The organism is Pseudomonas sp. WS 5021 (assembly GCF_012985535.1).
Lineage (GTDB): Bacteria > Pseudomonadota > Gammaproteobacteria > Pseudomonadales > Pseudomonadaceae > Aquipseudomonas.
This window is the reverse complement of sequence record NZ_JAAQWP010000013.1, coordinates 1-56,589: the sequence shown is the minus strand read 5'-3', so window position 1 is coordinate 56,589 and position 56,589 is coordinate 1. Positions and strand designations below refer to the sequence as shown.

62 protein-coding genes (1 of these 62 only partly in view) are annotated in these 56,589 nt (G+C 52.1%); 9 read left to right on the top strand and 53 right to left on the bottom strand.

Annotation, left to right across the window (positions count from 1 at the left end; genetic code table 11):
- The 20 genes from traC to HBO19_RS27235 all read right to left on the bottom strand — a co-directional run.
- On the bottom strand, nt 1-190 hold the 5' portion of the coding sequence (gene traC, locus HBO19_RS27330; protein ID WP_047229217.1) for a type IV secretion system protein TraC. 2,276 nt of this gene lie to the left of the window's left edge; only the first 190 of its 2,466 coding nucleotides appear in the window; it begins with the start codon at nt 188-190; its stop codon lies beyond the left edge, outside the window.
- 11 nt (nt 191-201) lie between these two features.
- Complete coding sequence (locus tag HBO19_RS27325) at nt 202-915, bottom strand: DsbC family protein (RefSeq protein ID WP_047229218.1); 714 nt, start codon at nt 913-915, stop codon at nt 202-204.
- Nucleotides 916-1,033: 118 nt separating this feature from the next.
- A complete protein-coding gene (gene traA, locus HBO19_RS27320; RefSeq protein WP_047229219.1) occupies nt 1,034-1,378 on the bottom strand; it encodes a TraA family conjugative transfer protein in 345 nt (114 codons plus the stop codon).
- A 140-nt stretch (nt 1,379-1,518) separates the two neighbouring features.
- Complete coding sequence (locus HBO19_RS27315) at nt 1,519-8,184, bottom strand: Ig-like domain-containing protein (RefSeq protein WP_170058667.1); 6,666 nt, start codon at nt 8,182-8,184, stop codon at nt 1,519-1,521.
- Between the two features lie 58 nt (nt 8,185-8,242).
- Entirely contained in the window at nt 8,243-8,722 is a 480-nt protein-coding gene (gene traV / locus HBO19_RS27310; protein ID WP_047229982.1) for a type IV conjugative transfer system lipoprotein TraV, read from the bottom strand.
- A gap of 10 nt (nt 8,723-8,732) precedes the next feature.
- The gene (locus HBO19_RS27305) at nt 8,733-10,049 is read right to left on the bottom strand and encodes a TraB/VirB10 family protein (protein ID WP_047229981.1); all 1,317 of its coding nucleotides are present in this window, start codon (nt 10,047-10,049) and stop codon (nt 8,733-8,735) included.
- 11 nt (nt 10,050-10,060) lie between these two features.
- Nucleotides 10,061-11,101 (bottom strand): type-F conjugative transfer system secretin TraK, encoded by a 1,041-nt coding sequence (locus tag HBO19_RS27300; RefSeq protein WP_047229980.1) that lies wholly within the window; start codon nt 11,099-11,101, stop codon nt 10,061-10,063.
- Nucleotides 11,102-11,278: 177 nt separating this feature from the next.
- Nucleotides 11,279-11,920 carry a TraE/TraK family type IV conjugative transfer system protein gene (locus HBO19_RS27295; RefSeq protein ID WP_047229979.1) on the bottom strand — a complete coding sequence of 214 codons (642 nt, stop codon included), beginning with the start codon at nt 11,918-11,920 and terminating at the stop codon, nt 11,279-11,281.
- The gene (gene traL, locus HBO19_RS27290; protein ID WP_052915356.1) at nt 11,920-12,207 is read right to left on the bottom strand and encodes a type IV conjugative transfer system protein TraL; all 288 of its coding nucleotides are present in this window, start codon (nt 12,205-12,207) and stop codon (nt 11,920-11,922) included. The genes HBO19_RS27295 and traL overlap by 1 nt, the downstream gene beginning before the upstream one ends.
- On the bottom strand, nt 12,204-12,989 hold the full coding sequence (locus HBO19_RS27285; protein ID WP_047229978.1) for a thioredoxin domain-containing protein: 786 nt from the start codon (nt 12,987-12,989) through the stop codon (nt 12,204-12,206). Before HBO19_RS27285 ends, traL begins: the two co-directional genes overlap by 4 nt.
- 87 nt (nt 12,990-13,076) lie before the next feature.
- Nucleotides 13,077-13,724: a DUF4400 domain-containing protein gene (locus tag HBO19_RS27280; RefSeq protein ID WP_170058666.1), complete on the bottom strand. Its 648-nt coding sequence runs from the start codon at nt 13,722-13,724 to the stop codon at nt 13,077-13,079.
- Entirely contained in the window at nt 13,717-14,073 is a 357-nt protein-coding gene (locus tag HBO19_RS27275) for a hypothetical protein (RefSeq protein ID WP_047229976.1), read from the bottom strand. Before HBO19_RS27275 ends, HBO19_RS27280 begins: the two co-directional genes overlap by 8 nt.
- A gap of 13 nt (nt 14,074-14,086) precedes the next feature.
- Nucleotides 14,087-15,916 carry a conjugative transfer system coupling protein TraD gene (traD, locus tag HBO19_RS27270; RefSeq protein ID WP_170058665.1) on the bottom strand — a complete coding sequence of 610 codons (1,830 nt, stop codon included), beginning with the start codon at nt 15,914-15,916 and terminating at the stop codon, nt 14,087-14,089.
- On the bottom strand, nt 15,913-18,396 hold the full coding sequence (gene mobH, locus HBO19_RS27265) for a MobH family relaxase (RefSeq protein ID WP_170058664.1): 2,484 nt from the start codon (nt 18,394-18,396) through the stop codon (nt 15,913-15,915). Before mobH ends, traD begins: the two co-directional genes overlap by 4 nt.
- 169 nt (nt 18,397-18,565) lie before the next feature.
- The gene (locus tag HBO19_RS27260) at nt 18,566-19,609 is read right to left on the bottom strand and encodes a YqaJ viral recombinase family protein (protein ID WP_233096853.1); all 1,044 of its coding nucleotides are present in this window, start codon (nt 19,607-19,609) and stop codon (nt 18,566-18,568) included.
- A gap of 183 nt (nt 19,610-19,792) precedes the next feature.
- Complete coding sequence (locus HBO19_RS27255; protein ID WP_169990577.1) at nt 19,793-20,296, bottom strand: hypothetical protein; 504 nt, start codon at nt 20,294-20,296, stop codon at nt 19,793-19,795.
- Nucleotides 20,277-20,456: a hypothetical protein gene (locus tag HBO19_RS27250; protein ID WP_169990578.1), complete on the bottom strand. Its 180-nt coding sequence runs from the start codon at nt 20,454-20,456 to the stop codon at nt 20,277-20,279. The genes HBO19_RS27255 and HBO19_RS27250 overlap by 20 nt, the downstream gene beginning before the upstream one ends.
- 133 nt (nt 20,457-20,589) lie before the next feature.
- Nucleotides 20,590-20,838, bottom strand: coding sequence for a hypothetical protein (locus tag HBO19_RS27245; protein WP_170058663.1), 249 nt, complete (start codon nt 20,836-20,838; stop codon nt 20,590-20,592).
- Between the two features lie 235 nt (nt 20,839-21,073).
- Nucleotides 21,074-22,165: a recombinase RecT gene (locus HBO19_RS27240; RefSeq protein ID WP_169990579.1), complete on the bottom strand. Its 1,092-nt coding sequence runs from the start codon at nt 22,163-22,165 to the stop codon at nt 21,074-21,076.
- 67 nt (nt 22,166-22,232) lie between these two features.
- On the bottom strand, nt 22,233-22,739 hold the full coding sequence (locus HBO19_RS27235; protein ID WP_169990580.1) for a single-stranded DNA-binding protein: 507 nt from the start codon (nt 22,737-22,739) through the stop codon (nt 22,233-22,235).
- Nucleotides 22,740-23,159: 420 nt separating this feature from the next.
- On the opposite strand from HBO19_RS27235, the gene HBO19_RS27230 reads away from it, so the two are divergent.
- From HBO19_RS27230 to HBO19_RS27210, 5 genes are all read left to right on the top strand, one after another.
- Entirely contained in the window at nt 23,160-23,717 is a 558-nt protein-coding gene (locus HBO19_RS27230; protein ID WP_170058662.1) for a hypothetical protein, read from the top strand.
- Between the two features lie 6 nt (nt 23,718-23,723).
- Nucleotides 23,724-24,581: a DsbA family protein gene (locus HBO19_RS27225; protein WP_169990581.1), complete on the top strand. Its 858-nt coding sequence runs from the start codon at nt 23,724-23,726 to the stop codon at nt 24,579-24,581.
- A gap of 383 nt (nt 24,582-24,964) precedes the next feature.
- Entirely contained in the window at nt 24,965-25,897 is a 933-nt protein-coding gene (locus HBO19_RS27220; protein WP_169990582.1) for a hypothetical protein, read from the top strand.
- A complete protein-coding gene (locus HBO19_RS27215) occupies nt 25,884-26,057 on the top strand; it encodes a carbon storage regulator (RefSeq protein ID WP_169990583.1) in 174 nt (57 codons plus the stop codon). The genes HBO19_RS27220 and HBO19_RS27215 overlap by 14 nt, the downstream gene beginning before the upstream one ends.
- 81 nt (nt 26,058-26,138) lie before the next feature.
- Complete coding sequence (locus HBO19_RS27210) at nt 26,139-26,972, top strand: hypothetical protein (protein ID WP_169990584.1); 834 nt, start codon at nt 26,139-26,141, stop codon at nt 26,970-26,972.
- 53 nt (nt 26,973-27,025) lie between these two features.
- On the opposite strand, the gene traN is transcribed toward HBO19_RS27210, so the two are convergent.
- The 11 genes from traN to HBO19_RS27160 form a co-directional block, all read right to left on the bottom strand.
- Nucleotides 27,026-30,259 carry a conjugal transfer mating pair stabilization protein TraN gene (traN, locus tag HBO19_RS27205; protein ID WP_170058661.1) on the bottom strand — a complete coding sequence of 1,078 codons (3,234 nt, stop codon included), beginning with the start codon at nt 30,257-30,259 and terminating at the stop codon, nt 27,026-27,028.
- Nucleotides 30,260-30,432: 173 nt separating this feature from the next.
- The gene (locus tag HBO19_RS27200) at nt 30,433-30,630 is read right to left on the bottom strand and encodes a hypothetical protein (protein ID WP_169990586.1); all 198 of its coding nucleotides are present in this window, start codon (nt 30,628-30,630) and stop codon (nt 30,433-30,435) included.
- A 142-nt stretch (nt 30,631-30,772) separates the two neighbouring features.
- Complete coding sequence (locus HBO19_RS28630; protein WP_262379181.1) at nt 30,773-30,904, bottom strand: hypothetical protein; 132 nt, start codon at nt 30,902-30,904, stop codon at nt 30,773-30,775.
- A 1-nt stretch (nt 30,905) separates the two neighbouring features.
- Nucleotides 30,906-31,112, bottom strand: a complete 207-nt coding sequence (locus HBO19_RS27195; RefSeq protein ID WP_169990587.1) for a hypothetical protein — start codon at nt 31,110-31,112, stop codon at nt 30,906-30,908.
- A gap of 799 nt (nt 31,113-31,911) precedes the next feature.
- Nucleotides 31,912-32,157, bottom strand: coding sequence for a hypothetical protein (locus HBO19_RS27190; protein ID WP_169990588.1), 246 nt, complete (start codon nt 32,155-32,157; stop codon nt 31,912-31,914).
- A 61-nt stretch (nt 32,158-32,218) separates the two neighbouring features.
- Nucleotides 32,219-32,467, bottom strand: coding sequence for a hypothetical protein (locus HBO19_RS27185; RefSeq protein WP_169990589.1), 249 nt, complete (start codon nt 32,465-32,467; stop codon nt 32,219-32,221).
- 229 nt (nt 32,468-32,696) lie between these two features.
- Nucleotides 32,697-33,113, bottom strand: a complete 417-nt coding sequence (locus HBO19_RS27180) for a hypothetical protein (RefSeq protein ID WP_169990590.1) — start codon at nt 33,111-33,113, stop codon at nt 32,697-32,699.
- A 69-nt stretch (nt 33,114-33,182) separates the two neighbouring features.
- On the bottom strand, nt 33,183-34,982 hold the full coding sequence (locus HBO19_RS27175; protein WP_169990591.1) for a VWA domain-containing protein: 1,800 nt from the start codon (nt 34,980-34,982) through the stop codon (nt 33,183-33,185).
- A gap of 80 nt (nt 34,983-35,062) precedes the next feature.
- Nucleotides 35,063-36,262, bottom strand: coding sequence for a DUF3150 domain-containing protein (locus HBO19_RS27170; protein ID WP_169990592.1), 1,200 nt, complete (start codon nt 36,260-36,262; stop codon nt 35,063-35,065).
- A 77-nt stretch (nt 36,263-36,339) separates the two neighbouring features.
- The gene (locus HBO19_RS27165) at nt 36,340-37,311 is read right to left on the bottom strand and encodes an AAA family ATPase (protein WP_099168933.1); all 972 of its coding nucleotides are present in this window, start codon (nt 37,309-37,311) and stop codon (nt 36,340-36,342) included.
- Between the two features lie 93 nt (nt 37,312-37,404).
- On the bottom strand, nt 37,405-37,764 hold the full coding sequence (locus HBO19_RS27160; RefSeq protein ID WP_047229952.1) for a hypothetical protein: 360 nt from the start codon (nt 37,762-37,764) through the stop codon (nt 37,405-37,407).
- Nucleotides 37,765-39,572: 1,808 nt separating this feature from the next.
- Here HBO19_RS27160 and HBO19_RS27155 point away from each other — a divergent pair.
- On the top strand, nt 39,573-39,767 hold the full coding sequence (locus tag HBO19_RS27155; protein WP_099168934.1) for a hypothetical protein: 195 nt from the start codon (nt 39,573-39,575) through the stop codon (nt 39,765-39,767).
- An 18-nt stretch (nt 39,768-39,785) separates the two neighbouring features.
- On the opposite strand, the gene HBO19_RS27150 is transcribed toward HBO19_RS27155, so the two are convergent.
- The 21 genes from HBO19_RS27150 to HBO19_RS27055 form a co-directional block, all read right to left on the bottom strand.
- Entirely contained in the window at nt 39,786-39,926 is a 141-nt protein-coding gene (locus HBO19_RS27150; protein WP_169990593.1) for a hypothetical protein, read from the bottom strand.
- A 353-nt stretch (nt 39,927-40,279) separates the two neighbouring features.
- The gene (locus tag HBO19_RS27145; protein WP_099168935.1) at nt 40,280-40,585 is read right to left on the bottom strand and encodes a hypothetical protein; all 306 of its coding nucleotides are present in this window, start codon (nt 40,583-40,585) and stop codon (nt 40,280-40,282) included.
- Nucleotides 40,586-40,762: 177 nt separating this feature from the next.
- A complete protein-coding gene (locus HBO19_RS27140; protein ID WP_099168936.1) occupies nt 40,763-40,942 on the bottom strand; it encodes a hypothetical protein in 180 nt (59 codons plus the stop codon).
- A 66-nt stretch (nt 40,943-41,008) separates the two neighbouring features.
- Nucleotides 41,009-41,215 carry a hypothetical protein gene (locus HBO19_RS27135; RefSeq protein ID WP_099168937.1) on the bottom strand — a complete coding sequence of 69 codons (207 nt, stop codon included), beginning with the start codon at nt 41,213-41,215 and terminating at the stop codon, nt 41,009-41,011.
- 249 nt (nt 41,216-41,464) lie between these two features.
- Nucleotides 41,465-41,992 (bottom strand): hypothetical protein, encoded by a 528-nt coding sequence (locus tag HBO19_RS27130; RefSeq protein ID WP_099168938.1) that lies wholly within the window; start codon nt 41,990-41,992, stop codon nt 41,465-41,467.
- 319 nt (nt 41,993-42,311) lie between these two features.
- Nucleotides 42,312-42,719, bottom strand: coding sequence for a Rap1a/Tai family immunity protein (locus HBO19_RS27125; protein WP_169990595.1), 408 nt, complete (start codon nt 42,717-42,719; stop codon nt 42,312-42,314).
- An 11-nt stretch (nt 42,720-42,730) separates the two neighbouring features.
- Nucleotides 42,731-42,928 carry a hypothetical protein gene (locus tag HBO19_RS27120; protein WP_099170541.1) on the bottom strand — a complete coding sequence of 66 codons (198 nt, stop codon included), beginning with the start codon at nt 42,926-42,928 and terminating at the stop codon, nt 42,731-42,733.
- Nucleotides 42,929-42,945: 17 nt separating this feature from the next.
- Nucleotides 42,946-43,383, bottom strand: coding sequence for a hypothetical protein (locus tag HBO19_RS27115; protein WP_099170542.1), 438 nt, complete (start codon nt 43,381-43,383; stop codon nt 42,946-42,948).
- A gap of 195 nt (nt 43,384-43,578) precedes the next feature.
- Complete coding sequence (locus HBO19_RS27110) at nt 43,579-44,460, bottom strand: hypothetical protein (protein ID WP_099170543.1); 882 nt, start codon at nt 44,458-44,460, stop codon at nt 43,579-43,581.
- A gap of 235 nt (nt 44,461-44,695) precedes the next feature.
- Complete coding sequence (locus HBO19_RS27105; protein WP_099170544.1) at nt 44,696-44,944, bottom strand: hypothetical protein; 249 nt, start codon at nt 44,942-44,944, stop codon at nt 44,696-44,698.
- A 9-nt stretch (nt 44,945-44,953) separates the two neighbouring features.
- Nucleotides 44,954-45,214 carry a hypothetical protein gene (locus HBO19_RS27100; protein WP_099170545.1) on the bottom strand — a complete coding sequence of 87 codons (261 nt, stop codon included), beginning with the start codon at nt 45,212-45,214 and terminating at the stop codon, nt 44,954-44,956.
- 28 nt (nt 45,215-45,242) lie between these two features.
- The gene (locus tag HBO19_RS27095; RefSeq protein ID WP_099170546.1) at nt 45,243-45,923 is read right to left on the bottom strand and encodes a VRR-NUC domain-containing protein; all 681 of its coding nucleotides are present in this window, start codon (nt 45,921-45,923) and stop codon (nt 45,243-45,245) included.
- Between the two features lie 16 nt (nt 45,924-45,939).
- A complete protein-coding gene (locus HBO19_RS28725; protein WP_332875027.1) occupies nt 45,940-46,089 on the bottom strand; it encodes a hypothetical protein in 150 nt (49 codons plus the stop codon).
- Between the two features lie 107 nt (nt 46,090-46,196).
- Nucleotides 46,197-46,646 (bottom strand): DUF6530 family protein, encoded by a 450-nt coding sequence (locus HBO19_RS27090; RefSeq protein WP_099170547.1) that lies wholly within the window; start codon nt 46,644-46,646, stop codon nt 46,197-46,199.
- A 138-nt stretch (nt 46,647-46,784) separates the two neighbouring features.
- Nucleotides 46,785-47,360 carry a site-specific integrase gene (locus HBO19_RS27085; RefSeq protein WP_099170548.1) on the bottom strand — a complete coding sequence of 192 codons (576 nt, stop codon included), beginning with the start codon at nt 47,358-47,360 and terminating at the stop codon, nt 46,785-46,787.
- A 227-nt stretch (nt 47,361-47,587) separates the two neighbouring features.
- Nucleotides 47,588-48,391, bottom strand: coding sequence for a hypothetical protein (locus HBO19_RS27080; protein ID WP_099170549.1), 804 nt, complete (start codon nt 48,389-48,391; stop codon nt 47,588-47,590).
- Nucleotides 48,388-49,854, bottom strand: a complete 1,467-nt coding sequence (locus tag HBO19_RS27075; RefSeq protein ID WP_076965334.1) for a 3'-5' exonuclease — start codon at nt 49,852-49,854, stop codon at nt 48,388-48,390. The genes HBO19_RS27080 and HBO19_RS27075 overlap by 4 nt, the downstream gene beginning before the upstream one ends.
- A complete protein-coding gene (locus HBO19_RS27070; protein WP_076965333.1) occupies nt 49,851-50,303 on the bottom strand; it encodes a hypothetical protein in 453 nt (150 codons plus the stop codon). The genes HBO19_RS27075 and HBO19_RS27070 overlap by 4 nt, the downstream gene beginning before the upstream one ends.
- Nucleotides 50,304-50,696: 393 nt before the next feature.
- Nucleotides 50,697-51,476 carry a matrixin family metalloprotease gene (locus HBO19_RS27065; protein ID WP_076965332.1) on the bottom strand — a complete coding sequence of 260 codons (780 nt, stop codon included), beginning with the start codon at nt 51,474-51,476 and terminating at the stop codon, nt 50,697-50,699.
- A gap of 14 nt (nt 51,477-51,490) precedes the next feature.
- A complete protein-coding gene (locus HBO19_RS27060; protein ID WP_130898287.1) occupies nt 51,491-51,874 on the bottom strand; it encodes a hypothetical protein in 384 nt (127 codons plus the stop codon).
- Between the two features lie 355 nt (nt 51,875-52,229).
- Nucleotides 52,230-53,720 (bottom strand): DEAD/DEAH box helicase, encoded by a 1,491-nt coding sequence (locus HBO19_RS27055; protein ID WP_076965331.1) that lies wholly within the window; start codon nt 53,718-53,720, stop codon nt 52,230-52,232.
- A gap of 259 nt (nt 53,721-53,979) precedes the next feature.
- Here HBO19_RS27055 and HBO19_RS27050 point away from each other — a divergent pair, with 259 nt between their 5' ends.
- From HBO19_RS27050 to HBO19_RS27040, 3 genes are all read left to right on the top strand, one after another.
- Complete coding sequence (locus tag HBO19_RS27050; protein WP_028622358.1) at nt 53,980-54,546, top strand: hypothetical protein; 567 nt, start codon at nt 53,980-53,982, stop codon at nt 54,544-54,546.
- A 3-nt stretch (nt 54,547-54,549) separates the two neighbouring features.
- Nucleotides 54,550-55,551 (top strand): nucleoid-associated protein YejK, encoded by a 1,002-nt coding sequence (gene yejK / locus HBO19_RS27045; protein WP_076965302.1) that lies wholly within the window; start codon nt 54,550-54,552, stop codon nt 55,549-55,551.
- A 652-nt stretch (nt 55,552-56,203) separates the two neighbouring features.
- On the top strand, nt 56,204-56,440 hold the full coding sequence (locus HBO19_RS27040; RefSeq protein WP_076965300.1) for a hypothetical protein: 237 nt from the start codon (nt 56,204-56,206) through the stop codon (nt 56,438-56,440).
- A gap of 40 nt (nt 56,441-56,480) precedes the next feature.
- Here the strand turns inward: HBO19_RS27040 and HBO19_RS27035 are convergent.
- The coding region (locus HBO19_RS27035) for an IS3 family transposase (protein WP_138762977.1) at nt 56,481-56,589 on the bottom strand (109 nt) is incomplete at its 5' end.

Genomic DNA, 56,589 nt, shown 5'->3' with positions numbered 1-56,589 from the left:
GCCAATCAACTGTAAGACCAGCCTTCAGACGGTCGCCTTCATCCCCGTTTGAACCCGACAGAGGGGAACATAAGAAAGCGAAACCCAAGCGATTCCCTTCCAGCTGAAACAAGTAAAGATTCGGCTCATAGGCGAGGCCATTAATCAGCTTGGAAAGCCGAGGTATTGATCGGATGAGCGATTTGAGCATTTCAGACTTCCTTAAAGGGTACGGTTTGTTTCAATCCAAGCGCGCAGGCCTTCTTCAGGCTTACCTTCTCGAGTTAAACCGTCATCACGAATGAGGAAAGGGACATTTCTAGCGCCAAGAAATTGAGCAGTCATCCGGCGCTTCGAGATCACGTCCAGATCACACTGCCCGGCGGGCAGCTGTTCGAGCGGCGATTTCATATCGCCCGTAGCTCCGGCCTTCCATGCTGCAACCTTGTCTTTTGCGCAAAGGAGCTCTTTGGTGCGGACCGCGCTCTCTTGGCTGAGCAGCGGTAGCATTAGCACGTCAAGGCGATAGCCCTCGGGAAGGGATTCGCGTGCTTGTTGGATGATCTCCTTGCAGTACCCACACGCAGGATCGGAGAACATGGTGATTGCTTTCTCACCGTTGCCTACAGTGAGAGGAGCAAGATCTTTGAAGCCGAGGTTTGTCTTGTCCACTGGAACATAGTGGGCGGCGATTCGGGCGTCCTCAATGGTCTTCAATTCCTTCTTCGCCCACACGTCATACACAGTTCCCTGGATGATGAATCGGCCGGTATCGCTTATAACTGCGAACTTGCCGTTCTTTTCAATTGCGAGCATTGCTGAGGCGGGAAGCATCACCACCTTGTCTGCATTTTTGTCTGCTGGGCTTTCTGCTAATGCGGTACCCGCCAACGCAAGCAGCGTCATGGCAAGAACGGTTCGTGTTGGTTTGAACATGGGCGTACCTCCTGAGTCGATGCACTCAGAGTATTTGGCCCGTAAAAGAAAAGGCCTCTTTTTCAAGACGTTTTAGCGTCGGAAAAAGAGGCCTTTGATAGATGTGTGTTGCCTGAGATCAGAAGCCTACAGGCATAGCTTGGAGGGCGCTGGTGATGACAGAGGCCCCAGGAATGGTTGCAGTCAATATAGACTCGATAACTTCCGGCGCAGCGTAGAGGCCAACCCCACCGCCGACACCTGTGACGAACGGCATGAGTGATTGACGCAGAACGCCTGCCCCGATACCGGTAAGAATCATCAGGCCGATCAAAATGCGGCCCAGAGTACCTTTCATCCACTCTGTAATGGTAATCCACACGCTATCGAACGTATCGCCACCAGTACCCGCGAGAGCGGTACCTGCGACAACCATGACGGCTACTACGGCCAGTGTTTGGAGAGTTACTTTGTTGACATGCATTGGTCTTGCTCCTGGAGGACTGACATGCGCAGGTGCTGCGCTCAGGAGACATTTTTCATACTTTCTGTTAGCCGGTGTTTCGCTTTCACGCACATTTCTCGACGGAAATTAAAAAGGGCCGCTTTGTGCGGCCCTTTGTATTACTTGTTAGAGACTGGCGGCGACTCAGCTCCGGAGTTATCGATGCCTACGAGGGTAATTACGGGCTCTCCTTTTGGATAACGCCACATCGATACAGAGATGTTGCTCGACGTCAGCGCCTGCTGCTCACCATTGATGAACCATAGGTTTTTAGCCATTCGGCCATCTTCATCAGTACAGTTTGCTTTTGCTAGCCAGGAGGTTCGTCCAACTACAACTTCCAGCTTGCAGACAGGAGGCTTGTTCCTAGCCACCGAAATTTTGGCCTCGCCTGTCGCTGTCTGCCCCATTGCAGTGGCTACATCCAACTTCACCGAATACACCCCATCCTCTTTGAGGGTCGCGCGACCATATTCACCTGAGCTGGGTAGCGGATTCCCATCCAGGCTGAACGTTTTTTGGAGGATTTTATCCTTTGGGTGGCCGCCGGTGATTGATGGTCGAATGAGCACGCCCAAAGGCGCGCGATTCGCATCGTTATCACCAAACCAAGACAATTTAACATCCCACGGAGTCGGCTCAAAAAACTCCAATTTGGTTTCGGAATAGCTGTAGTTACCCCGAGAGTCGGTAATGTGGGCGCCAAATGTGTAAACACCTGGTTCCTTTACTCGAACGATCCGGTTGGTCTGGTTGGACTCCTTGATCATTTCGAGACCTGCGTAAGGAGGGATATCCCACTCGATGGTCAATCCCTCGAACTCACGGAACAAGCCAAGAGCGCGCGCCGTCATGGTCAAATCTGCCGGCACATACTGAGCTGTGGACTTAGAGTTGATCTTCCATTCTGGCCAGTCATACGACCAAAAGATCAAACGGTGCCGAGTAAGACCCAAACCACCACGGTCCTCGTAGCCATTGATCCAAGATCGCACACCAATGTAGTTTTCCTCATTCTCCTTGTCCTCCGGAGTTGGTGTGTACTTCACTTCAGTTGAGCGGATGACTGTCCCGTCAGGCAGGATAAACTCCCCATCCATTTTCACATCCATTTTCGGATACGGCATCATCAAGTTGGCAATCCACGTAGCCTCTTTTCCGACTTCAGGACGGCGCGGTCCAATGATCTGGACACGAGGCGGCATAACAGGCCTAAACGCAACACCTGCCCTTAAGGTTTTGTAGACCCTTTTATCCTCTGGTGAGTCTGAATATTTCACCCTGGCCGTGAGGTACACACGATCAGCAACATCACGACCCAATCGATAAGACCCCTGACCTGGAGCCCAGGTTTTACCTCGATCCTCCGACCATTCCACTATCATCCCAGTCGTATCGAGCGTATTACCTTTTAGGTCAGTTAGAGTGAACGTACCGCTATCACCGATGAACACGTTCGCAGGGCCTTTCAGCCTGGCAACAGGAACGACATAGGCGACAACTTCAATAGTGGGAGTCATGGATTTCGAACCACTGTGGCGGTTCGTCAACTCCGCCCTTAGCAGATACGTCCCTCGCTGAAAGACCATACTGAGCCGCTGCGGAAGCTTTGCATTACCTTCAATGTTCTCCCAGGTAACTCCACCATCTTTGCTCATCTCCCAGCGCACTTCACCGAGATCACCTGATTGGTAACGATCAGTAGTGACCGCGTAAAAGGTACTGCGTAGAGGTGCAGGACCGATGACGCGCAATGCCCGAATCGAACCATCAAGGGATTCACCATTGAGAACAGATAGGACCATTGGGGCGGCCGACACACGTATCAACTCGAACTCAGGTACAGGTGAGCGCACACGAGCTTCAGCAATGATCCGAACCGCTTTATTCGTTAGTGATTGAAGAGCGACTTCAAATTCGACTTGCCCATTATCGTCAATGGGCTCCCAGTTCGTCATAGGCTCGTAGTTTAAACCTGCAGTCGTCGAAAGAAGCCGAATTTCCCAGTCACCCATGCTGCTCAGGCGATATGCGTCCTCCATGAAGCGGGTATCTTTGATGCCAACCCGGATTGGAAGACTAACCGTATCCAAGACCGTTCTTTCATCGTTGAGAATGACAGGGAGAATTTTGTCATGAGGGACCGCCAGGAGTGCCGCTTTTTTTATCGAACGCGTTTCTGGTAACGCGGTGTATCCAATGTCAACGGTGTACGGTGTTACGCTCCACAGAGGTGCCTCTACTCCTTCAATGTAGCGGGTAAACCTCTGAGACCGACCATAGCTAGGAATCGTAGACCGCTCGATTACTGATTCAGCTCGGCTGATCACCACGTCCAGCGACGCTGCAATTGAAGCTACAGACGCGCTGCCAACATATCCGCCGAGTTGTGAAACCGAATACAGCCCTTCTTTCACCAGGTTACTCGATGGCATTTCAACTTCGATCGCTGGCGGCTCTGTAACCATAACAGTGTGCTCCCCGTAACCAATGTCGATTTCCTGGCCGCTCGGGGTGAAAATGGAGGCTTTCCAAGAGATGTTATTTGCTCCCGGCAGGTTCATTGCTCCCTCAACGAGTGGCGTGACACTGTTGCGTTCTTGCGCCATTCCCTCTGGCAACTGCATCCAACGAATGAGGCACGATGAACGACTCGACCACTGCTGAGCTGTCTTCTTCGCAAAGCTTTCGCTCGCAGTAGGATCACACACAGGGCCTTCCATGTGACGTAGCAACAGTGAGAGTTGCTGCACCTTTTGATAAGCCTCATTCGGAGCCGGTTTTAAACTAAAACTGACTTGATCGGCCACAGGCAGAATGTTTAGTTGGTGACTGAAACTCACTACCTTGTGCTTCAAGCCGCTGGAGTCAAAAACATATGCAGTAGCCTCAACAGTCTGACTCCCTACGGCTGCTCCACCGGCGTCCATCATTAAGTTATCGAGGGTTCCAGCGCTGCGCCACTCATCAGGAGTCTTCGTCCATGTGATGAAGCATGCTGGATCCTGAAGAACATTTTTTGGCTTCACTACCGTCTCATTGGTCATGACCAAGCATGCATTGTTCGTTGGTGTGAAGCTGATTCTGGTGCGTCCTGCGGCTTGCAGGATGTCCCATGAGTCGGCGGTTAATGAGCCCTGCGGTGCCCACACATGCACGGGGATTGAATATACAGGCCCCGTCATATCTGCACGGCTGAGATAGACACTAGCCATCCCATCAATACCAATTTTCAAACCACCTAAGCGAGCCTCGAGTAGATCTGCTGTGAGCTTATGCGGCACTAACCGCATTCCAATTCCCTGTGCCAATTCACGATGTTGCAGTGTTACGCCCACCTCACTATCAGGAGTCGTAATGGCGATGATTTCAGAACCTAACGCCTCAATAATTTTATGATCAAGAATCTGAAGAGCATAAAGACCCGAGCGGTTCGTCATTTGTGCTTTGACAGCCGGAACTTTAGGTCGGACTGCACTCGGTTGAACAGTACGATCTTTAAACATATCCCACGCTGGAAGAAAATTTAAAGCTACCTCTTGTTCAATATAAAGCCCATCTTGGTCTGTGGCGCGCACTAAAACTGAAGTGTCGGCATCTCCATCAGTCTTGTAGATAATGCTCATTCCGCTTATCGTTACATTGCCATGCGCAGGTTGCCTGGCAATTTCCAGAGTATTTGCCCCCCATTTATTCGGATCTAATACTTTAAGTTCAGCGGTACCACCAATACCAGAATACATTTCAACTTCAGTAGGTGTTATTGCGGTTGGCTTATAATTAAATTTTGTTACCTCGACTGTGACTGGCCCTTCGACACTCAAGCCCTCACTATCAGTAGCTTTAATTATGAAAGTGTCGCTACCGTAAAAAGCCGGATTCGGTGTGTACTCCAGAAGGCCACTCACCAGCTTTGCTGACCCGTTGGAGGGCTGCTGTTCTATGGTAAAGGTATGAATATCTCCATAGATCGTATCGACATCAATGACCCACGGTGCAACGTGATCACTAATCATCCCTTCACTTGCCTTGATCAAGGCCCCTGTTGACGCTGGTGCGTCGTTAACCCATGTGACACTAATCACCACAATTGCAGGTTCAGACCAGGCACCATTTGTATCCTGAGCGCGATAGCTTAATTCTGTAGAGCCATTCCAGTCTTTTGGCGGTGTGTAAGTCAGAATCGTTCCACTAACAGACGCGGTACCTTGGATGGGAGCTGAATCAATCGCAAAGATGCTTGGCGGTGGGGAGTCAATATCGGTGGCCGATAGCACCACGGTTCCAGTGGTGTCTTCAGCGAGGATCAGCGCTTTGTTCTGAGCGATCGGTGCATCGTTCACTGGGGTCACGGTGATGAAAACGGTCGCCGGAGCAGACCACGCCCCGTCCGCATCTTGCGCTCTATAGGTCAGACTGGTTGAACCATTCCAATCTGGATTTGGGGTAAACGTAAGGGTTGAGCCACTGAGCGAAGCCTTGCCATTACCTGGCGGAGAAACTACTGAGAAGTTGGTTGGCGGCGGCGAATCGATATCGGTGGCCGATAACAGAACGGCCCCTTCAGTATCCTCAGCCAGGATCATCTGTTTGTCCTGCGCAACCGGAGCATCATTGACCGGGGTTACGGTAATGACCACGGTTGCAGGATGCGACCAAGCGCCATCCGCATCTCGCGCTCTGTAGGTCAGACTGGTTGCTCCATTCCAGTCAGGATCGGGAGTGAAGGTCAGGGTTGATCCATTGAGCGAAGCCTTGCCTTTGTTTGGCGCGGAAACAATCTCAAAAATGCTTGGCGGTGGAGAATCAATATCGGTGGCAGACAGCGTAATGGTGCCAATCGTATCTTCGGATAGAACCAAGGATTTAGCCTGAGCCACCGGAGGATCATTGACTGCAGTCACGGTAATCGCCACGTTCGCCGGAGCAGACCACGCCCCGTCCGCATCTCGCGCTCTATAGGTCAGACTGGTTGTACCATTCCAGTCAAGATCGGGAGTGAAGGTTAAAGTTGATCCACTGATCGAAGCTTTTCCTTTGCTTGGCGCGGAAACTATCTCAAAGGTGCTTGGTGGTGGCGAATCAATATCTGTGGCTGACAGGGTAACGGTACCAATCGTGTCTTCAGCGATCACCAACGACTTGGCCAGCGCCACCGGAGCATCATTGACCGGGGTTACGGTAATCGCCACGGTTGCCGGAGCAGACCACGCCCCATCCGCATCTCGCGCTCTATAGGTCAAACTGGTTGCTCCGTTCCAGTCAAGATCGGGAGTGAAGGTCAGGGTTGACCCACTGATCGAAGCTTTTCCTTTGCTTGTCGCAGAAACAATCTCAAAGGTACTTGGCGGTGGCGAATCAATATCTGTGGCTGACAGGGTAACGGTACCAATCGTGTCTTCAGCGATCACCAACGACTTGGCCAGCGCCACCGGAGCATCATTGACCGGGGTTACGGTAATCGCCACGGTTGCCGGAGCAGACCACGCCCCATCCGCATCTCGCGCTCTATAGGTCAGATTCGTAGCACCATTCCAGTCAGGATCGGGAGTGAAGGTTAGAGTTGATCCAATGAGCGAAGCCTTGCCTTTGTTTGGCGCGGAAACAATCTCAAAAATGCTTGGTGGTGGCGAATCAATATCTGTGGCTGACAGGGTAACGGTACCAATCGTGTCTTCAGCGATCACCAACGACTTGGCCAGCGCCACCGGAGCATCATTGACCGGGGTTACGGTAATCGCCACGGTTGCCGGAGCAGACCACGCCCCATCCGCATCTCGCGCTCTATAGGTCAAACTGGTTGCACCATTCCAGTCAGGATCCGGAGTAAAGGTTAGAGTTGATCCATTGAGCGAAGCCTTGCCTTTGTTTGGCGCTGAAACAATTTCAAAGATGCTTGGCGGTGGCGAATCAATATCGGTGGCTGATAGCACCACGGTTCCAATGGTGTCTTCGGCGAGGATCAGCTCTTTATTCTGAGCAATCGGGGCATCATTCACAGGGGTCACGGTGATGAAAACGGTCGCCGGGGGTGACCACGCCCCATCCGTGTCTTGCGCACGGTAAGTCAGGCTCGTAACTCCACTCCAGTCAGGGTCTGGCTTGAAGGTGAGAGTCGTTCCGCTGAGCGTTGCCTGACCATTACTTGGCGCAGAAAGCAGTTCGAAGGTGTTTGGCTGTGGCGAATCAATATCCGTTGCGGAGAGAGAAACACTCCCAATGGTGTCCTCTGCAATGGTTAAAGGAACGTCATGAGCTATGGGCGCAAGGTTGGTGGCACCGACAGCGACAGTTAAAATATTTGAATAATCTCTATAGATCGGGCCGTTGTATCTCAATTGCCATTCAAGTTGCACAGCAAGTTCGTATAGCCCTGACTTAGGTCTTTCATTACCCGCCATTGCAAAGTTGCTATCTACGGAGATTGAGCGAGTAGCTCCACCACATGACGTGAACTGCCAAGCTTGCGATCCGTTGACCATGGCCCACGACTCATTCCAAAGATCACTACTCCCCTTCTCTCGAAACATAACCTTAGCAGCGACAGTGGGTGTCACCCCCCATCCAATCACGCTACAACCAGAAATTCTACTCGGATAGGTTACGTTAGCGGTGAAGTCATCACCGTCAGTAACCTTGGTTGGCGCAGTAATTGTTAAACCCGGAGTTTGCGGACCTACCGTACCTTGACCCCAAATACCGAAAGCATGAGAGCTTAAAAGTGAAAAAAAAGTAATGGCAACAACTTTATTGGCACTAAAGAGCGATCTGAATAGTTTGATCATGAGTCGATCCACTTCCATATTTGTGAGAGCAAAAAACCTGCTCAAGGCAGGCTTTTTTTTATTTATTATTTACATTCAGTGGTCTTAGTGTGACTGCTGCGGCGGGTTGCCTAGCTCCGATCTCCCAGCGCCGCGATTCAATTTCTGTGTATACAAAACCCGGAACATACAGATCGCCTTTATCGTCCTCCCATGGATCGACTGCGATGCGCATGACTACGGCTTGCGAGCGAATCGGCAGAGGATTTCTCGCTCTCATCGGCATCGGGGCGTTGTCCGATCCTTCTGCGATAAGCACACGCGTTGCAACGGTGCCTGTAGATTTTTCCCTACTAGCGTCGACGCCTTCTTGTTCTTGTTTCAATTGGGTTTTGTAGTCATCACCCTCAGTTGCCGAGTAAACTTCTTTTGCGGACATGCAGGTAACGCCATTCGGCATCCCCTTACATGCATATTCGTCGGAGCCTAAGCCCATGATGCTGGTACAGCCCGAAGTCAATGCAGCTACAGCAACCGCCAGGATAATTTTTTTAATCATTACGATGTCCTTACTGATTTACGTCAGTGACTTTGAGGGTGGTTGCATTGAACTTCACAGTCATGCCTTTGTTGACGATGAAATTAACTTCGCGCATAGCGTCGATTTCAATTACGGGGAAGATGCTTTCGGCCATCTCCAGATAGAAGTCAGCAATTCGCTCCAGGGCTGAACCCGCGCCGCTGAAACCGGCAGACTGAAGCGCGTTGCTATCGAATGCCTGCTCGTAAACTGGTGTTACGGTCTTCCCGTTATCTCCAGCTCGGGTGACATTGATGGTTGGTACCTTCTGGACGTTGAATGCTCCAGCTATACCTTGAAGAAAGCCCGCCCCCAGGCTTCTCGCGATGATCTGGCCTTGTTTGCTCACCAGCCGGCCGCGCAGGCCGGCTTTCCCATCTTCACCTGTTGCGTAGGCTTCGAGACTGGCTTCCAACACCGAACCGTCATTGCGGACGCACGATAAGCGTTCGGCGCGCATATATGCCCGCTCCGAGCTCAGGTCGCCCCAGCCGCCGGCGATCATGAAACATTCGCGGAAATCGGCTCTAAATCGGTTGGGAAGGATTGCTTCATTTTTTATGCGGACCAGGCTCGGAAAAGGGTCACGCTGGGCCTGCTTTCCTGTTGGCGCATCCATGCCTGTTACAAGAACGCCAGACAGGATTGAACCCGCTGGGAGCGTCACAGAAAGCTCCTGGGGCTTATCCTTTTTACCTTCGTCTTCCTTAGCCTTTATGACCCGGATTTTTGGTGCCTCTTTTTTCTCGCTACTACGCGACTTCGGATCTATAGGCGCCTCTGGAGGCAGGTTCGAATAAACGTCCGTCAGTTCAGCCGGTGAGCTAGTCGCTTTGTTTACGAACGCCAGTTCACGAGGAGGGATGGGTGATCGTCCTTGCTTGGACGCGGAGTTGTCGGAGGCTTGATCCTCCTTCTCAGTAGTACCTTTGTTCCCTCGACCGAGCTTTGCCATTTCTTGCTGCATTTGCTGAAGCTCATGCTCCAGCCCGCTCACTTTGTCTTGTGTATTTTTGAGCTGATGGTCCTTCTCCTTCTGACCGTTAATTCGCTCAAGACGGTTTAGTGCAGTTTGAACTTGGCGCAGCTGACTTGAGATAGAGTCCATACCCAGCCCACGCGGATCTTCGTCTGTAAGTACAGCCTGGACCTGAGGTTTTGCGGCTGCTCGAGATACTCGCTCAGGAGTTGCCGCGTTCATGGCCACGCCAACGACAGTACCGACGACGAGAACAGTTCCGCCGATCGCGAGAAAGAGCTTGCCCCGCGGCGTAAGTTTTTCGAAAAGTTGCTGAATCACTTTCACTGACAGTCCCCTTACTGCAACAGGCTTGGGCGGGTTGAGCTTTGTGGAACTTCGGTTGGAACACGAGTGACTACAAACACTTCAGTTTTCTGGCCGGGCTCGAGTACTTCATCTGGCCATGCACTCACAGCGGCTCTATGAGGGTGCGTGCAGGACCCGTGATCGAACTCGACAGTCTTGGCGGAGACGTTCTCTGCAGTGGCCACAAAGACTTTGAAGTCGTGACCCTCGATCACCTGAGACTTGCTGAAATCGAAACTAAGACTTGGCTGCGCACAAGCAGGGATTTTGTTACCGCTGGCGAGCACACCGAAGCTGTAGCCACGTGGCAGCTTGCCTAGCGCCATCTCACGCATCAGGGAACGAAGAGTGTCCATGTAAGGTTGAGACCGTTCCCACTTGCGCGCCTGGCCGCTGTAGTTAAGCGACGAGGGTACTGGCATGCCGCTCGCCAACCCCTGCACGTTTTTTGCCAATATCAGGTTCGCCTGAATGGGCGGGACACTCTGTGGTAGCAAGGTCAGGGAAATTGCTACTGACTGATCTTCATCAGGCGTGACGTACATGGTTACGGGGTTATCTGCACCGGTGGTGACGTAGATGACGTTCTCTTTAATCGTGATCTCAGCCTCACTTACGGTCTGCACGTTAGGCTTCTCGAAAGGCGTGACCAGTCGGTTCATTTGTCCGCGGCTAATTGGGATAAGGGTATTTGTGCCACTCGAAACAACCACATCCTGACGAGACTCTATCGGCTGCGAAGGGATAGGCTTTTTAACGACACTTGCCGGAACGCTAGGGTTTTCAATAGAGCCCGGAGTAACCGCAACCAGGCGCGGGCGTTTTTCCTCCGACGCATCTTGCTGTGGTTCCGGAACGGTCTCTTGGGAGGGGGTTGGCTTAACCGTCACCTCGGGCTGTGTGCTAGCCGCTACGGGCATACTCATGCCCGGTATTTGAATCTGTTCCTGGGCGATAGCTGGCATCACGGCCGCCATAGCCACTAACAGCGCTGCTGGCTTGAAAAAATTGAGGGAAACTGGAAGGGACATCGAGACGACCTCTGCTCTGAGTTGTCGTCAATTCTGGAGTGCAATCGTTGGCTTGAGTCGCGTTTTCAAGCAGTTTTTGCGTCTGAAAAAGAAGGGCATATTTACCCCTTCCTTTACTGACTTACACCGACAAAAAAGCCCATGCCAAAGTGCTTGGCATGGGCTAGTTGTTGCAATTTAGTGCTCCTGGGCCTTCCTCTTCTCCCGTTCTGCTTGTTTCGCCGCCTTGCTTGTTTCGCGATCTACAACATCCTGAGTTCGCGCATCACCGGAGTTGGTGCTAAGCCAACTCAGGACAGGTTTGTAGTCTTTGATGGCAAGCTCAAACTCATAGGTCCGGTTGGTACGCTTTTTATCTCCCGCCGGGCCTTCACTAACCGAGCGACCTGTAACGTAAAATTTGTTGAGATTAAGGTTATCGCGGAGGACCTTCATCGGCTCAAAGCTCAGGGTAACGCGGTCCTGGCGGATCTGATGAATTTGAGTATCGAGAACCTTCATCGTCTCTTGGTAGATGGCTTTATCTAAGATCGGCCCCAGGGCATCTTTTACAACTGAGGCATTCTGTGGAGTGACGTTACCAAGCATCATGGCGATATATAGTGCCCATGCGTCAGTATATTCACCCGAACTTTGGGTCTTGCTCACCCAGGCTGTCTCGGTCAGCGTAGGCGGGATTACGGTGACTACTTGCTCCTTGTTGATGGCCGAGCACGACACAACAAGGTTGCTCAGTAGAAGGCCAGCAAGGGCAATTCGCAAGAATTGATTTTCCCCCCGCATGCCATCAAAAGAATTTTTGAGCGACTTCAGAAGCATCAGACGTACTCCCTTTGGTAAGAGTTTGGCATGGTGCGAACACTCTTCCGACCAATCGCTCCCCAGTGCCAGTAAATGGCGTGAAGAAGGTATCCGTCTGGGCGGTTGTCGCAGAAACGCCGATAGAAGCGAGCAAGGAGTAGTCCAACCACAGTGCAAAGAATTAACTGCGCCAGAAGAACACCTGCAACCAAGCCGATACCAATGGGCATCACTTCATCCAAGCGCCAAAACATAACGTGCGGCGGCTGGTCGATGTAGGCTGGAATTTTGATTGGCTCGCTCACTTTGCTCCCCCTGCTTTATTGAGGCTGGCAATTGCTTTAAGGATGCCTTCATGACTGGCGTTGGCGCCCTGGAGAACCATCGACATCCCTGTTTGATTATCCAAAAGCAGTGTCGAAGGCGTTTGTTGGATGCCCAGCTTTATTGCTTCGTCCAGATCTCCAGTGACCCGCTCGATGGCCTGCTTGGAATCTGTGCATGCAGCAAAACGCTTCCCATCCAGACCAAGCTCAGTTGCAAGAGAAACGAGGGATTCAGTAACCCCCTTTCCGTTGCCACCCGTTTTATCGAAAACCGTCTGAGTGTATTTCCAGGCAGCATCAGAGCCACCCTGTTCACCAGCACATTCAATAGCCAAGGCTTGTCTACGAGATGCCTCGCCAAGAGCGGGGACATGGAGAATCGCGGCGTTGATTTGCCCTGCAGACGACTCGATAAGAGCTTTGAGCAGGGGGAAATGATCCCGGCAGTACGGGCACTCTGTATCTGTCATTTCGACGAGCGTGTATCGAGCAGATGCCGAGCCATATATCCAGTTGTCTGGAGCTGCGGGAATGTCATCTTTTGGAAGTTGCTTGAGATTGGCAACTATCTCTTGAATAGAGGCGGGATCGACTGCTTTTGCTGTTGCAAAGGACAGCTCACCCTCAAGGGTACTAACCTGGCCTTTAAGGCTGCTCACGGTAGTAAAATGGTAATACGAACCGACTACCAACGCGGTAGCAAGGGCTGTAATAGCGATTGCAGATGGAATCGTTTTCGAGTGAGTCGTTTTCGTTGCCATGGATTTCAGCCTATCGTGTTGATAGGAACATTCTGCGGATAAAAACCGCCTGCGAGATTCGTTTTCAGGCGGTTTTATGGTCAGAATTCAAATCCGTTTAGGCAGGTTGCTGATCAGCACGGATAGGACCACGGGCAGCATTATTACGATGAAGGTTGATATGACGAGCGGCGGTAGCGGCAGAGGCAGCAACACGCTGAGCACAATCAGCATTCCACCCCAAGATAAGACAATTGCAGCGTTGTTATTCAGGAACGGCGATGAATAGTCGAATCCATGTCGCTTGGCATTCCAACGCATCCAGCCAGCGTAAATTGCTGGCACAAGAACTGCGATCAGCAATGGCAACCAGTAGATGGTCAAAACTATCCGGTAAACCATCTGATAGATGATTTTCTGGACGGCTTCACCTCGCGACTCTAGATAGCGAAACCACCAATCCACATTTCTTTCGAAAGCATCCACGGTGCCACCCCGTGGCATCAGCATGTCGGAGACAATCTTTTTGGCTCCAGAATCGATTACTAGCGCCGAATAATAGTAATTGGTCTTCTCAAGCACCTTCTCCATGTCGGAATCGCCAAGCAACTCAACGCCCCACTTGCGTTCTTTAAGCATCACCGTGTCCACAAGCTTATTTGGCGCTACAGTTGCTAGCATCAGGATCAGTAGGAAGAAAAACGCTATAGATGCCATCACGCCCTTTGGCCATTTCTCCTCAAGCATCTCAGCCATTGATGAGGCACTCCCGAATAGGTAGCGGAACATTGGTAGTTTCGCACCACATAACCACATCATCCGGTGCAGGGCCGTTACCGTTGCTCGTTAGGATCTGGAGTATGTGGCCGAGGACAACCCGGAGCCGCACGAAGTCGCTGATACCCTCGCGACACATCCGCTGGTAAGCCACCAGCACATCAATAAGGGCCGGGCCAATGACCTCTGGCTTATGACCCGCCTCAAGCATCTTGAAGATGAATTGCGTTCCACAGCGCCATTCCAGATCGAAGGTACGCAGTCGAGTGGTTGAGGCCTCGTCCAGGCCAGTCAACCGCTGAATTTCTAGAGGGATAGAGACAGTCATTTGTTTTCCGGAATCAGTTGGCAGCTGGGCCAGTAAGAATAGGCAGTCGACCTTTACGGATATCGCCGCCGGCAAAAATCGCAAGGAATTCCAAGTCAGGTAACTCTCCCAGAAGAGCTGAGGGGAAGCGCTCACCCTCCTCCTGCATGAGGCGCTCACCCACGTTACCTCCCTGCAAAACTCCACCCTCACCTGCTGAGTTACCCTGAGTTCGCATTACATATTTGAAACGAGTCGGAGTCATTTTTTTAGACACAAACTCCTGGGTATCGGAGTCCAAGACGCGAAAACAGATGATGTTGTTGCAGTTACCAAGCACCTGCATTGCTTTCGCCTCATCTCCCATACGGGCGACAAAGTCAGCTATTGTCTGCGTTGCTATGTAAAGGTTAATCCCCGCCCCACGCCCCTTGTTGAGGAGTTGAATGAGTTGGTCGTTAATAACCTCAGCTGCCTCGTCCACAAAGATGTTCACAGGCTTGGGTAACCGATGGTTGTAGATTTCGCCAGCTGTGGAGGCCAAGTCGGCCAGAGCTAGCGATCCGATTGTTGAACCAACCATGGGGTCCGCAAGTGAGTCGAGCCCAAGGTACAAAACTTGGTCAGCATTGATTACAGAGTTGAGGTCACATATTAATCGAGGATCTTCATTGTCGTTTTGCGGAGAAAGCAATGGCCCCATCTCACCAGAAGTTAGCATCGTAAGAATGGGTAACAGACCGGCAATCATTTTGCTAAAGTGTGCGCGCTCGTGTTCGAGCATTGTCAACAAACCTTCCATGTCGGGATTTGCTTTGACCTTAGCTATATCGTTGTAATACACCCTGCGCAAAACCTTTGCTTTCTGTTCAATATCTTTAACTTTCGCTGAAAGAATCGCCGATTCCGCCATTCGGTTGAATTCGGCCTCGCCGAATACCTTCGCGCCATAGGCCATCACGACTTTGATAGTTAGTCCTGGAACATCACCTTCGAGCGTTCGGCGGATTCCGACGAGTGTTGGAAGAATATTGCAGATCAGCATGGCTTGGATCACGCTGTTCAAGGACATTTGTGCAAAAGCTTGGAAGGGATCACCAGCCTTGCTTTGCATCAATACTGCAACCCTTGAGGCAATTTCAGTAGCGCGGCCAAAGTTTTTTGTCAGAGACAATCGAACTGATTTATCTGGGTGAGCCGGGTGGAAGTACTTGAACAAGCTTGGCTTGCCAACCGCGGCACAGGCCCGCTTGCAAGTTGCTGCAAGCCCCTTATCCCCTTTGGGGTCAATCACGATCACTGCCTCACCACGTGCAACGCACTGGGCAATCGCAATATCGAACCAACGACTTTTTCCGGCACCTGTAGTCCCAGTGACCAAGTGATGGATAGAGCGTTGGTCCTGAGGACGAAAACATGGCTCCTCCTCAGCCATGCCAATGCCGTGAATCCACCTTGTGCCCTTCACATTTGCCTGGCGACGTCCTCTCTTTCCAAGGATGGCCTCTACGTCCATTGCTTGAAGCTCAAAGGCGTATTGGCCGTGCATTTGTCTCCACTGAAACGCTTCGCCGAAATAGAACTCGTGAGGATGCCCCCTGACCAGCTCCATGACTTCCTCTAGCGTGATGAACGATAACTCCTTGCCGAGTAGACAGGCTTTAGCTTGGTAAACCCTCAGTGCACGCGGAATTGCGGCTAAAGCGAAGCCAGCTTGCACCCCCAAAGTAATGAGATATGGCGTCACAGGCATAGCAGTTAAAAGCTGGACTGCCGTGCCGGCGACCATAGATGATCCCCATGCCATGGCCTCGCGCGCCTCGTAGTTTTTCCGCCAATAGCTGGTGTAGTCCCATTCACTCATTTTTTTGGAAGCTCCTCGTTAAGTGGGCGAATGAAGATTTTTCTGCGTTTGGCGACCTTGACGGCATCGCGAAAACAAAAAACTGCGTTCTCCAAGGATGTAGCCGTGATCCCGAACTGCTCAGCAACATTTGAGAGCATGAAGGTTGTGAGGCTGAGCACGGGCGAGCCGCCTATTTCCTCAAGGACGGCCTTCTCCATCAGTGACCTCACAGCCTGTTCGAGACTTGGAATGTCTGCCTCACGAAGCCGGGATATGTGGGGAATAATCCAGTCAAGATCTGCTAGCTTGCAGAAGATGACGCTGTAATCGGCCGTGAGCATGAAGCCTTCACGTGACTGTAGGGTTCGGGTCAGGGCTGGGCCCTCAACAGTGATGTCCTGCCACAGCCAACCCGCATGCACGAGCGGGTGGATGTCCTCAGCAAGGAATGTAGATTTCCCCAGTTGAATGAACACCTTGTTTCTCGCTAATGCCGCTTTCTCGGGATGTTCAGCCGCATTGATGAGTTTTTGAGCAAGATCAGGTTGTTGCTCCAACAGGTAAGATTCGTGCGCTGTGAGCTTCGAGAGGAGATCTTTGGGGAACACGCTTGAAGCAACCTGCAGTGGCTCCAGGGCTGTGCCTACTTCTTCGCTTTTCTGCTGCCGCGCTTCCGCCAGAGGGATGGCTTTGGGTGTGCGCTTCCCTTGTCCCATAATAGAATTTAGAGAGATTTTCTCTTGGCGAGGCAACAGTTCTAGCGTCGCTTGGCATAGCCCAGGTTGCGTACCATCGTTAGATGGCTCGATGAAGCCTAGCTCAACAGGAGGGAGATTTTCTTCCTGTGGAGAGTCTATTGCCGTTGAGTTCGGGCTCAAGAAGAGCAACATTTCCTCGAGGGTGGGAGGGGGGGAAGGAGGTGTTGGATCCTCCTCAGCAACCGCATCCAAGTCTTCACCTGGTTGGGTTGGGGTGGTGCCGGCTGTATCGCCAGTTGCAGCAACTGAACTCTCATCAACCAGTGCATTTTCGGTCGGGGTCTGGCCTTGATTCAGGCTCACTCCAGGCGATGACGTCGCTGGAATCGCAGCTTTTTGAGTCTGTGCTACTTTTTTCTTTCGTGCTGGCTTGGACGATACGGACTCTTTAGGAGATGAGGAGCCCGAGTCAAAGTCAGTATCCTCGCTTGAATCACCAGTTAGATCAGCACCAAATAGGTCGACCTGATGCTCGCTCAACGCATTTGCTGCTGCTCCGGCCGTATCGTTTGGAGCAATAACCTCCTTCTGCTTTCCCTCCCTCCCGATGCTTATAGAAACTGGCGGGGGAATCGGTGTGGTCGGAAACAAGATATCCGGATTCAAAAGCTTCATGCAGCGTAGCGCCGGCCCTTTGCCGTTCTTGCGCAATAGGTGTGGCGTAATCAGCCAGTGCAGGTCGCCACTGGGGGCCCTTTCTGCTATCCCGTGATCTACTAAAGTGCCAATCAGCGTGTCAGGCGATCGAGGAATGGCCACGACCCCATCAGCAACGAGCATGCTAACGATCTCTTCCGCACCTTGGTTCCAAGCGATATAGACACCATCAGTGGCAACCCATACACGGCCACCAGGAGTGTTGATCTTCCAGGTTCCATGACTCAACAACCTTAGCATTGCATCCGACACCAACCGCGGTACCGGGACTCCTGTTGCGTGACCTCCACCATTATTTGATCCTCGATTGAGGTCACGCTTGGTGGATGCTGAGTCGGCCCATTTAACCAACTCGGTCAACGGAGAGTTTCCGGTACCGGAAATTGCGTTCAGGAGAGCTTCATAGATGTCGTGGCCACCTTCAATCAGCCATGCCTGTACAGCCGGGGGAATGATGCGTGTGGCTTGCGCTACAGAGACCTGAACATGGTTGCCATGCCTATTGGAATTCCAGTGAAGGAAATAGCGGGCCAGCTTGTGGCGTGCTGACCAGTCATGGAGTGTCTCTTGCGCATAGATCCACTGGTTGTTGCCCTCAAAATCAGTAGCTCGAATGTCCGTGAGCGGTTTCCCTGCGTCGTGGAGCAACCCCGCCGCAATTCCCGCGACGTACCACCGGCGCAAACGCATACTTCGGCGTGCTGGGGTCTCATTAGTATCGAAGGCGGTCGTGAGGCACCCGTCCAGGGTGAGCGAGGCGACCTCAAGACTATGCCGGAGCAATCCACCTGGGCCGGAATGATGGTGGTTCTCCGACGCCGGCAGCATGTGCGCCAACTCGGCGAAATTTACCAGGATCGGCTCAACGTAGAGTTTGAGCTCGTTATCAGGCATACCGACTGAATGAATAATCCGGTCGTACAACTCGTGCTGATAATTACGCATGAACCACTGGCCGGGAACCCCACCCGGATAGCCCTCTTGGTAAGGTGGGTACCGAAGATTTCGCCAGTTATGGTTTTCAAGATAACGCTTGATTTCAGGAGTAATCATCTGCTCGGCCGGATGCGCGAAGCTGTCCATCAGAGACCGCTCGCTACGTGGCCACAGGCGTTTCAAGAATGAAAAAGGAGGCATACGCTTCTCGGCCATATTGTGTGCTGAGAATGATGCGTGAGGGATACAGGCTTGAGTTTCGATTTCAGGCCGTTTTATGGTCGAAAAAAAGCCCGGCAAGTGCCGGGCTGAGATGTTAGAACCAGAAGGTCCCAAAAAATTGTGACGGTTCTTCGACCGCCTCAGATATGGCTTCCACCTTTTGCCGTATGCGAGGCAACGGCTCAGGTTTAGCCTGACTTTCATCGTATGAGGCATCCACAGAGAACCTCGTGGCCATTGACGAACCGGTCTGGTGTCTAGCAATCACATCAAGTGGAATAACCCCCTTTAGCTCATGCGCCACACCTTTCCAATCCACAGTGCCAGCCACTTCATAACTCGTGACTTTCACACCAAGAGCATCGGCCCTCCGGAACTCTCCAAGCAACGGAAAGATCTCGGCTTCAAGGTCTTTTGCTTCCTTGGTGAGCACTTTCAACTGGGCTTTCAGCTCAGCTATTTTGCTCTCCTTCGCCCTTCTGGCACTTGCTAACGGACGCCAAACAGCCAGGTTCAGCCTATCCAGCGGAATAAGGTCCCGCATTGGATTAGCCTCCGGCGGCACCCCGCGCATCACTAGCCCCCAGAAGAGCTCTTCTGCCTGAATGATTCGTCTCACCAGGAGGTCATCCCAGTCGACGATCAGACAGCAAGGCTCATGCTTCGGCGACCAAAACCACAGGTAACCGCGCCGCGCACCACTGACGATCATCTGATGCAGCACTTGCCAGCGGTAGAGCTTGAATGGCGTGCTGTGCTCCCTAAGCTGCAGTACCTCCAGATGGTTGGTCTCAGAAAGATTTTTGATCTCTACCGGTGACTTATCATCCAGAACCCCATCGAACGACGCCCGAATAAACGGGTATGCGGTCGACTCTGCACAGAACGGCAAAGCAATTTTGCCGTACTTATCCTCAAAGGCTTGTAGTGCCATCGGTTCGAATTTGACTCCCCTCCTAACCTGCGGGATTACCGACAAGTCAGCTGGCTCGACAATTCCGACCAGTTCTTTCCACAACTCCAGGGGCGTTTTATCTGGGTTCTCACCCATGATGACCGCGCAACTGGTTGCACTGATCCCTTCCCTTCGCCATATATGCCACTCAGGCGTCCGCTGTGCGATGTCAACGATGTGCATTGTTGACACCCCCATAGAGCACCGGCATGAAGCTGGATTCAAAGGTCTTCATCTAATTTCTCCTTTTCTCAAGTTCACCACTCTTGTTCGAAAACCAAAGTGGTACCCCCGAAAAGGCGAACCCCCGGAGGGCTTTCGCCCTCAGGGGATGTTTTTTCACTGGTGCTCCCGTGACCCTCACGCCTACGCAGCCTTCGCATAGCGGGAGTAGATTTCTGTTCGCTTTCGCATGGCATCCTCGAAGCTCAACTGACCTGCATTGCAAGCCTGAATCACTGCAACGATCTCCATGCCACGCTTCCATTCAGCGGTGCCAGACACTCGATCAAGCGCCCCCATATCGAGAAGCGCATAACCATCGTCAAGCATGTCGCCTATGCAAAGCTCTGGCGTGTCGTGTGTGCAATGGCCAGTGAAGCCATCACTCTGAAACGCCTGCCACCTGAAGCGCCCTTGCTCTGATGCGTCAGGGACCAGAACACCCCAGGCTTCCCGGCTCCGGTGCTTCAGCGTTAAGCCAATTCCATGTATAAAAAACTGACAGAGCAGGTATTCCAGAAGAATGAGCTTCACCTGAAATTGCTCGATCATTTCATCCGCGTATTCGGCGAACGCACCACCCTCTTCTTTGTTCTCCCCCCAATTAGCAAGGGAGTCCTTAAGGCTCTTAACGGTTGACGGTCGCATTGTTCTGCTCTCCTGCAGGGGAGTTGTTCAGAACGGCAAAAAAACCCGGATGAGCTTTCTCTGCTTTGTCGATCGCTTCACCGAAAGTGCTTGCTTCGCAACGGAAGGTCGTCTTCTGCTTTGTGCCCAGAACGACCATCGATAGGATGTAAGTCCGCATGGTGTATCTCCTTCTCAGATTTTTAACCCTGAAAAAGAGGCACCGTCCCTGAGAGGGGATGCCCCCTCAGGGTGAAACGAATACAGATTTCTACTTAGCAATGTGTCTTGGTTTCCCAGAACAACTGCTCTCGTTAGAAGCCGTTAGCTTGTTGGTCGATCCTAGCGCAAAGAGCCCTGGCCTTATCGAGGTCGCGAACTCGAATTATTCGAGCCTCTCGATTTGCCTGAAGTAGCAGTTGTCGAGAGCAATGTGACTCGGCGCTAACAGATTTTATTTCCTCGGCAGATGCATCACTGAATTCATTATTCAGATCCACTCCGACGAGAAACAGAGCCGCTAGTACAGCAGCGGCCCCTACAATTACGATCACTTTTTTCATCACTTAATTTCCTTATAGGGAGCGACGAAGGGCAATCACCTGGCGGGATGTGCCCCGTCAGGGAGTTGTTTTGTCCTACGCTTTACGGCAGCAATAGGGTCAGGATGAAGACGATCAAGTCAGCCATCTTGTTGGTTCCTTTCTGAACACGGAGCCCCTTAACGGGAAAGCCCCGCAGGGTTGTGGTCAGTTCGAGACGCCCTTTGCAACAAGGCCCCTCATAGAGGTTTTAGCGTCAATCACCTTGTGAATGAGCAGCGTACTGCGCAGATTTCAGTTGGGTTACTGCGTAATTCCGAGCTTCTACAGGCCACGTCGAAACGTACTCGAGTGCGGGCTCCCAACTTTTGGCGTCACGAGCTCGCCGAACGACCTCCGCAACCTTCTTGATCACCTTGTCGGATAGATCTGCTGGCGGCGGCACCTGACTTCCGTCACGGACAACTTCACCTTCAATCACATCATCTGCTTGAGCAGGTTCTGCAACCCCAGGTTTAGCGGTCTGTTCCGGCTGCAATGTGGGTTCTAAGTGTTGATCTGCCTGGTTAGAGGTCGGCAACGGCTCAGGTTCCACCACTTCAGCAGAGCCCATAAATCGCTCAACAACTTCGACTGGCACATCGTTGGTAGAAAATCCTTCGCCAGCGTCTGTATTGAGGTACTGAATCACTCCGTCCAGCTTTGAGCCGGTTTGAGGCCAGTATTTTCTTGCGATCTTGATAGCAGACTTCTTGCGCATGGAATCTTCGAAGTCGACCCAGGGGCCTTTCTTCTTCCGTTTCCACAGCTCGGAAGCATCACGTGCGGCACAGATTTCATCAGCGGTAACCGCTTCAACGTGCACTCGCCCATCAGGCAGAGAAGCTTCGACGTAGCAACCTACAAACTCTCCACGATCAGCCTTCTTGTCGAAGGGATTGAACGTATGAATAGGGCTTTGCCGCTTACCTCTGTACTCGAATTTGTCTTTCGAGTAGACCAATTCAACGATGCAATCACGGATTGCAGCGTCGTTCACGGCGACTTTGACCATGCCCCTCCAGGACACATCCAATACCACCTGCCCATCTCGGGGCACCAAGTAAGCAAGCTGTCGAGATTGATTGAGGGTCAGTCCGTATGCCGCAACCTGGCTAAACGCATTTCTAAGGCTTAGTGGGTTAGACGTCGCACATTTGCATAGATAGTCGTTGTTCATCATGGCTTGCGATGCATAAAGCAGCTCATTTTTGAACATAACGTCAGTCTTCGACGACTCCACGAGCTTGATAAACTTTTCTTCTTGCTTCGCAATGATTGCAACTGCGTTTTGGAAGTTATCGCTCATATCATTTTCCTTTCTATAAAGAAAACGCACCCGTAGGTGCGTTAGTTCTTGACTGGCTTTTGCCTAATTAGATGATGTTTAGTAGCAAACGGCTAATAGGGGCAAAAGGGATGTCGTCGTCGAAGCTATCGAACCCTGCACCTTGCTGAGGAGCCGGTTCACGCTGTTGCTGGCTAGGACGTTGTTGAGGGCGACTCTGTTGGGGTTGACCTTGAGAATCGCTCCGATCTGGTTTACCACCCAGGAGCTGCATCTTGCCCTGCATGTCGACGATAATTTCGGTGGTATACCGCTTAATACCGTCTTTTTCCCACTCTCGTGTTTGAAGCTTACCTTCGATGTATACCTGCGCTCCTTTACGCAGATACTCACCAGCGATTTCAGCGACTTTTCCAAACAAAGAAACACGGTGCCATTCGGTCTTTTCGACTTTCTGTCCTGTCTGTTTGTCAGTCCACTGTTCACTTGTTGCAAGGCTGAGATTGGTCACTGCATTACCGTTAGGTAAGTAGCGAGTTTCTGGATCTTGGCCACAGGTACCAACCAAGATCACTTTATTTACGCCGCGAGCCATAGTATTTCTCCATTTAGATAGAACTACGGGGCGGCATTACCCCAGACGGAGGCAATAGCTGCCCCGTTGGGGTTTGTTTTTTCATGGTTTTTTTGGTTGTACTTTTGAGACGGCCAACAAGCCGACCATGCGACGAAGCGCATGACTAAATCAATCCACACATGTGGGCTGACTTAATCTGGGAATTCATGATGGCTGAGATTCAACCATGAGGCGCTGGGCCTGGATGGACTGCAAGGCATGCAGTCGGGATTTATGACGCCGATGTACTCGACGTAATAGAAAGTCTGCAACAAGCAGAATCCAATGGCAAGCGGGATTTGTGTCGACGTTTTTTCAGTCGCTTTTTCGTCCTGAAAACGGGCCATCCCCTTTTCTGTACGGAGGAAAATGGTACTTACCAGCCTCTGAGGATCAACCATGCACCACCTTAAATCTCTCCTGCCGCTAGGCCTGGCCATTGGCTTGGCGATCACAGCGGGTTGTGCCAACAAGCCAGAACCCCCTGCCTTGGGAACAGCGTTCGAAGTATCAAGCTACGAACCTGACATGCGCGAATACCACACTAGCTGGGGGCATACCGGCCGAGGCGGTGCAGCGCTGCGAAAGCCTGCCTATCAACCAGTTCTTGGCAGCCTCGACGTTCTCGAGATCACTGCAGGGAAACTTCACCCAGAACTGCAAGCACGTTTCACAACGAACGATAGCGTTTCTGCCCCCTCCTCCGTGTACCAGGCCAACTGTGCGGACTCTACGAATGTGGCGCAGACCTTCGCTCTGGGCCAACCCGCGGCAAGCGAGCGCATCGTTACCTTGGCTAACGCGGCCGGTTCAGTTGACGAGTACATAACCGTCCGGAACAAGCTCTGCAAAGGTGCGCAACGGTTGAGCTACGAGGAGTGGGTGATTCTCGTTGAGGGCACCCCAAAGGATGTCCCACTTCACCTGAAACAGTCTCTTTCCCCCTCCTACAAGTGATCTTTCATGTCTAAATTCAATCCCACTCTCGCTACCGCCATTGGCGTTTCCCTCGTGACCTCTGCCGTTGCTATCGGAGTGTCTTCCCTCATGAGTCAAAGCTACACCGACATGGCTGTGAAGAATGCCCTTGAGGAGCAGTTACCAGGGGCAGTAGACAAAACCCTCAAGAATCGTGAGATCGAGAAGATCAACGCTGCAAAGGCAAAAATCCTTTCCAAATGGAGCGGCGCATCTGACACGTCTATTGAAGGTCGCCACATCTACGGCAACAAGGACGCCCAGTTCACTCTGGTTGAGTTCAGTGACTTGGAATGCCCTTACTGCAAGCGTTTCCATGACACGCCAAAGCAAATGGCTGACAAGTCCGAAGGGCGTATTAACTGGGAATGGCAGCATTACCCCCTAGCGTTCCACAACCCAGCAGCCGAAGTGGCAGCTCATGCGTCTGAGTGTGTAGCAGAGCTTGCCGGCAATAAAGCGTTCTGGGCCTTCACTGGCGAGTGGTTCGCTCGCACCCAACTGAATGGTCAAGGTGTCGAGGACGTAGAACGTCTTGCGCAGGAAGTTGGTGCTCCCCTGGATGCCTACCGTCAGTGCATGGAAAGCGGCAAGTACCAGGTCTTGATCGACAACCAGGTGAAAAAAGGCACGAATATGGGTGTGACCGGCACGCCAGCCACTGTCGTCGTCGACAACCTGACAGGTAACAAACTGCTAGTGAAAGGTGCTCAAAGCACACAGGTGCTCCTACAAACCATGCAGCAACTGGTAAAAATGCGCGACGAGACTCCCAACCAGGAAAAGTTGGATCCCCCTTCTGCGGCCACGGTTCAGGAGATCGGTGCTCAAAAGTCTGAATAAAAGGGCCTGCCGGCTTGCTGCCGACGGCATTCGTTCGCCTTCGTGCGATTGTTACGCCATGACTCAGCAGCTACACGCTCGAGCCTACCTTTGCCACGTAATACGCAGGGCTAATAGCTGGGAAGAGGTTTTCGATCCCATTTCAGCCAATAGATACACCCTCTTTGCAAATGAAGAGGTCTTTATCGCCGCTGACCTGAGCGCAGGGCTGGTGTTCTCGGTCATAGCCGGCTGGTATTTGAGGAACGGCTTGGCCACTTTCCGGCTTCACCTAGAAGTCGACGACTGCAACCCCGCTCCGGCGGGGTTTTTCTTGTGCTTGGGATATTCGACAGCAGTGATGTACTGAATTGACCTCAACAAACGTATCAGGGAGATACGCCATGACCGATTTACCCCGCATTGCATCGTTTCGCCAACTGGACGAGTACCTGAAGAAAATTGGTGTTCCTCGCGACGAACAGATGATCCGCAACAATATCTATATCGCACCGCTTGACTGGTTTGCTATCGAAGAAGGCTTCAATCTGAGGCCCATAGATCCTAACCATGCCGAAGGCTTCGCAAAGTCTTATGAGCTGGGCCTCTATGTGCCCCCGGTAGTCGCCGAATTGAAGATCATCGACGGCAACCCACGCCTGGTTATTCGCGAAGGTCACCATCGCCTAACTGGCGCTCTCATTGCTGATGGGCGCGGTGCAAACCTTCCTGGCCTGATGGTCAACGAGTTCAAAGGAAATCAGTCCGACGCTGTTGTGATGATGATCAAGACCAGCGAAGGAAAAGAGCTGCTGCCGCTGGAACGAGGAGAAGGCTACAAACGCCTGGCCGGGCAAAACTGGAGCCCAGCACAGATCGCCGATCGCATGAACAGGAGCATCACTCATGTTGAGCGACTGTTGCTGCTCGCCAACGCAGAAGAGAATGTCAAACAACTCGTCCGAGAGGATTTAATTAAAGCATCACCCGTTATCGATGTTCTGGCGGAACTGCGAGGAACTGGGCAGAACGCATATCCCAAGCTGCTGGGGATGATCGAAGGTGCGAAGGCCTCAGGCCGCGCCCGTCCAACGGGCTCAGACGCCAACAAAGCGCTTGGTAAGTTCAAGGTAACGCCTAAGGAGGCAATGAGCGCGTTCAGCGCACTGAGCGGCCTTACAGGAAGCTTGCGACATCAGCTCAAGTACGGAGGCGATGCACAGCATGAGTTGCGGCTTGACTCAAAGGCGGCGGAATCGCTGCTGAAGATCCTGGATAAGTACGAGGCCAGCCAGAATACGGCTGAAGCCGGAGGAGCCAGTGATGCTGCACATTGAGCGAAAGGTTGGGGAGTCTATTCGGCTCAGTGACAACATACAGGTGATCGTCACTAAGGCTGCGAACGGTACAGTCAGGTTGGCGTTTGATGCGCCGAAAGAGGTGAAGATCTACCGCGAAGAGATCTACCAGCGCATCCAGAACGGAAAGATGCCCTGATAGCACATTAAGCCGCTTGACTTCACTTGGGATCACCGCCGAAAACGGTAATCTATGGCTATCGAAAAAGGGAGTTTCACAATGAAGAACAGCAACATATCGATCCGTACTGGGTTCCTAGCTGTGGGTATCGCCCTCTTGGTCGGGTGCTCTTCTCCGCAGAAGGTTAAATCCGTGCAACTGCCCGATCCGCAGACAGTACCTAAGGAAAAATGGTCTGATGCGATGCACGTTTTGACTGCCATGAAGATTTCTGGCCAGCGTGACGTGCCGCGTGAAAAGGCTGAGTCGTTTGCTAGCACTGCACCTGGCAACACTGCGGCAGCAGGTGCTGATGCTGCTGTTGCTGGTGTGAGTCTGGCGGCACCTCCCAGCGGGTTTAGTGGAGGTGCTGCTGCGAGCGCAAGTCTCGGTCTTATGATCCTTGGCGGATCTAGCGACCCTTCGCATGCAACACAGGTTGTCGCCTGGGTTCCTGCTGATCAAGCGTCCAGCCCAGCGGAAGCATCGGCTCTCGCACTGGCGAAAGTAGAGGAAGCTCGTAACAGGGTGTTCGTGAAGGGCATGTCCAAGCTGCCAATGCATGTCGGTAAATATCCCGATGGTCATTCCCGGGCTTATGCCTCTTTGGCTGATAGCTACGCTGAGAGGCCCATCCCATTTACCGACGCACCATCCCCAGCACCCGAGTTTCTGAAGTCGGCCGCAGCATACGGACCCATCTTCATCCGCGACAATCAGTTCGTCCTGGACGCCTCAAAAAATGGGATGACGGTGTCAGATGCCATGCTTCTCGCTTCGCGCAACTTACCCGCTTGGATCTACATCTACCATCCAGGCCAAAAGCTACGGAACAACTCAATTCCAGCTGCTATTTTCAATCAGGGGGAGGCGAAGTACTTCATCGGTAAGTAGCTGACACATGAAAAACAAAGCCCCGCTATGCGGGGCTTTTCTATGCCTTAGAGTTACTTCAGATCTTTTTCATACTGTTTTTTAACTCCGTCTACATCGAACCCATTCAGTCTTTCGAGGTTCCGATCCAGGGTGTTAAGCCGTTTGGTCCCTTCAGATAGACCACCAAGGCCGCTACCGCCGCCAGTTACGTCCTCAAGTGAGACCGTAGAAGCAGTCGGCAGTCTTCCTGCCAAATTTAACATCCCGATCCACTCTGAAAGGTCGACACGAGTCCAATCCATCTTCGCCATCTGAGTTGGCGTAATCCCTTCGCAGGAAGGTGTCTTGGTCTCACCCCAACCGAGCCCCAACTGCTCACGAGCGGACTCCTGGATGATTCTCGCAACCACCGATCCAAAGCAGCAATATGCCTCCCTTTTTTCAACACAAGAGCCCAATACCTTAGAGGCACAGTAGCTTCCGACGAAGTGGCATTGGCGGGTTTCCTTTTTAGCGCCCAGCTCGAACTCCTTCTCTTCGCATTCCCATATGATGTTGATTAACAGATCGACAATCACATAAACCATGTACACCCAGCCGATAATATTCAGCACCATCGCAGCATTAGCCCCAAGGCCGGTAACCGCACCATCAGCACCGGTAGCAAACACAGCGTCAGCCGCGGCTCCTGCGCCCATTTCTACCATTGCATCGTAAGCCTTCTGCATGAGCCAGGTTTGCAACTTACTCAAAGCTGTTTGCTCTAAGGTGCCGCTGAGAGTCTTCTCGAAAGCGCCTGTCGCAGCATCTACGACTGTCCCCCACTGGCCCTTCACTACAGAAGTACCGGCGGCCATTACTGCGTTACTGCCGGCGGCCCAGTAGCCAGGAGAGAACAAACTACCTGTTCTGTTGAGTGCCTCAAGCGAACTAGTCATCTTGAGAGTATTCATCGTCAGGTTTACATAGTCGAAAATGCTAACGCTTTCGGGAGCTTCGCAGCAGTCGACATAACCACCAAGTGCCTTCTTGCACTCCATTGCATCGCCTTTGAAAATCTTGCACTCATTAGCCTCGTTGATGTCGGTACCGTCACCCCCACAATCGAGGTCGTGCTCTGCGAATTGAGCGACCTGAAGCATGGCAACGGCATAGGCGAAGTCACCGCTCTTCGTATTCGAGGTGTCAAAACATTCGCTACCCATACAGCGTGCCCCACCAGGACAGTCAATTTGGGAGCCTGTATTAACAATCGTTTCATAACTCGTGTCATAACCGCAGTCCCAAATCTCCTCAAAGGCATAACAACTACCGCTTTCACCTTTAGTGCCTTCTATACATCCCTGTGAAATAAACCCACAACTCGGATCTTCTTCATACTTGGTACAGGTGTTGGTTCTCGAAGATGTAGTTCCACACCCAGTAACTCTAACTTGCTCGGCTAAGCGTGAGGTACCTAGAGGACTGGCTTTGATCTGATCATAAAGGGGCGAGCCTGGGCAAATATGGACTCCTGCTATGGTTCCGCATTCGCCTTCACTTTCGACCCCCTTAGTCACTTTAATCGAGCCCGATGTACACTCGCCATTTAGAACTGCTTTACCCTGATTAACACAGCTTTGAGGTGTCCAGACATCAGATTCGATTTTAGACATTCTAAAACGAACCTCTCCGGAGAGCACAAACTCCAAATCGCCATCAGATTTGGTGTCCTGTATTTGTATTATTGCTTTTAACCCATTTTCACAGGTTGGTGCCTGTATTATTCTTTGATTGATCGAAGTATCGAGTATGCCTCCGAGCCCATGCTCTGGCCATAGACCTATTCCCATTGAGTCAATCTGACTAACCTTATCTGTGCAATATTCCTTATAATCAGCTTTGGATACACTCCCATTGAAAAGTGTTCCGTCTGAGGGTGAAATCGTTTTCCATGTACCAGCAACAAAATCAAGTTCAGCAGTTGCTATGTCTCTGCCGTTGGCAGCAAAACGCCCTACCAAAGCTTGTGAGGCTATTTTAATATCATGATTCACGCCGCAACTTTCTGCGCCATTCGTAGGGCACTGTTCATTTCCATTAGCATCCCTATAGCACTCCATCGGACCTTTGTAAAATGAGCACTCGGCACTCACTGTGGCCTTTTCACACAGAGGATCAATACTTGAGTGCGGCGAAGAGGTCATATCTGAACCGCAAACGCGAGCACCGTTCTTCTCAATACAGCCATTAGCGTCTACATCTGGCATGGAAGTGCAGGATATTTGAGAGTCTTTACAAAACCCATCATCTATCATGTTGAACATAGGCAGACGTTCTTTCGGCCCCCAACCGTTATCAACGAACGCTTTAGCCGGATCATATATTATTTTGATTCTTGCATACCCTTCACCGCGACCAGTAACGGACGTCCTGGTTTTGAACGTAATCACATCATTACTTTCTGTAAACTTGTCTGTTATGTCTGCGCCAGGAGATACATTCCAGTTAGTGCTACGCTCACAGCCTCCTGCCGTTTCGGGCGGAAACACTCCTGGTGTATGAGACCATAGCACTTTATCGTCAAACACAACTTCAAAGTAGTCGTCGAAAACCGCATTATCTACTGTTGCTGAAATAATTGAATCCTTTGCGAGCACCCTAAACCTGGTGTACTCCTCAAAGATCTTGCATTGCCCACTCCAGTAGTTATCACCTACGGTTCCTACCCAGATATATAAACATCCTACACCACAGGATTGAAAGTTAGGCTGTCCAGATACATATTCGACAACGCCCACTTTATAATCATGTGTGAATTCGACGCTACCGCCTTGATCAACCACGCGCTCGCAGGTTTTGTAATTTGCAACATGGGCGTTTTTGGTTACCGTTTCAAAAACATCTGTTCTTTTACAATCTGAGAAGTTTTGCTTGAAGCCGTCCATAAACTCAGGGGATCTAACTTTATCTGCCTGGTTAAGCATAGGGTCTTTCGAGAGGTCCACAGAAAGTCGGTTACCGCTGTCGATTAACGTTCTATAAGCATCGCCTTCGGCCGAGCTCTCGAATTTAAGACGAGTATTCGCCTGGATCCCCATATCAATGGTCTTTACATCGTCCCCGTAAACCTTTTCCAGTGATGCTGTATCTCCAAGATCAGGGAACAGATCCTGAAGAGTAACGGAGGCGTCGCCACCATCAAAAGCCTGGAGTACTTGTTGGCCTACTGACTGCCCTGCTGAAGACCCAGCCGTCACTGCGTCAGCCCAGGCCGTGAACGTCATACTGTTAAGGTACAACCCTATAACAGTCACGTTGACCATTCGTCTCAGTGTTGTTTTCAATGGTTGTCGCATCGATCGCATGTCCAAAAATGGGGATGCTTCGATGCTATGTGAAGGTCTGAAAGTGATGGGTCGGTTTCAAGCAACAAAATCGCCTGAAAAAGCAAAGCCCCGACTGGTGGGTCACCGGCCGGGGCTCGCTATATTTTTGATCATGCCTCAGGTGCTACTAAGACCTGGCCATCACTCGGAATCAGGTGGTGAATAACCGCCCATGATTTTACGAACCGGGTATCAGGATCGGAGGATGAAACCGTTCTGGCGATCTGCTCGGGGACTTTGAACACCCGTCCAGACTCGACCATCAGTTCTTGAAGTTTTTGGCAAAATAGTGCGTTTGCTGCGGTCATGTTCAACTCTCCAGGTGTGGGTGATCCCCGGAGCCCTTCACACGGAAGGACTCTGGTGGATCACCCACGGAGGGTGACCACGCAGCAGTCTAGCCGAAGCTAGACTTTAATCCGTTCACTGGGTCTACCCATGCGGGAAGACTCAGTGGGCCTTGATGTTCGTGCCGTGTTTCTTGTCGAGACGATCAGCGACCACATAACCAATCACACCGGCTAGAGCCAAAACGCTGACAACCCCTACGATTGCGTAAACAAGCATCTGCATCGAGTCCATTTCATTCTCCTTTCGGATTTCTTAACGCTGTTACCAAGGATACCACCAAATCGGCGATCATCATTACCACACCAAGCACCAGACAGAACGATACGACAAGCGGATGCGTCCCTGGTGTAACGATGGAGACAAAAGCAGCAGCCAGTAAGCTGCAGCCCACGCCCATAAGTGAAGCCTTGATCCAGTCAAAAAGTATTTTCTTGAACATATTTTTTTCTCCTCAAAAAGACGAGGAGCCCCAACGGGATTCCCCGTCAGGGTTTAATTATCTCTAACTCCAAGCCATTCGGTTGAACTAGAGGAACAACAATAAAGCCGTTTTCTTGCGAATAAATCGCATACGTTAATTTCGACTCTTCTGCCAACGATGATGCACTGCGAACAGCGTCAATTGCGTTTACATGAAACATCGCAAAGACCTCCTTCGAGACAAAGACTTAAATAAAACCAGAAGCTCATGAGCTCCGTGTCTTATTGAATCAAAGCACGCGACGTGCCTAGATTATTTCTTCGGCATTAAATTGCTAAGCAATTCCAACGCCGGCATCTATTGCCTTAAAGAAAAGTTGAATTCCACCAACAACAATTGCGAAAAGAACGATGATAGTTTCATAGGCATTTCCGTTAGCAAGATATGCAGACGGAGCACTACCCTGACGGGAAGAAACCTCCCCGCCGCGGATTTTTATTCACAAATAAAACCAAAATCCAGAAAGTTGGATATCGATAAATTAAGTGCTATTTTTTTAGCCGGTTTGAAAGCGTGGCTCTGCTTTTTGTGCCTCACCCTATAAATGATGAGAACACTGCCTGAACGCATACACGACTCAGGCCTTGGCGGACATGCTCATGCATGGCGCTAAGTTCAAAGCACAGAGGGATCTGTACTGAAGGGGTTCTTGAAAGCTCGACCCTAGGCCAGCTTTGTGCCTGCGATGATACCAAACCGATAATCTTTAACAAGACATAGAACAAAAAAAGGGGACCCTAAGGCCCCCCTTTTACACTTAAAGCCCACTCGGTGAGAACACCTTATGACCACGTTTATTACGGAAACGATCAACAACCATCTCCATTGGTTCTTCCAGCTTTATCGGCGGAAAAAAACCATGTCTCCGCGAGTGCTTCAGGTATATGACTCCTCCTGTTGACAGCTCCCACAGGTGAACCTTTGTGTCGCCTTTTGTAACCCAAGCCTTACGGTCTACCGAGGCCTGACCTTGCAAACGAGCAGCTTCAAGGATCGCGTTCATCGACTTCTCCATATATACGACAGGGAGAAGCCCCTTGGGGGATTTCTCCCCCATGGGTGGTTTATTTAGAGCGCCGGATTCGGCTTTCGAGCTTCAGCTTTTCCGGTGCTACTGAAAACCAGTAGCAATCCCAGTCCAGGAATATGATTGCCCCGGGCCGAAACTCATCGATCTCACGAACGAATCCAAGGATTGTCTTCCCCTGGATTTCGAGTCCGTACCCATTTATCACCGTTACGGTATCGCCAAGCATGAAGTCGCATGGAACAGGCGCGACATTTGCCATTTTTTCTTCAACAAACCTTTGCATTCCCGATATCCATTTTCATGGAGAACCCCGCCGGGGTTCCCCGGTAGGGTAATTTGCAGATTGCGTTGGCTAGCTCTTCAGCGTGCACTAAGGCGTACGCGCTTCGCTCCTGAATGTCTTGGCTTCGCCGGCCTGGGCATCCTTATAAGCATCCATCTGATTGTCCTTTTCAACGAAACGCAGAAAGGGAGAAAGCCCGAAAGGGGCTTTCCCCCCATCGGGCTTCTATTTACTTAAACAGTTCTTTGACTGCGATTTTCAATGTTGTAGCGCGCACATCTTCGAAGTCGCACATCATTGCTTCACAACATACTCGGAAGCTGAAGGGATGAACTTCGTCAGAAAGTACCCAGTCCATCGCTTCGCGCCAATTCTGCTCACTGACCTGAGGATGGATGATCTGCCTCAGAGTGATTTTCAGCAGGTACTCCCGCATCCAATCAACGTAATCTTCAGTGATTTCATCTCGTGCCTGCAGGGCTTCCAGCTCAGCGTCAGACATCTCCAAAATGTCGAGAAATCCAAATTGAACGACTCGCGCGAGGCTTGCCTTTCTCCGTGGTTTCCGCTCAAAAGAACGGCGCTGAATAATTACTTGTTCCCCAAACAGATCCAGCAGGGGCAACGCAGTCGCAGTATTTTCCATTTCAGACCTCCTCAAACCGACAGAGGCCTCCCACTAGGGAATGCCCCTAGTGGGTTGAATAGTTATTTGTTAGGCGGCTAATGCTTCGCGGACAAGCTCAAAGAGCGAGTTCTTGAGATTCGCAACCTCCCCAACAGCACGGTATTGGCTGAACAATGCTTTCAGGATGTGCTCCTTGGCATTTCCGAAACCAAGTCCAATGACTTCGATGCCGCTGACCTCACACCGCTGAATAAACTCTTTAGCTGCATGAGTAGTGCCTGCGTTCGGTTCCCCATCCGTTATGACGAAAAGAATCTTCTTCTCGCCCTTCGCACGAAGAACTTCAACAGCAGCCGGCCACAGTGCTTGCGCAAGAGGCGTAAGGCCCTCCGACCTCGCACCAAAGCCACCTTCGCTTACCGCCCTGATCAATCGCTCTTTCGGGCTCTTGATCAATGCGCAGCGCTCAACGCCATCGTTCGTCTTGTTGGGAAATGACATCGCGCCGGTTGTCACCAGCGGAAGCCCTTCCAGCGCGCTTAGGACCGCATAGACTGCGGCTTCGGCCTGATCCATCGCAGATTTCATACTCCCCGACTTGTCGAGAAGAATCTGGATAGATGCAGATTGACGCTCTGCTCGAGACTTGCTTCTAAACACCCGCGTTTCGCCGCCTTTCATCATGGCGATACGGCCAGTGTCGATCCGCTTGCCCTGCCGCTTCAGCCGAACACGGCAATCGACATGCGCCTGTAACAGCCCATTGAGGCACTGTCGCAAACCTGCCGATTGCTCGATGCCCAATTGCACACGGCGGACGCTCGCTTCATCGGATCGGTTCCTCCCCCTCCCATCCAGAGAGAATGGTCGGACCGGATTACCGTCGCGCACTGCATTACGGCCTAGCAACTCGCCCGCCTTGTCGCCTACTTCCGAGATCAACCCTTTCAGGTCGGCTTCAGTTGCATCCTTGGCCTGCTCGCGCAGGTTGCTGGCTTCTGGGGAAGGTTTGCCGCTGCCATTGCTGGAATGCGAGGTTACACCGGCATCGCTGCCGCTACTTGGTTGGGATTGGTCTTGGGGCTTGGAGCCGGACTGGCCTCCATCAGATGTTTCCTGCTTGGATTCGGGTTGCCCCTCCTCTTTGCCTTGATCATCTGAACCCGCACCAGCTTGCTTAGGCTCCTGATGCTGATCGCCTCCACCCGACTGTTGCGAGTCCTGAGGAGCACCCTCAGCACCTTGCTCGGGCTGCAGTTGCTCATCTCCCTGCTCATCCTCTTGCGAAGGCAGCAGGTCGATAATCGCGTCCACCAGACCGAGAACATCTGTTGTGCTCTCGCACGCCAGGGTGTTCTTCACCAGGGTAAGAATCTTATCCGTAAGGTCATTACCAAGAAGGGTCTCCATACGGGCCAGGTAGGCTTTTGCTGGAACCTCAAGCTGCGGTTCCTGGAGTAGCCAGTAACCGCCGTAGAGAATTCCGTTGTGAATCACATGAAGCGCCGGGCATTCATCCACCTGCTCAGGCCGAAACGGCTCAAGCAGAACCTTTCGATTCAGGTAGCGAATATCCGGCTCAGTACCTGGGTACTGATCCATGCTCAATCGTTCAATGCGTATGTCCTCAAGAATGTTCAGCAGATTCTTGCGGAAGGGTGTCGAGCATGAGTCGCGAAAGCAGCCCATGTCAGTGTTGCGGACATGGGAGCATTCGTGTGCGATGTACCCGAAGGACAGCGGCAGATCGTCGTCAGTGAATGGGACGAATACATTTTTTCCATCTGTCTTAGCCTGGACGCCCTCAACATGCACTGTGACCCCAGTTAACTCGGCCAGGTGCTGTGCGTAGATCGGCAGAGTGCCGACCAGGGATTGATTGCTCATCGTTTATCTCCTTTCTCGCCACCGCAAAAAGGAGTAACCCCGCGAGGAGGATTACTCCCACGCAGGGTTTGTTTGTGATGTCAGAACCAGAATGTGCCGAAGGGCATACCAGGTTCGGACGAATTGATTACGAAGAGCGGATCTGTCTGCTCCCCTGGAACGGACTCAGCAGGATCAGCTACCTCGAATGTTGCAGATACTTCGTTGATGCTGTCGTGACGACTCGGACAAGCTTCGCTTACGCCCAGCTCCTCCTCATCCCTCGATACAGCGTCTGCGGGTACCTCTGCAGCTGGTACAGCAACAACAGCAACGATGTCGATCGAGGCTTCGATCTCTACTGCTGCGGGAGCCTCAGTTTCAACACCAGCCGGGACGGCCGACTCAACTGAAGGGAATGCTGGAACGAAGGCCATCGATACATCTTGATGATCGTTGGCAATGTTCAGGTTTTTGATCAGCCGCTTGATAGATTCCTCATCAGAGAGGGCCGACACAAGGGCTACAACGCTGTTGTACTGAGAGCCATTAACCGCACCCGACTTTGGGAGAGCCGCTAGGACTTCCTCAATGTGTCCAGTTAAGGCTTGGACCTCGCTGGACAGAAACATCAGGCCGCGGAGCTTGGCGTTGATCTTCCGTACAGTGTTCAGCGTCGTTTGCGTGACATGGCCACGAGTGGCCAAGCCTGTTTCAAGCAAGCGCTCGGCTGTATCTGCCGTCTCAGCGTACAGCTGATCTGACAAACCACGGACCTGAGTACCCAGCGTGTTTGAGAGATGCTTGTCACCATCTGGGGAAACACGGCATGCCGCGTAACCAAAGTGCATCCCAGCGTCTACCTGCGCCTTCGGTGTTACCGAGGTGCGGATAGCGTCACGCCACTCCTGCTTCTCCCAGCCCTTATTGATCCACTCAGTGATCCAGCGTTCGTAATTGGGAAGAAAGTTATTTTTCAAGTCGTAGAATTGCGTTTTGAGCACTTCCAGTCGGTCTACAACCTCCTGAATTTTGTCCTGAGATACGGCATAGCCACCCAGAAACCTCACGCCACACTCTTCCACTACTTTCGTAGCCTGCCGTTTGATCTTCTCGAACGGTTTTAGCTTATCTGGGTCGATTACACGCATCGATCCCAGAGAAGCCAAAATTGTAGGAGGAATCTTACCCTCCAGCATTTCAGGCTTTAGTTTTTTCCTAGCAGTCCATAGATGGATGCCGGAAAGATCGACCAGCAATAGTTGGTCAAGGACTTTGATCTCACTCTGTTGAATGGACATTTCACGATTCTCCTTTCTCACATGCATGAAAAAGGGGGAATCGCGCCCTTGGGGGGGAGATTCCCCCTTAGGGTTTTTTACACAGCAGCTTTCCAATCGCCACCGAATACACTTTCGGCGATCTTACGAATTGCTGTCTTCTGAACTAGATCGCAGCGGTTGAGCAACGATTCATCCAGTGAAAGTTGAAGGGGATTAGACGCGCGTTGATGAGTGTATCCACAAGAGATACGCCCCCAACGAAGCAATGTCCGTGTGGACATTGTGACGCTCAGGTAATTACCACCTAATCCTTTATGCTGGTTACGAATTGAGTTCGCAACCTTAACCATATTTTTTGCCATATCTACAGGTAGCATTGGCAAAGTAGATATTAAGGTTTGTACTTCATCAGCTTCATCAAGGTACGGAACCTCAAGGACTCTGAATCGATCCAGCGATGCCAAGTTCTGCTGCATGGTGCCAGCATATACTCCTGAAGCATCACCCTGCCCTGCTGTGTTACCACAAGCAACGAACCGGAAGTTTGGATGCGGCTTAATGACCTCACCGTTATTTTCTGCAATCACCAAGGGCCTCCCCTCAGTAACAGCATGCAAACCCACAGTAACTGCCGGATCAAGGGCGTCATATTCATCGATTACGAATACGAAGCCATGTCGCATTGCTTGGGTAAGCGGCCCATCCACAAACTTCGTGTTTAGGTCACCACTTACCGGATCGGTGACAGGCAGGTTGTAACCAGTAAGCTCTGGCATTTCCATTCGGCTATGAGCCGAAACGGTGATGCAAGGCCAATTGAGATGGGCAGTGATTTGCTCGACGAGCGATGACTTACCAGTCCCCGTTGCGCCGATGAGCATGAAACTATCCCCAAACGGAGCGTAAAGCCAACCCATGAACGGCTTGACCAACATCTCGCGGAAGAAATACTTTCCGTTCTTCGGAGCGACGTGATGCATCCACTGGTGCCCATCAGCAAAACCAGGCGCTTTCGCGTTGGTATTGAATCCGAACTCACTCATTTCAACATGTGCGTTGAATTGCATTTTTTTAATTCTCCATTCTCGAAAGCAGTAGCCCAAGAAAAGGAGAATCCCCATAGGGGAAGACTCCCCCAGTGGGCGATTTATTTGTGCGGTTTACGCAGCAACTACTAGGTCGATGACAGACAGGCTGTCTTCACTGGTTTTTTTAGTGAAGCTTACGACTGGTGTGAGCCCGTGATAAACCAACTCGGCACACAACGAATGCATCATCCATGGCGGGCAGCTGACCAAAATGGTAGTTGCTCCAGTCTTCTTTGCTTCAGCAAGGGCAATTTCAGCAAGGCGCATAACACGCTTTGCGATACTTTCCTTGTTTGGCAGCACCGGGAAGAAAAGGAGATTACGAATCTCCTGGAATTCCTTCCAACTCGTTAGATCACAAACCCCGAAGGATTCGAGTTCACGTGTAGTTTTAAACTTGGTCAGATTAACGACGACGTTGGTATTGCTCATATTCTCAACTCCAGTTTTCAGAGCGGAGAAATCCCATACGGGTTTCCCCGCATGGGTAGGTTTTTAAGCTGATTAGAGTCGCAGCTAACGACCCGTGCGTGGCACGGACAAACATCTACGCTCATGCGTGGATGATTGATTCTGGGGGGTAGCATAGGTCAAATGGACTTACGCATACTTGAACAGCCCCGATCGGGACTGTGAAGATTCTTGAGCTGCAGTAGCGCGCAGCTTACGCACCTTTCGGCTGACCAATGATGCCTATTTACAGTGTGGCCTGCAAGCTTCTAGCATCACGCAAATTTGCGGCCTAAAGACCTTCGTTCCTCGCTTTAGGTTGCCCAGAAATATTGAGCCTCCACAGCTAAAAAACCCCGCTTACGCGGGGCCTGTTCCGGTCAAATGTCGTCGTAGTGATCGCGCAGCCAGGTCAACACCCGGTAGCCTTGGGCGACCTTGATGAGCGCGCAGAAACTTTCCCACGCCGCACGGCAACTCAATTTGAAAAGACGCATAGGCGGCTTCCTCAAAAAAGAAGCCTGGCCCCGCCGCCCTTACCGGGCAAGGCAGCGGTTCTACTGAAAGGGGTCAGCGCTTTCAGCGAGCCAGGTGTTTGTCGGCCCTTCCCTCCCGGCGCGTTTTCCAGACGCGGTGAAGGGGCCAGGGCAATACATGCCCTTGGATATACGTAATACCGCAAAACAGCGGGAAGAAAAAAGCACTTTCGCGCTTTTTTGAAATATAGAACCCCCCTATAACCATCCGTCCGGTTTTTTCTTGACGCGGCCCTGGCATGACGTTCTAGTCAATTTCCACAATCACAGCTCAATCCGTCTATATCGCCCGTAGTTACGCGGGGTTCCAAGTCGTTCAGCATGATTTGAATGATGCAAATCAACGCCGAATTCGCCGTCGTGATTTGGGATGAAAGAAAAAACCAACCACAAACGGAACTGCTTAGCCATTGCTAAACGGTCGAAACGTAATTTATGATCGATTCGTCAGCGCTTTCAGCGAACCGCATACCGAACTCCAATTCTGTAAGCACAAATAAACCGCCCCTCCAACGGCGGTTTTTTTGTGTCTTAACTCCGCCTCGGATTCGACACTCCGCGCCCAGCGCTTTTGCGAGTGCCAAAAAAAACCGCCCTGGCCTAAGCCAGAACGGTCCAACCTATCAGCCTTTACTGGTCATCAAGACAGTCTCGCAGCATTTCGTATACGTGATGAACACGCACACAAACCACCACGAAGTCCCACGCACGTTTCAAAAACTTAAACATGCTGCGGCCCTCCAGTAGTTGGGCCTAACCTCCAGTGCGCTTATCGGGATACGCGAACCTTTGGGATAACACGCTAGTGTCCCCTGTGAGGCGGCAGGGCTAAGGGCCTCCTGCATAAAACCCGACACGGATTACTAGCCCGTGGCAGGAGGTCCAAAATTCTCGCGCATGCCCGGCCAACCTCAAAGGCTGACGAACGCGGAACTACTAGCAATATACGAACAAAAACGGGCTTTGTGTTGCGGCGGATGGCCTCAATGAAGCCCAAAAACGCACACATATAGGCAAAAGCCCCAGCGGCCGGGCGTTTGCCGGGTATGGATTTTTTCGAGAAAGTCGCCCGCTGATCATTAATAACGATTATTTATTTACGCTAAACCGTAAACTCGATAGGATCAGCGAACGCTAGTGTTCCCTGTGAGCATGCAAGCCCGGCCACTAACCGGACCTGCAAAGAAAAACCGCCCTACTAAGGCGGTTTTTTTTCGTCTGAACTTTCTCCGTTACGCCTTACACGGAGTCGCTATGGCTATCACCCTGGAGCTGTCCGCCTTTGAGCTTGAAACGCTGGCTGACTTCCGCCGACTGCACGCTGAGTACCAACGCACAACCTCCAGCACGCCCAGCCTGGAACTTGACAAACTGTACAGCGCAATCAGCACCTCGGCGCAGATCCTCGCGGAAACCTTGGACAAGGCCGCCCGCGCCCATGGCGTGTAGCCAACGGCTATCAGGCAATCACTGCTCAAGTTCCTGCAGGCGCGCCCGGCCGGTGTTGTCGAAGGCGATATAAAGCGCTTCAAGGTCCGCCGGATTCAGGCCGCAGATGACCTCCAGGCCTTCGGCGTAGCCCTCGGCCCGTTCCAGGGCCAGGCGCACGGTGCAGGCATCCTAGGCAAGCTCCAGGCGCTCCAAGCGTTTTAGCGCGTGGTCACGCACCAGGGGCGGCAGCGGCCCCCGGCCAGTTGATCGGCGGCGCTCATGCTGGCACCGGGCTAACTGTGTCTAGCGCGGTTCGTAGCACTTGCAGGGGGTAACGTTCGCCGCGAATCAAGTTCGGGCACTTCTCTTTATGCCAGGCAAACGTAATCGCCCTGGCCGCGCTGTCGAACGGTTGACGCCCTTCGCAATGCCGGCATTCCAAATAACGTGGCCCAAGTACCCAGTCGCGCGCCCAGTCTTCAACCAGGGCGGCAGCGTAATGCGGTGCGTTACTGTCACGCGCGCTCATGTCACACCGCCAGGGCGGTGCAACCGGAGCGCCATTCCTTCCAACCGCTCATGGCGTAGGCCTTGGGCTGGATCAGTTGTTCAAAGGACTGCGTGCCGGGGCCCTCCAGGCCGTCCAAGTAAGCGCACAGTTCGCTCAAGGCCTCACCAAAGGGCACTGGGGCTTCGGCGCTCAGGGTGGCATTCAGGCGCTCGTTCAGGCCGGCGCCGAGCGCCTGGGGCAAGTCGTTGAGCAGCTCGCGCACCTGGGCACGGGTCAGCAGCGGTTCTTCGTAGTGGTCGAAGGCGGATAAGTGAGGCGCTGGCATCGAGGTCGCTTCCTGTTTCGAGTAAGGGCGAAGATTGCGTAACACCACTCCAGGGGGTTCTGGTGTGCCACTCCAAGGGCGTTATGGTTTCCGCGGGCACAAAAAAAGGCCCCAACACTCGGGGCAAGTGTGGGGGGCCTGTTTTACACAAGTGGCGTATTGTTAACGCCGATTCACTCAGTATATCGGCATCAATGGCGGTTCCCCGTCTTTCTGCCAGCCCAGATGGTATTCGGCGTACTGATCCGCACCGTCCTGACAGACGCACACGGCCAACAGCGTCCAACCATGGGTGATGTAGCTTTCGGCCTGGTGATAGGTGACCTTGATCAGCTTGCGGGTGTCTTCAATCGCCATTGATGCAACTCCTTGTGATGGTGGCCTATTGTAAGCACAGCGGCCGAGGTGGCGGAATTCCTTTGGTTATGACTGCTCGGCGACCTTGAATTCGCGCACGCGGGCTTCGGACCCCTCGCGGGCATCATCCAACAGTGTCAGGCGCTCGGTTTCAGTGATCGCGGCCACGTCATACAGCGCCTCGGCATAGGCGCGGGCATGTTCCTCGGTGCGGTCGATGTACTGTCGATTCGCCTTGGCGATAGCCAGCACCTTGCGCCGGGCTTGATTCATGTACAGCGTTTATTCGTGGTCGGTATAGGTCGGCATGGCGGGGGTTCCTTTCTGTTCGGTTCGTAAGGGGTTTCGAAAGCGCGTATGACGGGGCTCCATGCTTCGTTTTCCATGTCATTTCTCCTTGAACAGATCAGTGGTGGTTCGTCAGACAAGAATCGGCAATTGGTCGGTCAATATTCCGACTCCGCTTAGCTTTGACCTCCAACCGCAGTGCGCCACACCTTCTTCGACAGATCAGGCACTGCGTCAGAATCTATTTTGCGACCTGAAAAGCGTGCTGATAGAAACGGCCAGACGTTCTTCAAATGAAGCGTTGTGATGGATGCTACCGGGACTGTTAATCTGAGCCGCGAATTTGTTTAAGCCAGAGTGATTTTCAACGTATAAGTCCCCCACAAGGTGGCGAGGCACTCCGAGGCTGACCGATATATTGATAACCTCATCAAAATCCTCCGCACCATCTTCAAAATAGCCAGGATACCGAGGGACATACCCCTTTAGCTGTCCCTCATAGTTTAGAGCTATAGACTCACCAAATTGAATGAAAACAGGCTTCTCATCAAACCTATCATCTAGTTGACTCAGCTGAACCATAGCGCCCTTAATATCGTCCAGGCGTTTGAAGGATTCAAAGATGAATGCCTCAGGAACCCCAAACTTCCTCGCAACCATCGCAGCCTTGCGGAGATTTCTTTTAATTAAAAATTTGTATATGGCTTTGCCAATCACTACAACCAACAATATTGTGGTAACGAGGCCAATGATCTCAAACATAATTTCCCCCTAGTCCAGATCTTTTGGTTGTCACACTTGCGATTTCCTATACGTCTTCGTCGTTTGGATTTAGTCTAAAATGCCACGCCAACAGCCAGCCCATCAGCCCGGCAAACATCCCAAATATCTTTGTCGACCATAGGGACCCTCGACCTCCAAAATTGCAAATTTGAAGAACGCCAATTGCAGTACCCACGCAAGGACTCCAACGGTTATTCCGTGCCTTGAGGCAATTTTATAAGTGAGGGTGGCTAACACTGCGAGCGTAGCCAGCCCGATGATTGCGTGACTCAGTAAAATCGGCATGGCGTTTTCATTGTTAGTTACAGGGATATGCAGACCGCATGAAAAGGTAGACGGCTGCCGTACTTTGTTGAGCTTTAAGTTCATTACTCATTTTGCGATTTGCCCACCCCATAAACCCATCGACCAGTGACTTGTTCGTCACCTGATCTGGAATGCATATAGGGCCGCCCCGCTTGAAAGAATGCTCGTTGAAGGCATCCGCAAATGTCCAAGCGTCTCGCCAGATTTGAAACTGCACATTGCACAGAAAGACACTCGCCACATCGAGTTCGCTGGCTTTTGCTTGCGGAATGCTCACCGCCTTGCACGCGTCTACTAGACCTTGCCCTGTCGACCAATCGAAGCCCGACGCGACGGCTGGTGTAGCTCCCGCCAAAACCGATAGTGGACCCAGAAGCGCTAATAATCGAAATCCCTTCATGACTCGTTTTCCTAAGTGTTTACCTGATCCCAAAGGGGCTGAACATGCTCCATGACCTCTTCTATCGAGCGGGTGCGTCGCTCAGCCTCAAGCAATGCTTTTGCGGCACGGTGCGCTTTACGTTCGCCCATCCAAAGCATGACAAAAATGGCGATTGCTATCACTGATAAAACAAGGGCTGCTGATAAAGTGAGTACGATGGGTTCCATTACTTTTTTCCTGGATTTCAGTACGACGAGCAGGTCGTATAGCCGTAATTGGTGATGCAGTTGGTGTTTTTAGGCGTGTACACCGGATTCTGGGGTGCTGAGATGGAGGGCTGCATCGTAGCGCCTACTCGATCCGCCACTGTGGCCAGATCCGCGCACGTCATTTCCATAACCGGGCGATCGGCCTCACCCACTACGATGGTGCCGGCTTGTGCCAAGCTCGCCTGGACCATGCTGCCTAGCTTTGCCTGGTCGTACAGGTATTGGCTGGGATAGCCCTGAGTCTGAAAAACCACGTAATGGTTAAATTGGTTGACGCTCATCAAATGCTCGCGCTTGCAGATACTGGCTTGAGCGACGCGCGTGGCGATGTGATGGTAATCGGATTCGGGTAGTTGGGTTACGCAGCCACTAAGTGCTAGCGCACTGGCGAGTGTTATAGCGATCCGTGTCATTTTTGACTTCTCTAAAGCTGTTCGATTCAGCGGGCAGAAAGTGCCCAACTCCTACTGCAAAAGGCCCAATCAAGGGCCGGTGGTGTCCAGCGATTTCCGTTCTATCAGTGATTGTCAGGAGAAGACCTTTTTAAACGGCCAGGAATGACCTGATCATCTGACGATCATTGAACGACAGCACAGCGCGCAGCCTCATCAGCACCAAAGAACTGGTCGCGGCAAGTTGTTAGGATCAGCTTCTAGCCTCGACGCAAGATCCCGATCAGACACACGGCGCAACGCCTCAGCGGCCACAAACTGAGCGCGCATCGCAAGTACCATCAGCTCGATCCGGGTCATGCCGTGCGATGCATATCGGGTACCGACATAGTCAGGGAAAAGCGCGATAGCGCCGCGAAGGCGATCGTCGTGCGCAGTCGATACCTCGCCGATCAGCGCTTCGGCTAGTTTAACAAGGTGGTGCGACAATTTGCGGTATTGCGCCTCGGTCCAGCCGCGCGCGGCAAGTGCCCCTTTGAGCGCCAGTTCGGCGGTCAAGCAGATCGTCTGTACGGCCGCGTCGATATCGATGTCACCGGCAAGGATGCGAGCGGTCGCCGTGAGGGACGAGCGCGCGTTGGCGAGTAACTGAGGTGCATCCCCAGTCCCATGCTCCAGATCACTGACCCCATAGGCGAAATCCCACAGATCGGCAACGCCATAAAAGGCACGCCAACCCTGTTCTGGATATTGTTCGAATATAAATTCCAGCTCATCACGCGGTATCTCGATGCACTCGATGAGGTCAACAGAGACGGATCCATATCCGATGGCGATTCGAACCGGGTACATCTGGTCACGCAGCGCCACCCCGCCTTTGAGCATCGCTGGCATCGAGAAATCACCTTCGGGATAGAGCGTATGGTAGATCGCCATGAGCGGGTCCCACATCGCCTTGTCGAACACATCGCCGGAAATGCGGTTGGCCTTCATCCAGGCCATCGCCACGTGAAACGGCCGCTGGTGCAGTTTCAAGCCCTGCGTGATCAGTTCTTCGTCGCGTTGCCACACGAACTCCTTGTCGATGGTCTTCGTCATAAAACTTCTCCTCTCTGGGCTTAACACGGGGAGATGCGTTCAAAATGAACGCAACGATCCTGGACGCTTGAATCGTGCCTATCTCTAAGGCCTCGGCCCCGGTTTGCGGCCGGGACTTGGGGTGTACCTGGTCGTTTTCCTATACGTCGGCGTTTTAGGTGAAGTAGTCGCAAAATGCGCGAGCTACCAGCGCCGCGTTCTCGGTCGTAGGTTGGAGAAACCGAAGATCGTCACCCTAGGTTGCGTCGCCTCCGCAGCAACCGCGCTGACCGAAGGATGTGCTGGATTCACCAAATTCCCGGTCAATTCGCATGTACTCCCCCTCCGACAGCTCCAGGTGCGGAGTGAGTTCGCCCCATAGGAAGTCAACCCCGTCCAGGTCGCCTGGGTCATGCGCCTCGATCTTGAGTACACGGTTGCCGATCAACTCGATCTGATCGAGTACCACCATGGTAAAGGGCCAAAGGCCTTCGGGACGTTTCACGGTATTTTCCTAGATCCGATCATCTTTATAGGCCCACAGGCAATGCCAGTGATTAAGCGAGCCAAATGAGGCATTGCAGTCAGCAAACAGTGTCATGAATCGAGCTCTGAACAGCGCCTGGTTTTCGCGGGTATGAAACTCCTCGCTCAAGAACGCACCGATATCACGATCAATACGCTCTGCGCTTTCGGTGTCTGCTTGCTTCCGAGCGGCGATGTAATGCGCGGCAAGCGTGCATGCGTCCTTCACCAGAGAAGCCGGAAAAACCACTTCGTTTTCTTCAAGCTCTGGCTATGCGTCATTGCTTTAATGCTTTCAGGCGGACCACCCCGCAGTCAAAACCCATGGGGGAAGCAATTCCTCCTGCGAACCGCAGTTGGGAGTCCAGAAGCTTATCGCTTGTCTTTACCTCTACAAGTTTCATGGCCCCGCTCTGAATCACGATCAGGTCTGGCCATCCAGCACGGTACTCATATGGAGCTGCCGAGAATGCCAATAGGATGTCAGCCAGTTTGTCACTGCCCAGGTGATCGAATAACTCCAACATGAACGCTTCCTTCACCCTCGGGAAAAATGCCGCGAGTCTCGAGCTCTTGGACAACTCGTTCACGTTCCGCGCAAGTGCATCCGGGGAAATGCTCCTGACGGTGTCTACGATCTCGGATGTGTGCTCCGCCAGAATCGTCATCTGCGCTTCCAGATACCTGTTAACTGCATCGACCCGATCGCCAAAAGAGTTCCTTGCTGCCAGCGTTTCCAGCGCCGCAGCTTTCATGAGCAAAAGGACAGACCCACCTTCGCAATAACTCACCCTTCCGCCGCTGCTGGCAAACATCTGGCCGACAACTTCCTCTGGTAACCCGGCCGGACCTCCATCTAACGACCAGAGGCGCTTGTCATGCTTCTGCGCCATAACCTCAGTCAGTGACCAGCCGACATTTGCACATTGATCAGAAAGCGTGATTTTCTGCTGTGTCATTTTTTTCCTCTGCTATTCAATCAACACTTGAATGCGGGCCAGCACGTCGTCCATCACCACCTCGGGTGACCGATTCGACGCGCTTTGCTCCTCGGGCCTCAAGATCAACGGTGCGGATCTGATTGCACAGCACGACACCTTGCGTCTCAGTTCCTGAACCGCTCATTGGCACAGCAAAACCGGCATAGCGGGCAAAATCACCACCTTGTATGACGGGGCTCCATGCTTCGATTTCCTGAATATGAAAACCAGTGGACAGATGTCCGACCCTTTTTAAATCTTCCCAAGCTTTTTCAACGCTTCTACCAGCCGATCCAGACTCACATCAAGATGCTTTTTGTTGGCCACGAACTGTTCCTTCATTACACCTAAGAGCCGCGCTCTGTCCGCATCACCCTCTGCAAGAGACACATTGAAACCGCTGGTGTTTGGCAGATGGTCACCACTAGCCGAATACTGCATTGCGCTACATACAAGTGTTGCAAGATCGAAAACTCGATGAACCGGAAGCTCTTCTGATTGCCTTGACCATTTCCCCTCTTTTTCATCGCCGGTGTGTCGCCAAACCTTGGCGGATATTTCTGCTTCTCCAGCCCCATTCCACTGTGCAATGCCAACCGACAAACCTTTAGCATCCGATTTATTCGCATGCGGGCCATCAATTTCGTCGTAATTTTCAAGATTTATGAGTGGTATATGCTTCAAATGCGTAGGAATTTTCAAAAATCACCTATATTTCGCCTATCTGTTTTATAAACATTACTAAATTTACTAAGGTTTGTAAATTAGATGTCCAGCAGGATTTTCTTTGAACGTGTGTATCCCCTACCGTGCGCAGGCTCTGACGCCATCGATAGCCGACTAAAGCGCAATCTCAAACGCTCGGCGTATCACAATCTGGTCAACGCTCAAATACGGCTTGCTGAGATCGAGGCAAGCATGGCCAAGGATGGTTTGCACCGTCTCAACACCCCCCGTTGCAGCCAGTACCTTTGCCGCCAGTGACCGCCTCCCGCTATGGGATGAGCCCTGCTTGATACCCGCCTGGCGGCAGAGCCTGGTGATTGTCTGTTGCAGCGCATCACTGGCACGGTAGGCCACCGGCCCGCTGTCTAACTGGCGATGTTTGAATGCCAATTCAAATGCTTGCCCTTCGTGGGTCATGACCAGCTTCGAATCTGGGCTATACCGTCGGTACTCATCCGCACCAGAAAGCCCCCAACAGCGCTGATACCGGACAACCAACCACGCATCGAGCGCGGCGAGGCATTGGGCATGTGTAAGGTACACATTGCGCGGGCGGCAGCCTTTGGTGATGTCTGCTCGCAAATACACCTCGGGCTTTATAGCACCGCTGGGATACAGCACGTCGCCAATCTCCAACAAGGCCAATTCGGTGACGCGAATGCCAGAGGTGTGAGTGAGCCACAACAGCATCACGTCACGCTCCGGCAGACCGCCAGTGACGGATGCAACGCGGATCAGGTGCTTAAATATTGTCCAGGGCGGAGGGAAGTAGCTCGGCGGGGTGTCATACGGGCTCTCTGTCAGGATTGCACGGGAATCGTGCTGGATCTGGAGAGAGTCAGGCAGTAGCCTCCTGACAAGGGTATCAGCAAGCCCCGCCTGGTGTCAAGGAAAGTTAAATATCCCACTTTGGGGTTCTATACATGGCCACGTGCTCCATCCCAGAAGGATTTGAGATGGAAAAAAATCGCTGGGAGCAAGATCAGAACTACGCTGCCACAGACCGATAACGTCACCACCGTTACTGCGCCGTTGAGTGCGTGCCACATACCGATCTCGAGATAACGTGCCACAAGATCCGCTGACCTGATGATGTACTTCATTGCAACGCCTTCCCCTTGGAAGGGGATCATCTGGAGCAGTACAACTAGGCCTCCGAAACCGATCGTGACGATGGCAAAGCCCTTGAGACCTAGGGCGATATCGGCTGTACTTGGGATCGCGTGCATCGAAATAATCATCACGAGCAATGCAATAGCGAACCCCTGCAATGAACTAGTACCCAGGTGGACGACCGATGCAATGGTACCGGTGGCCACAGCGCCTATCCAACCCAGCAATGGGACCAGGCCCTGGTCGGGAATGCTTAGCTCGTATGCTTTGCCTAAGGAGACAACGGCTATTGCGCTCCCGGCCAACAATGGGGCTACTCCTTGAAATAGGAGGCCAATCGAGTTGCGCAGAGAAAACGGACTGTAGGAAAACTCAACGTAGCCAAGCTGCCCAGTGATCGCATCTGGCGCAAATAAGGCAAGCTTCCTGATTCGAAGGCCGAAGAGCACGCATGCAATCGCGTGAGACATCTCATGTACCGGCCCACCAATGATTCCAGTGCTCCGATAAACAACCCAGGTCTTTGCAGAAAACCGAGAGACCAATCTACCCCAGAGAAATATCGCACCGGCCGACACAATCAAAAGTGCGAGGAAGAGGTAAATCATGCGCGCTGCCCCGCTGTTGCTTCCATCTCCCGGCGGGCCTCAGCGTGACTTTTCTGAATCACGACTTGGGTGATTGTGTTGATCACCAGGACCTTCTTCGCCCTCGTGGCTGCGACATAGAGCAAATTCAGCTCATCAATACGCTGATCGGGGGTGATCTTCTCCTTATCAAAAATGTCTGGGAAATCTTCTTCAAGGACCACCACATCCCACTCCAACCCTTTCGAACGATGGCAGGTGCTTACGATCACATCAGCGTCAAGCGGATCATCTGTTGAGTTGCGTCGTAGGGCTGCTATCAACTTCGGTATGTCCTCGTGCTCTTTGAGTATCCTGAGCATCCGGTTCATCTCGGCATCTTTAGATTCCTCAGCCGCTTCCGAAAACCCACCAAAGTCACTGAACTGCCCGAACAATCGCTTGTTGCGAATCTCCTCCTTGCGGCCAACTTTCAGATAGTAAACATCCTCAAGGTCGGCAATCTGATATGCCTCAATCCCCCCATTCCAGTAGACAACTTGACCGTCAGAGACTGCGTCAATGGCCGTCATAATCACACCAATCACCGTGCGGTTGAGAACGGTGTAGTGGCTACAACCAAAAGGCAGCGATGTCGTCACCTTGTCCCGGGCACCAAACCCAACCAGGGGACGAGTTTCCCCTTGTTGTCTGAGGATCGCATTTGCTACGCCGGCAATCATCGGACCGAACCGGAATGAATTGGTCAAGTACATCGACGCCGCTCCCTGTACGATCTGCGTATCAAGGGCGTTCTCAGCGCCCCGCCAGCGATAGATCTGCTGCCATTTGTCACCAACAAAAATCTTCCTTGCCTTTTGACCCGACACGATCGAGGCGGTGACAGGGTTGCTGTCCTGAGCCTCATCGAAAAGGATCACGTCATACGGCAATTGCGGGTAGCTCAGTTGGTAGAGTTTTAGGTAAGCATCATGCTGGCAGGGAAATTTGCTCTCGATATCGATCATTTCCTCCCAGAGTAATTGGGCATAGCCTAACGTCCGGTCAAGATGATCAGCTCCGTGCTCAGCGGCATCCTCTTCGCTGATTCCAGCAAAATAATGTGCCTCAGTAATTTCAGCATCTGCGCTCGACAGATAGGCGTTAAGCACCGCAATGGAGTCCCTTACATCTCCCCATTTTCGAGTCTTGAGCAGCCCTGAGGCGTCTGTCAGACGAATGTTCCCGAGTTTATGCTGATAGCTCTGGCCAAACTTCGGCCAGGCCAATTGGTGTGAAGTCTTACAGGTGACGTTCTTTGGAAATTTCTCTGCCCCTTCATCCCGAATCGCACGGTTGTACGCCAGATAGAGCATGCGCAAGTGGCTGTGATGGTTGGCATAGGCAACAAGCGTTGTCGTCTTGCCGCATCCGGCATAGGCCTTCACCACCAGATGGTCACCTTGGTATTCGATGATGGGGAGTTGTTCTGCGGTCGACTTCATTGAGGCGACTCCATTCTGTTTTTTGCACATTTACCGCCGTAGATAGACAGCGCTGCTAAGCACCAGAACGAAAACACGGCATCAGTCAGGTCGCCCATTGGGAGATAGCGACCAACCAGAGCTACCGGATCTGTCACCACCAGGAACGTCGCATACCCTGCAACGGCATGCATTCCGAAGGTGCGTAAGACCGCTGCGATGAGAAGGGCAAATAGTGCGCAAGACACCAAGCTATGCGTGGAGTTGGAGCTTGGGGCGAAGTGGGTACAGGCGACGACTATGCCGACCGCTACTGCCATCAAGCCAGCAGTGTGACGGCTGGATATGGAACGCAGCTCTTCGCCGCTGTGCCTGAACGTAAGAATCATGACCGCGTGCGAGCCGATGCCTGCCAGGTAGTCAATGACTGGTGATCGGCATATCGCCGGAGGATATTTTTCGCTGGGCATGTGAGTCTCCTTAGGTGAGGAGATCGTTTCATGCAGGTCGCGGGGAAAGGTCTGGTTTCGGGCGGTTTTTTGGTCTGAATTACGCAGACGCCGCCCCAGATCGGGGCGGCTAAAGGGGGCTTACTGTTTGCTGGTGAGCCTAAGTACCTTGCGTCGATCGTCCAGCCCCACCAGTTTTCCGGTTGCCCCCGCCACTCATACTCTTCATTGCAGCACCTCTGACAGCAGGAGAGAACTACTGCCAATTCGTATTGGAAGAATTAGTAAAAAACGAGATATCTCTTCCGACCTTGGTTGCAATGAATTCGAATGTTTTGCATGTATTTCGGAAGCCTGCAAGGCTCCAATCCTGCGTTTTGATCGAAAGCAAGAGACTGACTCATTTATAATCATTCAGAGCTCATCATGATCATCATGAAAATACTCAACATTCTTGTTGAGCTTTTTACACGAATTTATGAGTTGTGCTTGATATGCTTTATTCTTGAAGCCATACATACATGCTATGGCTATTTTATCCAGAGAAGATGGAGTTTTAGGCGGTTCATAATAAAACTTAGATGTGTTAGGGCGACACCTCTGCCAATGCATAATTGAGTCTTGGTCTTTTTCAGTGACGCGGACTAGCGACAAATTAGTCTCTTCGCATCCCTTTACTGGTGATTTCATTCCGACAAACTCATGTATCAATCCGAGTGCATGGCCAATCTCGTGACCTAAAACGAAATCAATTATAGTGTTATTCGGGTCTATACTTACGACACTAGGTGGGCCATTCCAGGGAAATGTAGCGCGTCCAGCAACTTCCCCCCCGGTGTCCTCGTTCGGCTTCACTGTCGCGTATGTGAAGCGAATATCGATGTCGCTATTTTCCTTAATGCATCGCCCGTCCTCGTATTGAGAGTGTGTGAAGGTGAGATTGGCGTATTGAGTCCAATCGGTCAGCATCTTGTCAATTTTTCTGACAAGTTCGTTGTGACTGTATTTATTCTGCGGAAATGAATTGCTGACACAATAAGTCAAGGTGTGACCGAGAAGTTTGTTAAACTTTATGGATCTGCCGATTGAATGACTGATGGGGTCAGACTCAGTAAGTCCGGCTCTTACTTCCACTGAATGGGAGCTGATGACTATGGTTGCGAGTAAGATGGCGAAAATAAACTGTGATTTCATTCCGTAACCCACCTTTAGTCATTCTTCCAAGCAATATTGGTGATTTTAGCATCTGAAGAGTTGTAGCTGACCGTATGAGTTGTCTCACTACTATCAATAATTGAGAGTTTGTAAGTATCTCCGGTACTATCTGTAAAATACAAATTAATGGAAGATGTAAAACCAGATTTTGGACCTTTTCCGACAACCGTTATCTCATAGTTGTAGATAGTCCCATCAATCCTGGTCAGCTTTATAGACTTAACGCAGGCTCCGCTCTTGCCCACAATCACGTCCGATATATCATTTGAACCATTTATAGAAACATAATGGCCCAATTGAAGTCCGGTTGGGCATTGTGCGTTTGAATTCTCTCCAGGAGAGTTGCAAATAAAATCATCATACTGCGCTTCGCTCATGATTTAGGTCTCTTCTCTTTCTGAGTCTGCTTTAAGGCCGCGGGCACCGGTTCACGGCTGGTGACTCTCAATCCTTGGGCCATAATTAAGAAATCATGTGAAGCCTGACTCTACTGGTCCGGCACAGCGGCGACTTCCATGATTTTCACATCCTTCCCAAAGATAATGCGTCGGCCCTTGCTCGCCGATGAACAGCGCAAGGCGTGTCATGCAAAAGAGATTAGCAGCTGATTAAAGGAAAGAAAGCCAGATGTACCCACAAGTGCGTTCAAGTGGGATTTTCCTGTATTTGCGCTCGCTGCTTTTTAAGAATTTCACCTTTATCTCGGATACCGAAACCTGACGCTTCACTCCCTTATCCGAATCGGCGGTTGCTTTTGGCGCGACGGACGTTGTAACCCTTTACCCAGCTTTTCATATCTTCGCTCGGTGGTTTGGGCTGCACGGTGCCGATCCATGCGCGATCTGGTAGCTCCTTCATGAATGCCTGGTATGCGTACTGAGCCCAACCGTCTTTTTTGCCGGTCTCACAGGCATACCCAAGCAACTCGCAGAAAGTGTGTAGTTTGCTAGTCGGCCCGAGTACTTTGCGTCGATCGTCCAGCTTCACCAGTTTGCCGGTGGCCACCGCCACCCCATCCGGTATTACGATTTCATTGCCACACTTCGGACAGAGCAAGCCGCTGAAAACAAAGCTGCACTTTTGGCAAGGCTTGGTTTTTTTCTCCTGGTCGCCTTTGTCCTGCGGACGGCGGTCAAGACGCTCCCCTTCGCCGTTGTCCATGGCGTCGGGTACCTCGTCTGTAGGCTTCCCGTTTAGCAAGAGGTTGCCAGAGTGGTCGATGATAATGCAGTCGATCTTTCCTGTTTCAGGCGAAAGCCTCAGACCACGGCCAATCATCTGGTAGTGAAGCATCAGGGATTTGGTCGGTCGCGCAATCACAAGGCAACTGGTAGACGGATCATCAAACCCCTTGATCAGCATTGCCACTGAGACCAAGACCCTTATCCTACCCGCCTTGTACTGGCGCAGGATCTCCTCAGTCTCATGCGGCGGCATGTAGCCGTCGATGTGGGCTGCGGCAACGCCCGCTTTCAAGAATTGTTCAGCAAGCTTTTTTGAGTGCTGGACGTTGCAGGCGAAAACCAGTGTTTTGCGGTTTTGACCCAGCTCTTTCCAGTGAGATACCACGTCACCAAGCAGCTTGGCGTCCCCCATCACCGTGGCGAGCTCGTCCTCGATCCAGTCGCCGTTTGGCTTCGTACTCACGCCCTTCAACGAAGGCACGGACGGGGCATAGCACACTGTCGGGACAAGGAATCCCAGGTCAGTAAGCTCAGAAAGAGAGATGCAATTGATCAGCCTGTCAAATATGCGGCCCAGGCCACGGCGCCATGGGGTAGCACTTAGCCCGATTACTGGCACCTTGTTCCGCCGGCACCAGTTGATCAACTCAATGTGGGCTTCATGGATAACATGCGCCTCGTCAATGAGAACAAGGTGTGGCTTGTGGTGGTTGAGCATGTAGTCCAAGCGAGGGCGCAAGCTCTGGATCGTTGCTACCTGGATGGGCTTTCGATAGTCCGTCAATGGGTGGTCTGACTGAATCGCTCCCGCGACCAATCCATCTTTGTGGAACCGCTCAAGCGTCTGATCAAGTAGCTTCAGGCTGTCGACGATGAACCAGGCCTTCCGGTTCTTCGCCTGCGCGCCAGCAATGATGTGCTTGGCCACCTCTGTCTTACCGGAGCCTGTGGGGCTCATCAGCATCTGAATGGTCGCGCCAAGGCTGATGCCCTTGCGGAGTTCAAAATCCTGCTGCTGTTGGTAGGGTCGGAGTTGCATCGAGGTTTCCCGCTGAAAGAACTACAGGCAGGAAACCATTGCCTCGAAAAAACCCAAGCTAGGTGCTTGATCCACCTGATGGACACAGCCCGGGCACAGCCTGATGGAGACAGATGTTTTTTCTGAGAATGCGAGCCGATATGGACCATCCCTGAAGCCCGTATCTTGATTTGGGTTTTGCGGGTTACGTGCAAACGTAATCGTCATTGCCTGTGCTTTCGCCCAGGCGTCAATGATGGCCAAGTCAAAGGAGGCCTAGATGGATGACGTAGGAAAGGCACGCGCTCTTAGGTATGCAGAGTCGTTGCGAAACGCAAGCTGGGTTATCGATAAGGATTCAGCAAACGCACAAAATGCCGTTGGATTCTGGCTTTACTCATACAACCTGGTTGCAGGCCCCCGGCTCGTAGGCCAACTGACGTTGGACGGCTATCGAGCCATGCAGTCCGGAGAAGATCTGAAAGCACTTGGCGGGCTCCAGCCAGCCGATGTTCTCGGCGCAACCCTCACCGCCTATGACGCACTGCCCGACCAGAACCGCAATGCAGGGGAGTCACAAACCGTCATATCAGCGCTGTCCCTATACGCCAGTTCAAGTATGACCTTGCAGGCGCTGGCGCCTCTCCAAACTGGAGCACATCAGCACTTCATGGTGTTCGATTGGCTTACAGCCACCGGCAAAAGGATCTTTCGCCCGGCTGCGGCAGTCACCGGATCCGTTCTTGCTCCTGAAACTCTTGCCGAATTCGGGAACTTAGTGCTCTGCGCGCATATGTCGAAACACCCCCACGAAACGCCTTTCCAACTCCAGACTACAGGTTCTTAACTCATGCCAATCCGTCACATCATCGTTCATCAGATCCACAAAAAGCCTGATGGAACCCCAGCTGTATTGCATGCCCGCGACACTGAACTTGCAGCGTCGGCAGCCATCGAGAACATGCTCGGCGACCTCAACGAGAGCTACAACGCCAAACAGGGCAAGGCCTGGGGTTTCTTCCATGCCGAGTCCGGCGCGCATCCATTCAGCGGTTGGCTGAAGGCGTATTGCGACCGCAGTAAGGATTTCACCACCTTCAGCCGCCTTGCGGTGGATCACCTGCAGAAGCTGATGGAAGAGTCAAATCTCTCCACCGGTGGCCACGTGCTTTTTGCCCACTACCAACAGGGCATGACCGATTACCTGGCCATCGCCCTGCTCCACCACAGTGCAGGCGTGGCGGTGACTGAAGAACTGGACGTGACCCCCTCACGGCACCTCGACCTGGGCCAGCTGCACCTGGCAGCGCGCATCAACGTCTCCGAGTGGCAGAACAACAAGCAGTCCAAGCAATACATTTCGTTCATCAAAGGCAAAAACGGTAAGAAGGTCTTGGAGTACTTCCGCGATTTTATCGGCTGCCAGGAGGGTGTCGACGGCCCAGGCGAGACGCGTACCCTGCTTAAAGCCTTCACCGATTTTGTCGAAAGCGAAGACATGCCGGAGGAGTCCGCCCGCGAAAAAACCAAGACCCTGGTGCATTACGCCAGCAGCCAGGCCAAGCTCGGCGAGCCGATGGGCCTGGAAGAGCTGTCAGGGTTGATCGATGAAGATCGACCAAAAGCCTTCTACGATCACATCCGCAACAAGGACTACGGCCTGTCGCCTGAAATCCCGGCAGATAAGCGTACCCTCAACAAGTTCCGCCGCTTCACAGGACGCGCCGAAGGCCTGTCAATCAGCTTCGAAGCGCACCTGCTCGGCGACAAGATTGACTACGACGAGAACGCCGGCACGCTGATGATTCGCAATCTACCCACCCAGTTGCGTGATCAGCTCAAGCGCGGCTAGAAACCCGCCCCGTCCAGTTCAGGACGGGGCAAATCCTGCTCAATTTTAACGTAAGCCCAGCCCGTCGAACCTAAAAAGCAGCAACGACGATCCCGAGGGTCGCGAGACAGGAAAAAGTTTTTGCAGCGACGTACTGCACACTGCTCTTTGATGCTTACTTGCAGCGTTTGCTCCAAGAATTCAAGGCTCTGACCCATGGGATTTCAGTCAGAAAATTTATACACGGCTATTAAAAACTGAGGAGTAGCAATCCTGAACTGGCGACGGGAACTTGGGATTATCGGCGATCGTGAGAGAAAGAGGCGGATCACTTATACGGAGAACCATTTATGCAGGTCGTCACGCCCCAAGCCTGGAGTCAGGCTGGACTTACCCTCAACCTGGTCATTGGAGTTCTCGGCTCACAGCAGGCGCTTTTTCGGTTGAAAACCAAGCTCGAATTAGCTGTTGAGGACGCTTTGCATGGGCTCTCTCAAGAGGCAAGCCATGAGCTTGGAATTGAGATTGGTCGCTGGAACATCGAAACGTCCAACTCCCAACCAGAGGTCAACAGGTCGGCGTCGAGCGGGCCAGCCCCTGATCATTCAATAGAGGCACCTGCGACCCCCTTGGAGTCGGCATCCGAGGGATCCCTGAAAGCTGGATCATGCCTATGAGCGCCACATTCGCCCTGACACAACACCTCGAGCACGAGCGCTTTATAGTGCGGGACATCTCTGACCAATACGAGGCTCCGACCTTTGACCTGATTTTCCGAGACCAGGAGCACGGCGTTGAGCGTTGCTCCGACAGCGTGTGGAGTTCGCACGAGCAAGCCTCGGTGGCTGCGGAGGCACTGGAGAAGGCGGATCGTCATCCAGTTCACTGGGGTGTCTTGAAGAGTCTCTAACTCAGTATCATGCTAGTCATAATGAATCGCCCCGGGTTTCCTAGACACTCTCCAGGCTCGCTGCGTAACGCTTTTCAAACTCTACCGGTGACAGCTGATTGTTGAAACTGTGGCGTCGTTTTGGGTTGTAAAACATCTCGATGTAATCG

Excerpts from the sequence above, each read along its gene's own strand:
- traV (WP_047229982.1), bottom strand. The coding sequence starts at position 8,722 with ATGATTAAAAAAATTATCCTGGCGGTTGCTGTAGCTGCATTGACTTCG.
- HBO19_RS27235 (WP_169990580.1), bottom strand. The coding sequence starts at position 22,739 with ATGGCTCGCGGCGTAAATAAAGTGATCTTGGTTGGTACCTGTGGCCAA.
- HBO19_RS27070 (WP_076965333.1), bottom strand. The coding sequence starts at position 50,303 with ATGCCCAGCGAAAAATATCCTCCGGCGATATGCCGATCACCAGTCATT.
- HBO19_RS27050 (WP_028622358.1), top strand. The coding sequence starts at position 53,980 with ATGGATGACGTAGGAAAGGCACGCGCTCTTAGGTATGCAGAGTCGTTG.
- HBO19_RS27160 (WP_047229952.1), bottom strand. The coding sequence starts at position 37,764 with ATGAGCAATACCAACGTCGTCGTTAATCTGACCAAGTTTAAAACTACA.
- HBO19_RS27040 (WP_076965300.1), top strand. The coding sequence starts at position 56,204 with ATGAGCGCCACATTCGCCCTGACACAACACCTCGAGCACGAGCGCTTT.
- HBO19_RS27175 (WP_169990591.1), bottom strand. The coding sequence starts at position 34,982 with ATGAGCAATCAATCCCTGGTCGGCACTCTGCCGATCTACGCACAGCAC.
- HBO19_RS27240 (WP_169990579.1), bottom strand. The coding sequence starts at position 22,165 with ATGAGCGATAACTTCCAAAACGCAGTTGCAATCATTGCGAAGCAAGAA.
- HBO19_RS27245 (WP_170058663.1), bottom strand. The coding sequence starts at position 20,838 with ATGAAAAAAGTGATCGTAATTGTAGGGGCCGCTGCTGTACTAGCGGCT.
- HBO19_RS27250 (WP_169990578.1), bottom strand. The coding sequence starts at position 20,456 with ATGCGGACTTACATCCTATCGATGGTCGTTCTGGGCACAAAGCAGAAG.
- mobH (WP_170058664.1), bottom strand. The coding sequence starts at position 18,396 with ATGGACAGCTTCGCGCATCCGGCCGAGCAGATGATTACTCCTGAAATC.
- HBO19_RS27120 (WP_099170541.1), bottom strand. The coding sequence starts at position 42,928 with ATGGAACCCATCGTACTCACTTTATCAGCAGCCCTTGTTTTATCAGTG.
- HBO19_RS27075 (WP_076965334.1), bottom strand. The coding sequence starts at position 49,854 with ATGAAGTCGACCGCAGAACAACTCCCCATCATCGAATACCAAGGTGAC.
- HBO19_RS27325 (WP_047229218.1), bottom strand. The coding sequence starts at position 915 with ATGTTCAAACCAACACGAACCGTTCTTGCCATGACGCTGCTTGCGTTG.
- HBO19_RS27080 (WP_099170549.1), bottom strand. The coding sequence starts at position 48,391 with ATGATTTACCTCTTCCTCGCACTTTTGATTGTGTCGGCCGGTGCGATA.
- HBO19_RS27300 (WP_047229980.1), bottom strand. The coding sequence starts at position 11,101 with ATGTCCCTTCCAGTTTCCCTCAATTTTTTCAAGCCAGCAGCGCTGTTA.
- HBO19_RS27215 (WP_169990583.1), top strand. The coding sequence starts at position 25,884 with ATGCTGCACATTGAGCGAAAGGTTGGGGAGTCTATTCGGCTCAGTGAC.
- HBO19_RS27225 (WP_169990581.1), top strand. The coding sequence starts at position 23,724 with ATGTCTAAATTCAATCCCACTCTCGCTACCGCCATTGGCGTTTCCCTC.
- HBO19_RS27135 (WP_099168937.1), bottom strand. The coding sequence starts at position 41,215 with ATGAATCAAGCCCGGCGCAAGGTGCTGGCTATCGCCAAGGCGAATCGA.
- traD (WP_170058665.1), bottom strand. The coding sequence starts at position 15,916 with ATGAGTGAATGGGACTACACCAGCTATTGGCGGAAAAACTACGAGGCG.
- HBO19_RS27110 (WP_099170543.1), bottom strand. The coding sequence starts at position 44,460 with ATGACGAAGACCATCGACAAGGAGTTCGTGTGGCAACGCGACGAAGAA.
- HBO19_RS27190 (WP_169990588.1), bottom strand. The coding sequence starts at position 32,157 with ATGAACGCGATCCTTGAAGCTGCTCGTTTGCAAGGTCAGGCCTCGGTA.
- HBO19_RS27115 (WP_099170542.1), bottom strand. The coding sequence starts at position 43,383 with ATGACACGGATCGCTATAACACTCGCCAGTGCGCTAGCACTTAGTGGC.
- HBO19_RS27220 (WP_169990582.1), top strand. The coding sequence starts at position 24,965 with ATGACCGATTTACCCCGCATTGCATCGTTTCGCCAACTGGACGAGTAC.
- HBO19_RS27170 (WP_169990592.1), bottom strand. The coding sequence starts at position 36,262 with ATGTCCATTCAACAGAGTGAGATCAAAGTCCTTGACCAACTATTGCTG.
- HBO19_RS28725 (WP_332875027.1), bottom strand. The coding sequence starts at position 46,089 with ATGAGCGGTTCAGGAACTGAGACGCAAGGTGTCGTGCTGTGCAATCAG.
- HBO19_RS27145 (WP_099168935.1), bottom strand. The coding sequence starts at position 40,585 with ATGCCAGCGCCTCACTTATCCGCCTTCGACCACTACGAAGAACCGCTG.
- HBO19_RS28630 (WP_262379181.1), bottom strand. The coding sequence starts at position 30,904 with ATGGACTCGATGCAGATGCTTGTTTACGCAATCGTAGGGGTTGTCAGC.
- HBO19_RS27055 (WP_076965331.1), bottom strand. The coding sequence starts at position 53,720 with ATGCAACTCCGACCCTACCAACAGCAGCAGGATTTTGAACTCCGCAAG.
- HBO19_RS27280 (WP_170058666.1), bottom strand. The coding sequence starts at position 13,724 with ATGGCTGAGATGCTTGAGGAGAAATGGCCAAAGGGCGTGATGGCATCT.
- HBO19_RS27155 (WP_099168934.1), top strand. The coding sequence starts at position 39,573 with ATGGCTATCACCCTGGAGCTGTCCGCCTTTGAGCTTGAAACGCTGGCT.
- HBO19_RS27210 (WP_169990584.1), top strand. The coding sequence starts at position 26,139 with ATGAAGAACAGCAACATATCGATCCGTACTGGGTTCCTAGCTGTGGGT.
- HBO19_RS27130 (WP_099168938.1), bottom strand. The coding sequence starts at position 41,992 with ATGTTTGAGATCATTGGCCTCGTTACCACAATATTGTTGGTTGTAGTG.
- HBO19_RS27260 (WP_233096853.1), bottom strand. The coding sequence starts at position 19,609 with ATGCACATCGTTGACATCGCACAGCGGACGCCTGAGTGGCATATATGG.
- HBO19_RS27085 (WP_099170548.1), bottom strand. The coding sequence starts at position 47,360 with ATGCTGTTGTGGCTCACTCACACCTCTGGCATTCGCGTCACCGAATTG.
- HBO19_RS27230 (WP_170058662.1), top strand. The coding sequence starts at position 23,160 with ATGCACCACCTTAAATCTCTCCTGCCGCTAGGCCTGGCCATTGGCTTG.
- HBO19_RS27125 (WP_169990595.1), bottom strand. The coding sequence starts at position 42,719 with ATGAAGGGATTTCGATTATTAGCGCTTCTGGGTCCACTATCGGTTTTG.
- HBO19_RS27095 (WP_099170546.1), bottom strand. The coding sequence starts at position 45,923 with ATGACACAGCAGAAAATCACGCTTTCTGATCAATGTGCAAATGTCGGC.
- HBO19_RS27315 (WP_170058667.1), bottom strand. The coding sequence starts at position 8,184 with ATGATCAAACTATTCAGATCGCTCTTTAGTGCCAATAAAGTTGTTGCC.
- HBO19_RS27200 (WP_169990586.1), bottom strand. The coding sequence starts at position 30,630 with ATGACCGCAGCAAACGCACTATTTTGCCAAAAACTTCAAGAACTGATG.
- HBO19_RS27195 (WP_169990587.1), bottom strand. The coding sequence starts at position 31,112 with ATGTTCAAGAAAATACTTTTTGACTGGATCAAGGCTTCACTTATGGGC.
- HBO19_RS27255 (WP_169990577.1), bottom strand. The coding sequence starts at position 20,296 with ATGCGACCGTCAACCGTTAAGAGCCTTAAGGACTCCCTTGCTAATTGG.
- traA (WP_047229219.1), bottom strand. The coding sequence starts at position 1,378 with ATGCATGTCAACAAAGTAACTCTCCAAACACTGGCCGTAGTAGCCGTC.
- HBO19_RS27275 (WP_047229976.1), bottom strand. The coding sequence starts at position 14,073 with ATGACTGTCTCTATCCCTCTAGAAATTCAGCGGTTGACTGGCCTGGAC.
- HBO19_RS27165 (WP_099168933.1), bottom strand. The coding sequence starts at position 37,311 with ATGCAATTCAACGCACATGTTGAAATGAGTGAGTTCGGATTCAATACC.
- HBO19_RS27065 (WP_076965332.1), bottom strand. The coding sequence starts at position 51,476 with ATGAAATCACAGTTTATTTTCGCCATCTTACTCGCAACCATAGTCATC.
- HBO19_RS27295 (WP_047229979.1), bottom strand. The coding sequence starts at position 11,920 with ATGCTTCTGAAGTCGCTCAAAAATTCTTTTGATGGCATGCGGGGGGAA.
- HBO19_RS27140 (WP_099168936.1), bottom strand. The coding sequence starts at position 40,942 with ATGGCGATTGAAGACACCCGCAAGCTGATCAAGGTCACCTATCACCAG.
- HBO19_RS27180 (WP_169990590.1), bottom strand. The coding sequence starts at position 33,113 with ATGGAAAATACTGCGACTGCGTTGCCCCTGCTGGATCTGTTTGGGGAA.
- HBO19_RS27185 (WP_169990589.1), bottom strand. The coding sequence starts at position 32,467 with ATGCAAAGGTTTGTTGAAGAAAAAATGGCAAATGTCGCGCCTGTTCCA.
- HBO19_RS27285 (WP_047229978.1), bottom strand. The coding sequence starts at position 12,989 with ATGGCAACGAAAACGACTCACTCGAAAACGATTCCATCTGCAATCGCT.
- yejK (WP_076965302.1), top strand. The coding sequence starts at position 54,550 with ATGCCAATCCGTCACATCATCGTTCATCAGATCCACAAAAAGCCTGAT.
- HBO19_RS27060 (WP_130898287.1), bottom strand. The coding sequence starts at position 51,874 with ATGAGCGAAGCGCAGTATGATGATTTTATTTGCAACTCTCCTGGAGAG.
- traN (WP_170058661.1), bottom strand. The coding sequence starts at position 30,259 with ATGGTCAACGTGACTGTTATAGGGTTGTACCTTAACAGTATGACGTTC.